Origin of the sequence: Mycobacterium sp. D16Q13, assembly GCF_002013375.1 — a bacterium.
Taxonomy (GTDB): Bacteria; Actinomycetota; Actinomycetes; order Mycobacteriales; family Mycobacteriaceae; genus Mycobacterium.
The window spans coordinates 228,990-284,305 of the sequence record NZ_MAEW01000007.1 but is presented as its reverse complement, the minus strand read 5'-3'; the positions used below and the strand labels follow the sequence as shown (position 1 = coordinate 284,305).

Annotated in this window: 63 protein-coding genes and 1 tRNA gene (2 of these 64 cut by a window edge); 39 read left to right on the top strand and 25 right to left on the bottom strand. The window is 62.5% G+C overall.

The features are described 5' to 3' along the window. Nucleotides 1-6,117, top strand: partial view of a type I polyketide synthase gene (locus B4400_RS08410; protein ID WP_078309288.1) — the 3' portion only. 3,141 nt of this gene lie to the left of the window's left edge; only the last 6,117 of its 9,258 coding nucleotides appear in the window; its start codon lies off the left edge, out of view; it ends in the stop codon at nt 6,115-6,117. After that, the gene (gene acpS / locus B4400_RS08405; protein ID WP_078309287.1) at nt 6,114-6,518 is read left to right on the top strand and encodes a holo-ACP synthase AcpS; all 405 of its coding nucleotides are present in this window, start codon (nt 6,114-6,116) and stop codon (nt 6,516-6,518) included. Before B4400_RS08410 ends, acpS begins: the two co-directional genes overlap by 4 nt. A 101-nt stretch (nt 6,519-6,619) precedes the next feature. On the opposite strand, the gene B4400_RS08400 is transcribed toward acpS, so the two are convergent. From B4400_RS08400 to bcp, 3 genes are read right to left on the bottom strand one after another with little or no spacing between them, the layout of a single operon-like run. Continuing rightward, nucleotides 6,620-8,221, bottom strand: a complete 1,602-nt coding sequence (locus tag B4400_RS08400; RefSeq protein ID WP_078309286.1) for a DHA2 family efflux MFS transporter permease subunit — start codon at nt 8,219-8,221, stop codon at nt 6,620-6,622. Between the two features lie 8 nt (nt 8,222-8,229). Continuing rightward, nucleotides 8,230-8,601: a hypothetical protein gene (locus tag B4400_RS08395; RefSeq protein WP_078309285.1), complete on the bottom strand. Its 372-nt coding sequence runs from the start codon at nt 8,599-8,601 to the stop codon at nt 8,230-8,232. Nucleotides 8,602-8,606: 5 nt separating this feature from the next. Further along, nucleotides 8,607-9,080, bottom strand: a complete 474-nt coding sequence (bcp, locus tag B4400_RS08390; protein ID WP_078309284.1) for a thioredoxin-dependent thiol peroxidase — start codon at nt 9,078-9,080, stop codon at nt 8,607-8,609. Nucleotides 9,081-9,163: 83 nt separating this feature from the next. On the opposite strand from bcp, the gene B4400_RS08385 reads away from it, so the two are divergent. Further along, on the top strand, nt 9,164-9,400 hold the full coding sequence (locus B4400_RS08385) for a DUF3618 domain-containing protein (protein WP_078309450.1): 237 nt from the start codon (nt 9,164-9,166) through the stop codon (nt 9,398-9,400). 13 nt (nt 9,401-9,413) lie between these two features. On the opposite strand, the gene B4400_RS08380 is transcribed toward B4400_RS08385, so the two are convergent. Further along, on the bottom strand, nt 9,414-10,469 hold the full coding sequence (locus tag B4400_RS08380) for an NAD(P)-dependent alcohol dehydrogenase (RefSeq protein ID WP_078309283.1): 1,056 nt from the start codon (nt 10,467-10,469) through the stop codon (nt 9,414-9,416). 98 nt (nt 10,470-10,567) lie between these two features. Next, on the bottom strand, nt 10,568-11,398 hold the full coding sequence (locus tag B4400_RS08375; RefSeq protein WP_078309282.1) for a class I SAM-dependent methyltransferase: 831 nt from the start codon (nt 11,396-11,398) through the stop codon (nt 10,568-10,570). Between the two features lie 53 nt (nt 11,399-11,451). Between B4400_RS08375 and B4400_RS08370 the strand changes: the two genes are divergently transcribed. Beyond that, on the top strand, nt 11,452-12,078 hold the full coding sequence (locus B4400_RS08370) for a TetR/AcrR family transcriptional regulator (RefSeq protein WP_078309447.1): 627 nt from the start codon (nt 11,452-11,454) through the stop codon (nt 12,076-12,078). 101 nt (nt 12,079-12,179) lie between these two features. Continuing rightward, nucleotides 12,180-12,563 (top strand): hypothetical protein, encoded by a 384-nt coding sequence (locus B4400_RS08365; protein ID WP_078309281.1) that lies wholly within the window; start codon nt 12,180-12,182, stop codon nt 12,561-12,563. Here B4400_RS08365 and B4400_RS08360 read toward each other — a convergent pair. Continuing rightward, nucleotides 12,560-15,463 carry an MMPL/RND family transporter gene (locus B4400_RS08360; RefSeq protein WP_078309280.1) on the bottom strand — a complete coding sequence of 968 codons (2,904 nt, stop codon included), beginning with the start codon at nt 15,461-15,463 and terminating at the stop codon, nt 12,560-12,562. The two genes, B4400_RS08365 and B4400_RS08360, sit on opposite strands and share 4 nt — an antisense overlap. A 135-nt stretch (nt 15,464-15,598) precedes the next feature. On the opposite strand from B4400_RS08360, the gene B4400_RS08355 reads away from it, so the two are divergent. Both B4400_RS08355 and B4400_RS08350 read left to right on the top strand, forming a co-directional pair. Further along, the gene (locus tag B4400_RS08355) at nt 15,599-16,813 is read left to right on the top strand and encodes a sensor histidine kinase (protein WP_078309279.1); all 1,215 of its coding nucleotides are present in this window, start codon (nt 15,599-15,601) and stop codon (nt 16,811-16,813) included. Then, a complete protein-coding gene (locus tag B4400_RS08350; protein WP_078309278.1) occupies nt 16,806-17,462 on the top strand; it encodes a response regulator in 657 nt (218 codons plus the stop codon). Before B4400_RS08355 ends, B4400_RS08350 begins: the two co-directional genes overlap by 8 nt. A gap of 11 nt (nt 17,463-17,473) precedes the next feature. Here B4400_RS08350 and B4400_RS08345 read toward each other — a convergent pair whose 3' ends face one another. From B4400_RS08345 to B4400_RS08335, 3 genes are read right to left on the bottom strand one after another with little or no spacing between them, the layout of a single operon-like run. After that, nucleotides 17,474-17,953, bottom strand: coding sequence for a DUF1003 domain-containing protein (locus B4400_RS08345; RefSeq protein WP_078288925.1), 480 nt, complete (start codon nt 17,951-17,953; stop codon nt 17,474-17,476). Next, nucleotides 17,950-19,239 carry a magnesium transporter MgtE N-terminal domain-containing protein gene (locus B4400_RS08340; RefSeq protein ID WP_078309277.1) on the bottom strand — a complete coding sequence of 430 codons (1,290 nt, stop codon included), beginning with the start codon at nt 19,237-19,239 and terminating at the stop codon, nt 17,950-17,952. Before B4400_RS08340 ends, B4400_RS08345 begins: the two co-directional genes overlap by 4 nt. Nucleotides 19,240-19,299: 60 nt before the next feature. Further along, nucleotides 19,300-19,926, bottom strand: a complete 627-nt coding sequence (locus B4400_RS08335) for a TetR/AcrR family transcriptional regulator (protein WP_078309276.1) — start codon at nt 19,924-19,926, stop codon at nt 19,300-19,302. 83 nt (nt 19,927-20,009) lie between these two features. Here B4400_RS08335 and B4400_RS08330 point away from each other — a divergent pair, with 83 nt between their 5' ends. Both B4400_RS08330 and B4400_RS08325 read left to right on the top strand, forming a co-directional pair. After that, nucleotides 20,010-20,867 carry an SDR family oxidoreductase gene (locus B4400_RS08330; protein ID WP_078309275.1) on the top strand — a complete coding sequence of 286 codons (858 nt, stop codon included), beginning with the start codon at nt 20,010-20,012 and terminating at the stop codon, nt 20,865-20,867. Beyond that, a complete protein-coding gene (locus B4400_RS08325; RefSeq protein ID WP_078309274.1) occupies nt 20,864-22,312 on the top strand; it encodes a flavin-containing monooxygenase in 1,449 nt (482 codons plus the stop codon). The genes B4400_RS08330 and B4400_RS08325 overlap by 4 nt, the downstream gene beginning before the upstream one ends. A gap of 6 nt (nt 22,313-22,318) precedes the next feature. On the opposite strand, the gene B4400_RS08320 is transcribed toward B4400_RS08325, so the two are convergent. Further along, complete coding sequence (locus B4400_RS08320) at nt 22,319-23,134, bottom strand: aldo/keto reductase (RefSeq protein ID WP_078309273.1); 816 nt, start codon at nt 23,132-23,134, stop codon at nt 22,319-22,321. Nucleotides 23,135-23,255: 121 nt separating this feature from the next. Continuing rightward, nucleotides 23,256-23,331, bottom strand: a tRNA-Lys gene (locus tag B4400_RS08315). A 158-nt stretch (nt 23,332-23,489) separates the two neighbouring features. On the opposite strand from B4400_RS08315, the gene B4400_RS08310 reads away from it, so the two are divergent. Then, nucleotides 23,490-24,710 carry a L,D-transpeptidase gene (locus tag B4400_RS08310; RefSeq protein ID WP_078309272.1) on the top strand — a complete coding sequence of 407 codons (1,221 nt, stop codon included), beginning with the start codon at nt 23,490-23,492 and terminating at the stop codon, nt 24,708-24,710. 23 nt (nt 24,711-24,733) lie between these two features. Here the strand turns inward: B4400_RS08310 and B4400_RS08305 are convergent, their stop codons facing one another. The 5 genes from B4400_RS08305 to B4400_RS24350 form a co-directional block, all read right to left on the bottom strand. Further along, complete coding sequence (locus tag B4400_RS08305) at nt 24,734-25,297, bottom strand: cadmium resistance transporter (protein WP_078309446.1); 564 nt, start codon at nt 25,295-25,297, stop codon at nt 24,734-24,736. Nucleotides 25,298-25,372: 75 nt separating this feature from the next. Continuing rightward, nucleotides 25,373-26,260, bottom strand: coding sequence for a DivIVA domain-containing protein (locus tag B4400_RS08300; protein ID WP_078309271.1), 888 nt, complete (start codon nt 26,258-26,260; stop codon nt 25,373-25,375). A gap of 904 nt (nt 26,261-27,164) precedes the next feature. Continuing rightward, the gene (locus B4400_RS08295; protein ID WP_078309270.1) at nt 27,165-27,872 is read right to left on the bottom strand and encodes a DUF3800 domain-containing protein; all 708 of its coding nucleotides are present in this window, start codon (nt 27,870-27,872) and stop codon (nt 27,165-27,167) included. Between the two features lie 4 nt (nt 27,873-27,876). Next, nucleotides 27,877-29,133, bottom strand: a complete 1,257-nt coding sequence (locus B4400_RS08290; protein ID WP_139361321.1) for a tyrosine-type recombinase/integrase — start codon at nt 29,131-29,133, stop codon at nt 27,877-27,879. After that, nucleotides 29,126-29,620, bottom strand: a complete 495-nt coding sequence (locus B4400_RS24350) for a helix-turn-helix domain-containing protein (RefSeq protein ID WP_139361320.1) — start codon at nt 29,618-29,620, stop codon at nt 29,126-29,128. The genes B4400_RS08290 and B4400_RS24350 overlap by 8 nt, the downstream gene beginning before the upstream one ends. 89 nt (nt 29,621-29,709) lie before the next feature. On the opposite strand from B4400_RS24350, the gene B4400_RS08280 reads away from it, so the two are divergent. The 4 genes from B4400_RS08280 (at nt 29,710) to B4400_RS24870 (ending at nt 31,375) form a co-directional block, all read left to right on the top strand. Further along, nucleotides 29,710-29,958 carry a helix-turn-helix domain-containing protein gene (locus B4400_RS08280; protein ID WP_170914948.1) on the top strand — a complete coding sequence of 83 codons (249 nt, stop codon included), beginning with the start codon at nt 29,710-29,712 and terminating at the stop codon, nt 29,956-29,958. After that, on the top strand, nt 29,958-30,842 hold the full coding sequence (locus tag B4400_RS08275; RefSeq protein ID WP_078309267.1) for a helix-turn-helix domain-containing protein: 885 nt from the start codon (nt 29,958-29,960) through the stop codon (nt 30,840-30,842). The genes B4400_RS08280 and B4400_RS08275 overlap by 1 nt, the downstream gene beginning before the upstream one ends. Nucleotides 30,843-31,109: 267 nt before the next feature. Further along, on the top strand, nt 31,110-31,256 hold the full coding sequence (locus B4400_RS24605) for a hypothetical protein (RefSeq protein WP_170914947.1): 147 nt from the start codon (nt 31,110-31,112) through the stop codon (nt 31,254-31,256). Beyond that, a complete protein-coding gene (locus tag B4400_RS24870; protein ID WP_286151157.1) occupies nt 31,253-31,375 on the top strand; it encodes a hypothetical protein in 123 nt (40 codons plus the stop codon). The genes B4400_RS24605 and B4400_RS24870 overlap by 4 nt, the downstream gene beginning before the upstream one ends. Nucleotides 31,376-31,466: 91 nt before the next feature. Here B4400_RS24870 and B4400_RS08265 read toward each other — a convergent pair whose 3' ends face one another. After that, the gene (locus tag B4400_RS08265) at nt 31,467-32,276 is read right to left on the bottom strand and encodes a hypothetical protein (RefSeq protein ID WP_139361783.1); all 810 of its coding nucleotides are present in this window, start codon (nt 32,274-32,276) and stop codon (nt 31,467-31,469) included. Between the two features lie 281 nt (nt 32,277-32,557). On the opposite strand from B4400_RS08265, the gene B4400_RS08260 reads away from it, so the two are divergent. The 5 genes from B4400_RS08260 (at nt 32,558) to B4400_RS08240 (ending at nt 35,901) form a co-directional block, all read left to right on the top strand. Continuing rightward, complete coding sequence (locus B4400_RS08260; RefSeq protein ID WP_078309264.1) at nt 32,558-33,499, top strand: DUF6602 domain-containing protein; 942 nt, start codon at nt 32,558-32,560, stop codon at nt 33,497-33,499. Between the two features lie 74 nt (nt 33,500-33,573). After that, on the top strand, nt 33,574-33,891 hold the full coding sequence (locus tag B4400_RS08255; protein ID WP_286151155.1) for a hypothetical protein: 318 nt from the start codon (nt 33,574-33,576) through the stop codon (nt 33,889-33,891). Between the two features lie 183 nt (nt 33,892-34,074). Continuing rightward, entirely contained in the window at nt 34,075-34,638 is a 564-nt protein-coding gene (locus tag B4400_RS08250; RefSeq protein ID WP_078309262.1) for a recombinase family protein, read from the top strand. A gap of 4 nt (nt 34,639-34,642) precedes the next feature. After that, entirely contained in the window at nt 34,643-35,185 is a 543-nt protein-coding gene (locus B4400_RS08245) for a hypothetical protein (RefSeq protein ID WP_078309261.1), read from the top strand. A gap of 62 nt (nt 35,186-35,247) precedes the next feature. After that, nucleotides 35,248-35,901: a class I SAM-dependent DNA methyltransferase gene (locus tag B4400_RS08240; protein ID WP_078309260.1), complete on the top strand. Its 654-nt coding sequence runs from the start codon at nt 35,248-35,250 to the stop codon at nt 35,899-35,901. 135 nt (nt 35,902-36,036) lie between these two features. On the opposite strand, the gene B4400_RS08235 is transcribed toward B4400_RS08240, so the two are convergent. Continuing rightward, the gene (locus B4400_RS08235; RefSeq protein ID WP_286151152.1) at nt 36,037-36,600 is read right to left on the bottom strand and encodes a hypothetical protein; all 564 of its coding nucleotides are present in this window, start codon (nt 36,598-36,600) and stop codon (nt 36,037-36,039) included. Between the two features lie 178 nt (nt 36,601-36,778). Here B4400_RS08235 and B4400_RS08230 point away from each other — a divergent pair, with 178 nt between their 5' ends. The 6 genes from B4400_RS08230 (at nt 36,779) to B4400_RS08205 (ending at nt 40,224) form a co-directional block, all read left to right on the top strand. Beyond that, nucleotides 36,779-37,117 (top strand): hypothetical protein, encoded by a 339-nt coding sequence (locus B4400_RS08230; RefSeq protein WP_078309259.1) that lies wholly within the window; start codon nt 36,779-36,781, stop codon nt 37,115-37,117. A gap of 104 nt (nt 37,118-37,221) precedes the next feature. Next, on the top strand, nt 37,222-37,497 hold the full coding sequence (locus B4400_RS08225) for a WXG100 family type VII secretion target (protein WP_078309258.1): 276 nt from the start codon (nt 37,222-37,224) through the stop codon (nt 37,495-37,497). Beyond that, nucleotides 37,487-37,813, top strand: a complete 327-nt coding sequence (locus tag B4400_RS08220; protein WP_078309257.1) for a WXG100 family type VII secretion target — start codon at nt 37,487-37,489, stop codon at nt 37,811-37,813. The genes B4400_RS08225 and B4400_RS08220 overlap by 11 nt, the downstream gene beginning before the upstream one ends. A 4-nt stretch (nt 37,814-37,817) precedes the next feature. Next, nucleotides 37,818-39,302 (top strand): hypothetical protein, encoded by a 1,485-nt coding sequence (locus tag B4400_RS08215; RefSeq protein WP_286151149.1) that lies wholly within the window; start codon nt 37,818-37,820, stop codon nt 39,300-39,302. Further along, nucleotides 39,299-39,853, top strand: coding sequence for a hypothetical protein (locus tag B4400_RS08210; protein WP_139361319.1), 555 nt, complete (start codon nt 39,299-39,301; stop codon nt 39,851-39,853). Before B4400_RS08215 ends, B4400_RS08210 begins: the two co-directional genes overlap by 4 nt. Next, on the top strand, nt 39,853-40,224 hold the full coding sequence (locus B4400_RS08205; protein WP_139361318.1) for a YbaB/EbfC family nucleoid-associated protein: 372 nt from the start codon (nt 39,853-39,855) through the stop codon (nt 40,222-40,224). The genes B4400_RS08210 and B4400_RS08205 overlap by 1 nt, the downstream gene beginning before the upstream one ends. Before the next feature lie 15 nt (nt 40,225-40,239). On the opposite strand, the gene B4400_RS08200 is transcribed toward B4400_RS08205, so the two are convergent. Beyond that, on the bottom strand, nt 40,240-40,947 hold the full coding sequence (locus B4400_RS08200; RefSeq protein WP_078309255.1) for a hypothetical protein: 708 nt from the start codon (nt 40,945-40,947) through the stop codon (nt 40,240-40,242). Nucleotides 40,948-41,776: 829 nt separating this feature from the next. Continuing rightward, nucleotides 41,777-42,055: a hypothetical protein gene (locus B4400_RS08195; protein ID WP_078309254.1), complete on the bottom strand. Its 279-nt coding sequence runs from the start codon at nt 42,053-42,055 to the stop codon at nt 41,777-41,779. A 398-nt stretch (nt 42,056-42,453) separates the two neighbouring features. Between B4400_RS08195 and B4400_RS08190 the strand changes: the two genes are divergently transcribed. After that, nucleotides 42,454-43,074, top strand: coding sequence for a sensor domain-containing protein (locus tag B4400_RS08190; protein ID WP_502688387.1), 621 nt, complete (start codon nt 42,454-42,456; stop codon nt 43,072-43,074). A 3-nt stretch (nt 43,075-43,077) separates the two neighbouring features. Here the strand turns inward: B4400_RS08190 and B4400_RS08185 are convergent, their stop codons facing one another. Next, on the bottom strand, nt 43,078-43,344 hold the full coding sequence (locus B4400_RS08185; RefSeq protein ID WP_078309253.1) for a helix-turn-helix domain-containing protein: 267 nt from the start codon (nt 43,342-43,344) through the stop codon (nt 43,078-43,080). 127 nt (nt 43,345-43,471) lie between these two features. On the opposite strand from B4400_RS08185, the gene B4400_RS08180 reads away from it, so the two are divergent. From B4400_RS08180 to B4400_RS24600, 4 genes are all read left to right on the top strand, one after another. Continuing rightward, complete coding sequence (locus B4400_RS08180) at nt 43,472-44,854, top strand: hypothetical protein (protein ID WP_078309252.1); 1,383 nt, start codon at nt 43,472-43,474, stop codon at nt 44,852-44,854. Nucleotides 44,855-44,919: 65 nt separating this feature from the next. Continuing rightward, on the top strand, nt 44,920-45,294 hold the full coding sequence (locus B4400_RS08175) for a hypothetical protein (RefSeq protein WP_078309251.1): 375 nt from the start codon (nt 44,920-44,922) through the stop codon (nt 45,292-45,294). 349 nt (nt 45,295-45,643) lie between these two features. Beyond that, complete coding sequence (locus B4400_RS24345) at nt 45,644-46,006, top strand: hypothetical protein (RefSeq protein WP_139361317.1); 363 nt, start codon at nt 45,644-45,646, stop codon at nt 46,004-46,006. A 415-nt stretch (nt 46,007-46,421) separates the two neighbouring features. After that, a complete protein-coding gene (locus B4400_RS24600) occupies nt 46,422-46,634 on the top strand; it encodes a hypothetical protein (protein WP_139361782.1) in 213 nt (70 codons plus the stop codon). A 123-nt stretch (nt 46,635-46,757) separates the two neighbouring features. Here the strand turns inward: B4400_RS24600 and B4400_RS08170 are convergent, their stop codons facing one another. Beyond that, entirely contained in the window at nt 46,758-46,982 is a 225-nt protein-coding gene (locus B4400_RS08170) for a hypothetical protein (protein WP_078309249.1), read from the bottom strand. Nucleotides 46,983-47,427: 445 nt separating this feature from the next. After that, the gene (locus tag B4400_RS24740; protein WP_139361781.1) at nt 47,428-47,673 is read right to left on the bottom strand and encodes a hypothetical protein; all 246 of its coding nucleotides are present in this window, start codon (nt 47,671-47,673) and stop codon (nt 47,428-47,430) included. Nucleotides 47,674-47,723: 50 nt separating this feature from the next. Here B4400_RS24740 and B4400_RS08160 point away from each other — a divergent pair, with 50 nt between their 5' ends. The 3 genes from B4400_RS08160 (at nt 47,724) to B4400_RS08150 (ending at nt 50,060) form a co-directional block, all read left to right on the top strand. Further along, nucleotides 47,724-48,410 (top strand): hypothetical protein, encoded by a 687-nt coding sequence (locus B4400_RS08160; RefSeq protein ID WP_078309247.1) that lies wholly within the window; start codon nt 47,724-47,726, stop codon nt 48,408-48,410. After that, nucleotides 48,403-48,990, top strand: coding sequence for a DUF7255 family protein (locus B4400_RS08155; protein ID WP_078356009.1), 588 nt, complete (start codon nt 48,403-48,405; stop codon nt 48,988-48,990). Before B4400_RS08160 ends, B4400_RS08155 begins: the two co-directional genes overlap by 8 nt. Before the next feature lie 83 nt (nt 48,991-49,073). Continuing rightward, on the top strand, nt 49,074-50,060 hold the full coding sequence (locus B4400_RS08150; RefSeq protein WP_139361315.1) for a hypothetical protein: 987 nt from the start codon (nt 49,074-49,076) through the stop codon (nt 50,058-50,060). Nucleotides 50,061-50,117: 57 nt separating this feature from the next. Here the strand turns inward: B4400_RS08150 and B4400_RS08145 are convergent, their stop codons facing one another. Continuing rightward, nucleotides 50,118-51,035 carry a hypothetical protein gene (locus tag B4400_RS08145; RefSeq protein ID WP_139361314.1) on the bottom strand — a complete coding sequence of 306 codons (918 nt, stop codon included), beginning with the start codon at nt 51,033-51,035 and terminating at the stop codon, nt 50,118-50,120. Between the two features lie 163 nt (nt 51,036-51,198). On the opposite strand from B4400_RS08145, the gene B4400_RS08140 reads away from it, so the two are divergent. From B4400_RS08140 to B4400_RS24595, 3 genes are all read left to right on the top strand, one after another. Further along, nucleotides 51,199-51,423, top strand: a complete 225-nt coding sequence (locus tag B4400_RS08140; RefSeq protein WP_078309243.1) for a hypothetical protein — start codon at nt 51,199-51,201, stop codon at nt 51,421-51,423. A 141-nt stretch (nt 51,424-51,564) separates the two neighbouring features. After that, nucleotides 51,565-52,008, top strand: a complete 444-nt coding sequence (locus B4400_RS08135) for a Panacea domain-containing protein (RefSeq protein WP_170914946.1) — start codon at nt 51,565-51,567, stop codon at nt 52,006-52,008. An 89-nt stretch (nt 52,009-52,097) separates the two neighbouring features. After that, nucleotides 52,098-52,505, top strand: a complete 408-nt coding sequence (locus B4400_RS24595) for a hypothetical protein (RefSeq protein WP_078309242.1) — start codon at nt 52,098-52,100, stop codon at nt 52,503-52,505. Nucleotides 52,506-52,919: 414 nt separating this feature from the next. Here the strand turns inward: B4400_RS24595 and B4400_RS08125 are convergent, their stop codons facing one another. After that, nucleotides 52,920-53,102 (bottom strand): hypothetical protein, encoded by a 183-nt coding sequence (locus B4400_RS08125; RefSeq protein WP_078309241.1) that lies wholly within the window; start codon nt 53,100-53,102, stop codon nt 52,920-52,922. A 459-nt stretch (nt 53,103-53,561) separates the two neighbouring features. On the opposite strand from B4400_RS08125, the gene B4400_RS08120 reads away from it, so the two are divergent. From B4400_RS08120 to B4400_RS08110, 3 genes are all read left to right on the top strand, one after another. Next, entirely contained in the window at nt 53,562-53,747 is a 186-nt protein-coding gene (locus B4400_RS08120; protein ID WP_078309240.1) for a helix-turn-helix domain-containing protein, read from the top strand. 73 nt (nt 53,748-53,820) lie between these two features. Next, nucleotides 53,821-54,495 (top strand): hypothetical protein, encoded by a 675-nt coding sequence (locus B4400_RS08115; RefSeq protein ID WP_078309239.1) that lies wholly within the window; start codon nt 53,821-53,823, stop codon nt 54,493-54,495. A gap of 1 nt (nt 54,496) precedes the next feature. Then, on the top strand, nt 54,497-55,316 hold the beginning of the coding sequence (locus tag B4400_RS08110) for a DNA primase family protein (RefSeq protein WP_286151138.1). It continues 1,673 nt past the right edge of the window; the window shows 820 of its 2,493 coding nt (coding positions 1-820); its start codon is at nt 54,497-54,499; its stop codon lies off the right edge, out of view.

Here is a 55,316-nt window from a genome sequence, read left to right as displayed (position 1 = left end):
CTTCCGGCCGTCCGCAATGGCGCGGCACGCGTTGTCGCGCAGTGGGATCCGGAGCGTGTCGCCGACCACACCGGCGTCACCGCGGTGCTTCCGTCGCCGCTGGCGCCAGGGTCGTCGATCGTGCCGGACGCGCTGGTCGGCCTGTGCTGGCCCGCGGTGTTCGCCGCCATCGGTGATGCCAAGACGGAGGACGGCACGGGCGTCATCGAGGGTCTGCTCTCGCTGGTGCATCTGGATCATGCCGCCCACCTGGTCTCCGCACTTCCCGCAGAGGCCGCTGAACTTACTGTCACCGCAACGGCTTCCACGGCCACCGATACCGAGGTGGGCCGCGTTGTTCCGGTTGAGGTCACCGTGGCGACGGCCGAGGGCACGGTGCTGGCCACACTGCAGGAGCGGTTCGCGATTCTGGGCCGCACCGGGGCAGCCGAACTCACCGACCCGGTGCGTGCCGGTGGTGCGCTTTCCGAGCACGAAGAGGACACCACTCGTCGCCGTCGCCGTGATGCCAAGATCTTCGCGCCGACCGACATGCGGGCGTTCGCGGTGGTCTCGGGTGATCACAACCCGATCCACACCGACAAGTCGGCAGCGCTGCTGGCCGGGCTGGGATCGCCCATCGTGCATGGCATGTGGCTTTCGGCCGCCGCGCAGCACGTGGTGACCTCCGCTGACGCTTCCAGCACCCCGCCGCGCACACTGGTCGGCTGGACCTCTCGGTTCCTGGGCATGGTGCAGCCGGGCGATGAGGTTGACGTGCGGGTCGACCGTGTGGGAATCGATTCCGGCGCAGAGGTTGTGGAGGTTCAAGCCAAGGTCGGTACCGACCTCGTGATGTCGGCGACCGCCCGGCTCGCGGCCCCCAAGACGGTGTACGCCTTCCCGGGGCAGGGCATCCAGCACAAGGGCATGGGCATGGACGTGCGTTCACGCTCCAAGGCCGCTCGCAAGGTCTGGGACAAGGCCGACAAGTTCACCCGTGAGCGTCTCGGTTTCTCCGTGCTGCACGTGGTCAAGGACAACCCGACAAGCCTCATCGCCGGTGGTGTCCACTACCAGCACCCCGAGGGCGTGCTGTACCTGACGCAGTTCACCCAGGTGGCCATGGCCACGTTGGCCACCGCGCAGATCGCGGAGATGAAGGAGTCCGGCTCGTTCGTCGAGGACGCCATCACCTGTGGTCACTCCGTGGGCGAGTACACCGCGCTGGCCACGGTCAGTGGCGTCATTCCGCAGGATGGTCTGCTGGAGGTGGTGTTCCACCGCGGGTCGGCGATGCACGACATCGTGCCGCGAGATGAGCAGGGACGCAGTAACTACCGCCTGGCCGCGATCCGCCCGTCGCAGATCGGTTTGGAGGACGCCGACGTCCAGGCGTTCGTCGCGGGGATCGCTGAACGTAGCGGTGAGTTTCTTCAGATCGTGAACTTCAACCTGCGGGGCTCGCAGTACGCCATCGCCGGAACGGTGCGTGGCCTTGAGCTGTTGGAGGCCGAGGTCGAGAAGCGTCGCGAAGAGTTCGGCGGCCGTCGCTCCTTCATCATGGTGCCCGGCATCGATGTGCCGTTCCACTCCGAGGTGCTGCGGGTCGGCGTCGCCGAATTCCGCCGGTCTCTGGAGCGAGTGCTGCCCATGGATGGTGATCCGAACCTGATCATCGGCAAGTACATCCCGAACCTGGTGCCTAAGCCGTTCACCCTGGACCGTGAATTCATCCAGGAGATCCGCGATCTGGTTCCCGCCGAACCGCTCGACGAGGTGCTCGCTGATTACGACACCTGGCGCAACGAGAAGCCGGTGTTGTTGTGCCGCAAGGTTCTTATCGAGCTGCTTGCCTGGCAGTTCGCCAGCCCCGTGCGGTGGATCGAGACCCAGGACCTGCTGTTCACCGAGGAGGCCGCCGGCGGCCTCGGCGTGGAGCGGTTCGTCGAGGTGGGTGTGAAGTCGATGCCGACCGTCGCCGGTCTGGCCAACAACACCCTGAAGCTGCCCGAATTCAGCCATAGCTCGATCGAGGTGCTGAACGTCGAGCGCGATCACGCGGTGCTGTTCGGAACGGACAGCGATCCGGAGCCCGAGCCTGAGATCGAGGAGCCCGCGGAAAGCACTGCGGCCGCCTCCGGTTCCACCGAGGCTGCTGCTCCGGCTCCCGCTGCCGCCCCCGCGGCGCCCAGCGGTGGCCCACGGCCGGAGGACATCGGGTTCGACGCGTCCGACGCGACGCTCGCGCTCATCGCGTTGTCGACGAAGATGCGCATCGACCAGATCGAGCCGGTGGATTCGATCGAGAGCCTCACCGACGGTGCCTCGTCGCGTCGCAACCAGCTGCTGGTCGACCTGGGCTCCGAGCTGAACCTGAGCGCCATTGACGGTGCCGCAGAGGCAGATCTGTCCGGATTGCGGACGCAGGTCACCAAATTGGCGCGTACCTACAAGCCATTTGGTCCGGTGCTCTCGGACTCGATCAACGATCAGCTCAAGGCGGTCTTCGGGCCGTCGGGTAAGCGTCCGGCCGCCATCGGCGAGCGCGTCACCAAGACCTGGGAACTCGGTCCGGGCTGGGTCAAGCATGTGACCGTCGAGCTGTCGCTGGGTACCCGTGAGGGCACCAGCGTCCGTGGCGGCGATCTCGGTGGCCTGGCGCCCAGCACGCTGGCGGACGGGAACGCCGTCGACGCGGCGATCGACGCGGCCGTTGCCGCGGTAGCCGCGCGTCGTGGTGTCGGTGTGTCTCTGCCCTCGGCGGGTGGTGCCGGCGGCGCGACCGTCGACGCCGCCGCACTGAGCGAGTTCACCGACCAGATCACCGGGCGTGAAGGCGTTCTCGCCTCGGCCGCGCGTCTGGTGCTCGACCAGCTGGGTCTGTCGGCCCCGATCGTCACCCCCGAAGGCGCCACCGACACCGAGCTCGTCGAGCTGGTTTCCGCCGAATTGGGTTCGGACTGGCCGCGTTTGGTGGCGCCGACATTCGACGGCAAGAAGGCTGTGGTGTTCGACGACCGCTGGGCCAGTGCTCGCGAGGATCTGGCGCGGTTGTGGATCACCGAGGAAGACGAGATCGACAGCCAGTGGGCACAGTTGGCAGGCCAGTTCGAGGGCGCCGGGCATGCCGTTGCCACGCAGGCCAATTGGTGGCAAGGCAAGTCGTTGGCGCAGGGCCGCAATGTGCATGCCTCGCTGTTCGGGCGGATCGCCGCCGGCGCCGAGAGCCCCGAGCAGGGCACGTGGGGCGACGAGGTCGCGGTGGTGACAGGTGCCTCCAAGGGCTCGATCGCCGCGGCGGTGGTCGCCGAGCTGCTGTCCGGTGGTGCGACGGTTGTCGCCACCACCTCGCGTCTTGACGAGGACCGATTGGCGTTCTACCGCAATCTGTACCGCGAGAGCGCGCGGTTCGGCGCCAGGCTGTGGGTGGTACCGGCCAACATGGCCTCGTACGCCGATATCGATGCACTGGTGCAGTGGGTGGGCACCGAGCAGTCCGAAAGCCTTGGTCCGATGTCGATCCACCTCAAGGACGCCCAGACCCCGACGCTGCTGTTCCCGTTTGCCGCACCGAAGGTGGTCGGGGATCTGTCGGAGGCCGGTTCGCGTGCCGAGATGGAGATGAAGGTGCTGTTGTGGGCCGTGCAACGGCTCATCGGTGGTCTCTCGGCCATCGGCGCAGAGCGCGATATCGCCTCGCGTCTGCACGTGGTGCTGCCCGGTTCCCCGAACCGAGGCATGTTCGGCGGCGACGGTGCGTACGGAGAGTCCAAGGCGGCTCTCGATGCGCTGGTCACGCGCTGGAAGGCGGAGTCGTCGTGGGCGTCGCGAGTCAGCCTGGCGCACGCGCTGATCGGCTGGACCCGCGGCACCGGGCTGATGGGTCACAACGACGCCATCGTCACCGCTGTCGAAGAGGCGGGAGTCACCACGTACTCCACCGCGGACATGGCATCCATGCTGTTGGCGCTGTGCTCACCCGAAGCACGCGTGCAGGCCGCACAGGCACCGGTGGAGAAGGACCTCACCGGTGGGCTGGCCGAGGTTGAACTCGACATGGCTGAGCTGGCCGCCAAGGCCCGCGAGGACATGGAGGCCAAGGCGAAGGCCGAGGCCGCTGCATCCGCCGATGAGGAGGACGATCCAAACCTCATCGCGGCACTGCCGTCTCCGCCACGGGGATACACCTCGACGCTGCCTCCGGAATGGGCCGACCTTGACGTCGACCCGGCCGATCTGGTGGTTATCGTCGGCGGTGGCGAGCTCGGTCCGCTGGGCTCCTCGCGTACCCGCTACGAGATGGAGGTCGACGACGAACTGTCGGCGGCCGGCGTGCTGGAACTCGCCTGGACCACCGGACTGGTCAAGTGGGAGAACGACCCCGAGGCCGGCTGGTACGACACCGAATCCGGTGAACTGGTGCCGGAATCGGAGCTGGTGGAGCGGTACCACGACAAGGTGGTCGGCAACATCGGTGTCCGCGAGTTCGTCGACGATGGCGCGATCGACCCCGATCACGCTTCGCCGCTACTGGTGTCGGTGTTCCTGGACAAGGACTTCACCTTCACGGTGTCGACCGAGGCCGAGGCTCGCGAGTTCGTGAAGTGGGACCCCGAGCACACGGTGATTCAGCCGTTGGCCGAGGGCAGCGACTGGCAGGTGACTCGCAAGGCGGGCACCGAGGTTCGCGTGCCGCGCAAGACCAAGCTGTCGCGGACTGTCGGTGCGCAGATTCCGACCGGTTTCGATCCCACCGTCTGGGGCATCACCCCGGACATGGTGAGCTCCATCGACCGGGTGGCGCTGTGGAACATGGTCGCGACGGTGGACGCCTTCCTGTCGGCGGGCTTCACCCCCACGGAGCTGATGCGTTGGGTGCACCCGAGCCTGGTGGCCAACACGCAGGGCACGGGCATGGGTGGCATGACCTCGATGCAGACCATGTACCACGGAAACCTGTTGGGCCGTAACAAGCCGAACGATATCCTGCAGGAAGTGCTACCGAACGTCGTTGCCGCGCACGTGGTTCAGTCGTACGTCGGCTCGTACGGCTCGATGATCCACCCGGTGGCGGCTTGCGCCACCGCGGCTGTCTCCGTCGAAGAAGGTGTCGACAAGATCCGCCTGGGTAAGGCGCATCTGGCATTGGCCGGTGGATTCGACGACCTGACACTGGAGGCCATCATCGGCTTCGGTGACATGGCGGCGACCGCCGACACGGAGATGATGCGGGCCAAGGGCATTGCGGATAAGCGATTCTCGCGTGCCAACGACCGTCGTCGCCTTGGCTTCGTCGAGGCCCAGGGTGGTGGCAGCGTGCTGCTGGCGCGCGGTGACCTGGCGCTCAAGATGGGTCTGCCGGTGCTCGCGGTGGTCGCGTACGCACAGTCGTTCGGTGACGGCGTGCACACCTCGATCCCGGCTCCGGGCCTGGGCGCGCTGGCGGCCGGCCGCGGTGGCAAGGATTCGGATCTGGCGCGCTCGCTCAACAAGCTGGGCGTCACCGCCGACGACATCGCCGTCATCTCCAAGCACGACACGTCCACGCTCGCGAACGATCCCAATGAGACCGAGCTGCATGAGCGGCTCGCGTCCTCGCTGGGACGCTCGGATGGTGCGCCGCTGTTCGTCATCTCGCAGAAGAACCTGACCGGCCACGCCAAGGGCGGTGCCGCGGTGTTCCAGATGCTGGGCCTGTGCCAGGTGCTGCGCGACGGCGTTATTCCGCCGAACCGCAGCCTGGACTGTGTCGACGACGAGCTGGCCACCAGCCAGCACTTCGTGTGGGTACGAGAGTCGCTGCCGCTCAAGGAGAAGCTGCCGCTGAAGGCGGGCCTGGTGACGAGCCTCGGCTTTGGCCACGTATCGGGTCTGGTGGCGCTCGTGCACCCGCAGGCGTTCATCGCGTCGCTGCGTCCCGAGGATCGTGACGACTACGAGAAGCGTTCGCGTGAGCGCGTTCTGTCCGGACAACGTCGCCTGGCCTCGGCCATGGCCGGCGGTCGCCCGATGTACGAGCGGCCGGACGGACGTCGCTTCGACCACGACCATGACGAGTCGGAGAAGCGTCAGGAAGCTTCGATGCTGCTGGATCCGGGTGCGCGCCTGAGTGAGGACGAGGTCTACCACCGGTGATTGTCGGTATCGGGATCGACCTAGTCACCATCTCCGAGTTCGGAGAGCAACTAGCTAGTCCCGGAACGGCTTTCGGGTCCGCGTTTACGCCGGGGGAGCGGCGTGACGCGGCCTCGAAGACCGGTGGTGAGGCGCGGTACTTGGCAGCCCGCTGGGCGGCCAAGGAGGCCGTCATCAAGGCGTGGTCGGGTTCGCGGTACTCGCAGCGGCCGGTGTTGCCGGAGAACATCCATCGCGACATCGAGGTCGTCACGGACACCTGGGGCCGCCCGCGTATTCGGCTCTCCGGGGCGATTGCCGAGTATTTGGCGGATATGACGATGCACGTGACCCTGACCCATGACGGTGATACCGCGGCGGCCTTCGTCGTGCTGGAGCAAGAAGGCGGGACCGAGTCCTAGCGTGGCCTCCCTTTCCGTCGAGTGCGAGTCTGACGCGGAATTTGGGTCAAAATTCCGCGTCACGCTCGCACTCGCTGCGCGCGCCTAAAGGACCTCCGGGGCTAGCGTGGCTTCTGCTCCGTGGTGAGCGTCGTGGCCGGTGTGATGAGGAGTGTCGCGGCGAGTCCGGCCACCAGAAACGCGGCGGCCAAGTAGCTGCCCAACTCAACACCGTGAGCCATCGCCTGGCGTGCGGCGTCGGCGATTCCCGCGGTCTGTGGTTGACGGGCGAACTCGTCGATGGCGGCACCTGCGCTGCGGACAACCGCTCGGGTGAGTGCATCGGATTGTCCGGGAGGGATGCCCGCGGCGGCGAGAGTGTCGCTGAGCCGTGCGCTGATGGCGCTGAAGAAGGCTGTGGTCAGCACAGCGATCCCGAGGGCCGAGCCGAGCTGCCGGAAAACGCTCTGGATGCCGGAACCCTGGCCGGAGCTGCGCTCGGGAACATCGGCGAGCACCACGTTGGTCACCTGGGCGGTGGCGAAGCCGATGCCGATCCCGTACACGAACAGAGCCACCGCGAGGGCCCACCACGTGCTGTCCGGCCGGGCGATGTAGCCGAGCGCCGCTAACCCCACGGCCTCGAGCGTCAGCCCGATGCGGACCAGTCCCAGTGCCGAGATTCGTGACGTCATACCGAAACTCGCGCCGCTGGCCGCGAAGCTGCCGAGTGCAATGGGTACCAAAGCCAAGCCTGCTTGAACCGCGCTGTACCCCAACGCGAATTGCAGCCAGAGGGGGATCACGGCCACGATCCCGAATTCGCCCATCCCGATGATCAGCGTTGCGATGTTGCCGTTGCGGAAGGAGTCGATGGAGAAGAGCCGCACGTCCATCAGCGCCGCGGTCGGCTGCGCTGGATCGATATCGCGGGTCAGGGTGATCTGGCGGATGACAAAGGCGGCGAGGGACAGCACTGCCAGGACAAGTGCGGCGAACACCGGTGACAGGTCGAGCGTCCAGCGCGTGCCCAACAGCTCGAAGGGCTCAGTGGTGTGAATCCACCCGTACGTACGACCGTCGATCAGCCCGAAGGCAAGCAATCCCAGACCGAGGATCGAGAACACGGTTCCCGTGACATCGACGCGTGCCTGCGTGCGCGGTGAGCGTGGGATGAACACCATCGCACCGACGCAGATGACCGCGACGAGCGGAATGTTGATACCGAAAGCCCAACGCCACGAGGCATGTTCGGATAGCCACCCGCCGAGCAGGGGGCCCAGCGCCGTCGCGGCACCGATGGTCGAACCCCAGACGGCAAAGGCCTGGCCGCGCGCCTTACCGGTGAACTGCGCGTTGAGCAGTGCGAGCGACGTCGGCAGGATCAGCGCGGCCCCGGCGCCCTGCAGAAAGCGGGCCAGTATCAACCAGCTGCCGGTGGTGGCGATACCTGCCAGCAGGCTCGTCACGCCGAAAATCACTACGCCGGTGAGGAAGACGCGGCGGGCGCCCAAAATGTCCGAGACACGTCCGACGAGCAGCAGCAGTGCCGCGAAGACGATCGCGTATGACTCCTGCACCCACTGCGCCTGTGCCGATGTGACTCCGAGATCGCGCACGATCGAGGGGATGATGACATTGACGATCGTCGTGTCGACGACGATCAGCGCCACCCCCAGCGAGATGGCGGCTAAGCCCAGCCACTTGCGGGCGGTCTCTGCCATGGGAGTCCTCAACGGTTAGGGGCTTCGTAATCGCTTTGATCCCATGCGGCGACGGGCAAGGTCAGATACACACCCGCCGTCTGTCCGTCTTCGAGGGCGTTTCGCACCGCGTCGTGGATCGCCTGGGCGCGGTGCTGACGGTCCTCCGCTCGGTCGCTGAACCACTTCGACTTCACCTCGACGAGGACGTCGATATCGAAACGGTCGAATGGCCCGACCTCGTGGAATCGGATCAGCACATCGCCGGGCTGGAGGTGGTGGTCGTAGGGCTCGTCCGCGCACTGCACCGCCAGGGAGACCGCGTGAGGCAGAACTTCGGCCAGCCTTGCGCGGGTGCCATTTGTGACCGCGGGGCCGCAGGTGATGTCGATCAGTGGCATCTGATCTAGACGGATATGTCGCGGCGGAGCTTGGCGACGTGTCCGGTGGCCTTCACGTTGTACTGCGCCACCTCAATCTTGCCCTTTTCGTCCACGACGAAGGTCGATCGGATGACGCCCTCGACGATCTTCCCGTACAGCTTCTTCTCGCCGAAGGCGCCGTACGCGGTCAGCGTCGTCTTGTCGGGGTCGGACAGCAACGGGAAGTTCACGCCATCGCGCTCCCGGAACTTCGCCAGCTTCTCGGGCTTGTCGGGCGAGATGCCGATGACGTCGAGGCCCGCGCCGTTGAGTTCGGCGAGGCTATCGCGGAAGTCGCAGGCCTGTTTGGTGCAGCCGGGCGTCATGGCGGCCGGATAGAAGTAGATGATCACCTTGCGACCCTTGTAGGACGACAGCGATACCTTCTCGCCGTCGGCGTCGAGCAGGGTGAACGCCGGGGCCTTATCGCCAACTTCGAGCCGCTTGGTTTCCGCCATGACCGGTGCCTTTCTGTTGACCCGTACAGTTGTTGCCCTAGGGTAGTTGCTTGAGTGTCAACCGCGGACGTGGAGGAGTGCAGGTGGCCAGGGATCCCGAGGCAATCAAGGCCGATATCGACAAGGCCCGCGACCAGCTCGCGGCAACAGTCGACACCCTGAGCGACCGCGCCAATCCGCAGCGCCTGGCCGAGGACGCCAAGGCGTCGGTGCTTGCGACGCTCAACAAGCCGGCCATCAAATTCACCATCCTCGGTGTCGGCGCCGTGGTTGCCGCACTGGTGGCGCGCAGGGTTCTGCGCAAGTTCCGTCGCGACTGATTGCGCGCCTTACTCAAGCCGTAAAGCTGGCTCCGTCGATCACGAACCGGTACCGCACATCGCTCTTGAGTACCCGTGCATAGGCCTCGTTGATCTGAGGCGCCTCAATCTTCTCTACCAGCGCTGCGATGCCCTTGGCCGCGCAGAAGTCGAGCATTTCCTGGGTTTCGGCGATTCCGCCGATTGGTGAGCCCGCCCAGCGGCGGCGTCCGAAGACCAGCGGCGAGGGCTTGAAATTGATCGGGTCCTCCGGCAGCCCCAGTTGAACCAGCGTCCCGTCCTTATCCAGGAGCCACAGCAGGCCTTCGACGTCGATCCCGTCGGAGACCGTGTTGAGGATCAGATCGAAGGAGGACGCGAGCTTGGTGAAGGTGGCCGGGTCGCTGGTTGCGTAGTAGTGGTCTGCACCGAGGCTCAGGCCATCCTCCTGCTTGCGCAGTGATTGGCTCAGCACCGTCACTTCGGCGCCCAGCGCGTGGGCGATCTGGACACCCATATGGCCAAGGCCCCCAAGGCCAATGACGCCGACACGAGTGCCGGGGCCGGCCCCCCAATGGTGCAGTGGGGAGTACATGGTGATTCCGGCACACAGCAGCGGAGCGGCCTGATCGAGAGGAAGCGCGTCCGGAATCCTCAGCGCGAATGCCTCATCCACCACGATGAGGTCGCTGTACCCGCCATAGGTCGGCCGTCCGTCCTTGCCCACCGCGTTGTACGTGCCAACAAAGCCGCCCTCGCCGTCGCAGAACTGCTCTTCGCCTGATTTGCAGTTGGCGCACTCGCCGCACGAGCCGACCATGCAGCCGACACCGGCGCGGTCGCCAACCTTGAACTTCTCGACCTCGCTGCCGACCTGGGTTACCACACCGGCGATCTCGTGCCCCGGCACCACGGGGAAGCTCGCGGGTCCCCAATGGTTGCTTACCGTGTGGATGTCGCTGTGGCAGATTCCGGCCCAAACGATATCGATGACAATGTCTTTCGGGCCGGGTTCGCGACGCTCGACCACAGTCGGGCGAAGTGGCTCCGTCGGGGAGAAGGCGGCATACGCGGGGACAGACAACGTCACGAGGAACTCCTCACATCATGGTCGTTTGTGAATATGAGAAGCCTAGGAACTGGAGTGCGCTCCAGTTCAAGTTGGGAGCGTGCGGTGTTGCCGCAGGTCTAGAACTCGAACCGCAGAATGCGCGCGGAGCGTCTCATCGACGCGCTGTACCGCGCCAGCCGCGACGATATCCGCAGCCAGGCCGGAAACAGTTCCACCTCGGGGGCATCCACCAGGCTGAACTCTTCGACGAATCGCAGCTTGGGGTTCCAGCGCTCCGGGGTGCGCGGATCGTCGTAGCCCTCAAACCCGCGCAACTGGTTGACCTTCTTGAACATCTTCTGCGGGAACAGCTTTGAAATCCACACGCCCACCACCATGCGGCCGTAGTCGTTGAACGCCAGCTGTCCGGCGGGGAAGTGATCGGTGACAGCCCGCATGGTGGAGATGATCTGTTCCTTGGTCAGGAAGGCGAAGAACCCGTCGGCGACCACCATCGCCGGACGATCCGACGGTATGTCGGCAATCCACGCCGGGTCGGTGATGGACACCCCGATGGTGTGCTCTGCCGGGCCCGGAGGCATGACCTCATCGCGCAGTCGAGCCATCCCGGGTAGATCGATGCTGTACCAATCGACGGTGGCCGGCGGCTGGATGCGTCGATACCCATCGTCCAGACCCGCACCGAGGTCGACGACCACCGCGTTGGGGTGCTGGGTGATGAACCTCCGCACCCGATCGTCGAGAAGTTTTGCGCGTAAAGCTGATTGGCATGCTACTGGAGCGAGCACCCCCAGTGCGTCGAAGTCGTAATCGATCTGGTCGACGGCGGCCGTCGCGCCTGGATCCGGCAGGATCGGTCGCGGCCAGCCGTCGTTGACGGCCCGTGCCTTCAGGGTGAGAAAGGCGGTCTCTTCCTCCGGGGTTATGCCGCTGGTGTCAATGCCCATGCGTTCGACTATACAAGCGTGTAGTCAATTGCCCATTCGTGTAGCCTATGGCGATGAAGAGCCCGGATCCTGACGACCTCACCGCCCGCGCCCGGATTCGTGACGCGGCATTGCATGAGTTCGGTGAGAAGGGATACGACGGCGCCACCATTCGGGGCATTGCCGCACGAGCCGGAGTGTCCTCTGGGCTGTTGCGCCACCACTTCGGGTCCAAGCAGGAGCTGCGGGACGCGTGCGATGAGTACCTGGTCAAGACGATGCGGGACATCAACGAGCAGGTTCAGGCGAACGTGGAACGCGGTGACGTGCACTATGTTTCGGCCCGCATTCCGATCGGTCAATACCAGGACTACATCAGCAGGGCGCTTGTCGACGGTTCCGCGGGGCAGGTGTTCGACGAGATGGTCGCGATGACCGAGGGCTGGCTGGCGAGTGCCGACCACAACCGCGTGTTCCCGGCCGATGTCGACGTCAAGTCCCGGGCGACCGTTATCACCGCGATGGCCTTGGCTGTGCCGCTGCTCCAGCAACATGTTTCGCGGGGGCTGGGCATCGACGTCAATTCTCCCGAGGGTGACCTGAAGATGGCGGCGACCCTTGTCGACGTCTACGCCAACCCCTTGTTGACTCCGGAGCAGGCACAATCTGCGAGGGAGGATCTCGCGCGCAGAATGAGGTAGCTATATCTTATTGAGCAATATTCGCTGCATAGGGTGGCAAGTATGTCTTCACCTGGTTACTCTGAGCGCGTGCCAGGTTTCCGTGAGCGGGCGGTACTCCGATGATTATTGTCGCTGGTCTGCGGGTGGACGCGACTGCGATGAAAGCGACAGCGATGCTGCTCTACGTCGTCGGATTCGCGTTCACGGTGTTTTTTGGCATCGACAGGGTGCGGCTTGCCGTGGTGCTTCTCGTTGGTATCGCAGCGACGTTCTTGCACTACTGGCCGGTGCGCGAGAAGTTCGACCGAATCTCCCTTGCGGTTGCGCTCGGCCTGGTGATCGCGTTCGTGCTCGACGCGTGGTCAACCAGGGTTATCGAGCAGACGATGGTGCCCAGTATCGGAATCGGCGTGGTGCGCCTGCTGGCCTGGCTGCTGTCGGTGGCCGGGATCCTGGCGTTCCCTCGTCGCTTGATCGACAGGGACGACGCCCCGGACGCCTAGGCTCCCGTTCTTTCCAGCCGCGACGGCCGCGTCACCAGGTATGAGAGCACACCGGCGGTGCGGGGCGAGCGCGCCTTTGACCATCGGAACAGCAGCCCGTGCAGCAGCGGTACCGGTGACCACCAGAACCACGTGCCGAGCAGCCCTGCCACGGCAGGTACGACGAACGTTCTGACGATGAGCGTGTCGATGATCAGCCCAACGCCAATGGCGGTGCCCACCTGCTCGATGCTCAGCACATCGCTGGAGAGCATCGCGAACATGGTGATGCCGAAGACGATTCCGGCCGTGGTGACCACGCCGCCTGTGCCGCCGAAGGCGCGGATCATCCCGGTGCGCAGGCCGGCGCCATCCAGGAATATCTCCTCACGCATACGCATGGTGAACAACAGGTTGTAGTCGGCGCCCACCGCCACCAGTGCGATGAGGGCGATCGACGGGACCGACCAGTGCAGGTCGCGCCCTAACAGGTCATGCCAGATCAGGGTGGTGATCCCGAGTGCGGACGCGTACGAGATGACGACGGTACCGATGACCACCGCCGCTGCCACCGGACTGCGCAGCATGACCAACACGATGAGGAACACCAACGCGAGCGCCACGGCCGCCAGGAGCAAGAAGTCGTCGCTGACGTATCCGCGCAATTCGGCAGTGCCGGTACCGAATCCGGCGATGTTCACCGAGCTCCCCGCGAGGGTGCCCTCCTTGGTGGCCTCACTGACCGCGAGGGTGATCTGCGGAGATCGATGTGCGCCGTCGGCGCCGAACACTTTGCCGTCTCCGAACACCAGCATGCGGGTCGAGCGGCCGTCGGGGGCGAAGTACAACCCGGCGGCCCGCTGGAAGCGCGGGTCCTGCCACGCACGCTGCGGTAGATAGAAGCCACCCTCGCCGCTGCTGCGAAAATCCTCGCGCATCGCGCGCAGGTACTCGGTGAGTCCGGAGAACATGGTGCGCGTCTCGCCGACCGCCCTGGTGAGTTGATCGGTGATCGTGCCCAGCTGCGCCACCGTCGCCCGCATGTTCTTCACCGAATCCACGGCGCCGGAGAACGATTTCTCCATTCCCTGAGCGCCGGTGCCGAACTTGGCGGTGCTGGAGGTCAGCGAGGCGGTGGCCGCCACCACGGAGTCCATCGGCTCGACGGCCTTGAGTACCAGGGAGCAGATGCCGTCATTGGCACAGTTGGGATTGCCGTTGGTGTAGTTGCGCAGCGGATCCATGTATTCCGATACCTCAGACACATTGTCCTGCAGCGCTTTCATCCCCGAATGCATGTCGCCGACGCCGCTGTTGAGCTCGCCGAGTCCGCTCACGCCGCCTGCCAGGCCCTTCTGCAGCTGCGCGATCGCCTTTGAGAACTGGCTCAGCGTCGCCGAGAGTTGGTCGACGGCTCCCAAACGCTGGCTCATGTGGGTGGTGCCGTCGTCCAGCTGATCGGCGATGATTCCTGCTTGTTCGGTCAGTGCCGCCTGTTCGGGGATGGCACCCGCCGGGCGGGAGGCCGATTGGACCATCCGAATGCCGGGAACCTCCATGAGCTTCTTGGTCACTCGCTCGATACCGATGACTCCCGCCGGGTTGCGCAAATCATGATCGGCTTCGATCGAGACGATCTCCGGCAGCAACCGGTTCGGCGGGAAATGCCTGTCCATGGCCTGATAGCCGCGGTTCGCGTGCGTGGAAAGTGGCTGCGAGGCAAGCTCATCGAAGCCAAGGCGCAGGCCGGCGACGGGCAGGGCGCACACGATGAGCACGAGTACCGAGCCGACCAGCACCGGACCCGGCCAGCGGGCGACCATGGTACCGACTCGGCGCCACCGGCGTCCCGGCTGCCCGCGCAGCGGCCGCGGCTGGGCCAGCCCACGGCGACCGGCCAGCCCGATGAGCGCGGGGAGCAGGGTCAGGGAGGCCGCCATGCCGGTGAGGATGCCTATGGCACACGGCAACCCGGCGCTGCGCAACATTCCGACCTGGGCGAACATGAGGCAGGAGAGGGCGGCGGCGATGGTCAGGCCGGATGCGGCGATGACCGGCGCCACGCTGCGGTTGGCAGCGGCGAGCGACTGCTCGTGCTCCAGCCCCGAACGGCGCTGTTCGTGATAACGCCCGAGCAGGAAGATGCCGTAGTCGGTCGCTGCGCCGAGCACTAAGGCGGCGAGCAATGCGACCGAGAAGATGGAAACCTCAATGAGATTGCGTTCGCCCAGGAAGGCGACGATGGAACGCGCCACGCCCAGGCCCATGCCCACGGTGATCAAGGGGATCGCGGCGGTGATCGCCGATCGGTACACGGCGAATAGCAGCAGGGCGATGAGCACCACGGTGACGCCGGTGATCATGAGCATTTGCGTATCGATGGAGGTGAGCTCATCGGCGATGGTGGCGCCGGGCCCGGTGACCCATGCGTGCATGCCGACGGGCGCGGGCTCGTCGGCAACGAGCTGCCGGACGGCGTCCAGGGAAGCGTTGGCCTGCGCGCCGCCGAGCTCGCCGGTCACGCGCAGCATCGTGTACGCGGTTTTGCCGTCCGCACTGAGTGCGCCCTCGGCAGTCATGGGGTCGGCCCACAGATCCATCGCCGAGTCCAGATGGGCGGTATCCGCGCGCAGTTTTGTCAGCAGCCGATCGTGATACTGATGCTCGACAGGCCCCAGTTTGTGGTCGCTTTCCAGCACCAGGTAGTTGAGGTTGCCACCGTCGCCGTCCTGGAACTGCCTGCCCATGACGGCGCCTGCGGTATTCACGGGGGCACTCTGCGGCAGGAAGCCACGGGCATGGTTGTGTGCCGTGCTTTCCACCTGTGGCACAAGCAGGTTGCCCGCCGCAGCGGCGAGTATCCACACCCCGATGACGAGAATCGCGTATCGGCTGCAGAACCTTGAGATGGCTTCCCACATGCTCAGTGAAGTTACGGAGCATGTGCGGCGGCTGTCGTCGTGCTGTGGGCGAGACTTCTCCTCCTACCGTGGTAGGAGGAGAACATCCGCGCCGAGCATGATGTGCGGCGGGGCAACCGCCTCTACGCTGGCACTATGGATTGGTTCCGAGAGACCGCGTTGCAGCGCCGTGCTCTGGTGCCGTACGAATTTCCGTGGGCGGTGCCGCTGGTCATGTACAGCAGCACGCTGCTCATCGTGGGTTGTGCTGTCTTACAGCGAGGTTTTGCGCGTCCGTGGCTGTTGGCCTTGGCGGGCCTGCTTGCGCTGACTCCGATATTGACGTTCATCATCGCTGGTCGCAAGCTGAACGCATTCTGGACAGTGGCGTTCGCTCTGGCGGGGGTCGGGTTGTTTCTCACCTGGCCGCCCAATGTCGTAGATGCTGCGCCCTTTCTCCTGATGTTCACGCTCGGTGAAGTGGGAGCCATTGCGTCGGTGCGTGCCGGACTCGCCGCGGTCGCCTCCTGTGTGGCGTTGCTTGTGGTCGCCGAACAGCTGCATCATCTCGGAACCTTCTCGCTCTACATGGTGTTCTTTGTGGCCTGCGGGTGGTTGATAGGGCGCATCATGCAGCTGCAACAACGTCTGCTCTTACAGGAACGCGCACAGCAGGCGCGCATGCAGGAACAGGCCGCCTCCGATGAACGGCGCCGCATCGCGCGCGAAATCCATGACGTGATAGCGCATTCCCTGTCGGTGACCATGCTTCATCTGACCGGCGCGCGGCGGGCGTTGCAGGAGGATCACGATGTCGACGACGCCGTTGCTGGCTTGCTCGATGCCGAACGTCTTGGACGTCAGGCGATGTCGGATATCCGCGGTACGGTGGGATTGTTGAGCACTGGTCCCGCCGGAGCCGAGCCGCTGCGGCTGTCTCCGGAACCCGGTATCTCCGATATACCTGATCTGGTCGCCGATTTCACGGCGGCGGGGATGGCAGTGGAGTCACACATCTACGGGTCAGGTGAGTCCGTCAGCGCTGGAGTGGGTTTGGCGTTGTACCGAGTGGCTCAGGAATCTTTGGCCAACATCGCCAAGCATTCGCCTAGGTCATCGGCTGCGGTACTCCTTGATATCAACGGGTCGGCTGCGAGTCTGACCGTGAGCAATGACCTGGCCGCGGAATTGTGTCCAGATGTGTGCTCGGGAGGCGGGCTCGCGGGCATGCGGCAGCGCATCGAGATGCTCGGCGGGGAGTTCCGTGCTGGGTGGGCGGAAGACGGCTGGACAGTTTCGGCCAGCGTCCCGTTGGAATCCCATGGGACACCGTGCCGTGCGCGGCGAAAGGTGTTATGGCTTCATGACTGACATCGAGGTGGGCGTGCTGCTTGTCGACGATCAGGAGCTGGTACGCACGGGGTTGCGCCGGATTCTGCGTCGCAAGGACGGATTCTCGATCGTGGGGGAGTGCGCCGACGGTAGTGAGGTAGCGGCGGCGGTGACGTTGAGGCGGCCCGACGTGGTGATCATGGACCTGCGCATGAAGCAGATGAGCGGGATCGAGGCGATCCGATTGCTGCACGCCTCCGATGGGCCGCCCGCGTTGGCGCTCACCACATTTGACGATGACGAACTGCTTTCCGGGGCGCTACGTGCCGGCGCCGCGGGGTTCATCCTGAAGGACTCGCCCGCCGAGGAGCTGGTCCGCGCCGTGCACGCCGTGGCCCGCGGCGAGGCATACCTGGATCCGGCGGTGACGTCGCGGGTGCTCAGCGCCTATCGGCGCGCGCCGGCCGCCACTACTGGCCATGCCGAGGAGAAGCTCACCGTGCGGGAGCTGGATGTGTTGGGGCTCATCGCTTCCGGTGCCACCAACTCCGAAATCGCTGAGCAGCTGGTGATATCCGAGGTGACGGTCAAGAGTCACATCGGACGGATCTTCGTCAAACTCGATCTACGCGACCGGGCCGCGGCCATTGTGTACGCCTATGACCACGGCATCGTGACGCCCAAATAGACCTACTGGGTTTACTTCTCGCGTAGCGCCGCGATGGCCTCGTGGAGCTCTTCAAGCTCGCGCCGCAGATAGTCGCGGGTGGTGACCTCACCCACCGCGAGTCGCAGAGCCGCCAGCTCCCGCGCCAGGTACTCGGTGTCGGCCTTGGTTTGTTCGGCCCGGCGCCGGTCCTCTTCCAGCGACACCCGGTCGCGGTTCTCCTGGCGGTTCTGAGCCAGCAGGATCAGCGGCGCGGCGTAGGCGGCCTGGGTGGAGAACGCGAGGTTGAGCAGAATGAACGGATACGGATCCCATTGCAGGGTCACCGCGGAGAGATTCAGGATGATCCACACGATGACGAACACTGTCTGCATGGCCAGGTAGCGTCCCGTGCCCAGGAACCGGGCGATGTTCTCGCTGACCCTGCCGACCGCCTCGACATCGAGACCGAGGGACAGCCCGCGGGAGGTGCGCGGGGTATCGAGCCGTTGTCGTGCCGATGCGTCGCTCATGAACGGTCACCCCCCGACACGCTTTCGGGTTCGTCGGCGCGCCAGCCGTCGGGCATCAGGTGATCCAGCACGTCGTCGACCGTAACGGCGCCGAGCAAGTGGTTCTCCCTGTCGATCACAGGACCGCACACCAGGTTGTATGCGGCGAAGTAGCGGGTTACCTCGGCCAGTGGCGCCTCGGCATCCAGATATGGCAGGTCGGTATCGAGAATGCCGCCGACTATCGCATAAGGGGGTTCACGCAGCAGCCGCTGCAGGTGCACACATCCGAGGTAGCGGCCGGTGGGTGTCGCCGTGGGCGGCCTGACCACGAATATCAGTGAGGACAGTGCCGGTGTCAGGTCCGGATCACGTACGCGGGCAAGGGCTTCGGCGACGGTGGTATTCGGGCTCAGGATCACCGGCTCTGGAGTCATCATGCCGCCGGCGGTATTGGGGGAGTGAGTGAGCAACCGTCGGACAGGTTCGGAATCTTCCGGATCCATCAGTGCCAGAAGTGATTCGGCCTCCGCGGGGGACAGTTCCCCCAGCAGGTCCGCGGCGTCGTCGGGGTCCATGGCCTCCAGGACGTCTGCGGCGCGTTCATCTTCCAGCTTGGTGAGTACCTCGGCCTGATCGTCCTCGGGAAGTTCCTGGAGGATGTCGGCCAGCCGTTCGTCGTCGAACGCGGCCAGTACCTCGTCGCGCCGCTTGGCCGGTAGTTCACGGATGGCATCGGCCACCGCAACCGGCCGCATGCCCTCGAACTGGAGCATCAGCTGGGCGACGCCCTGTCCGGGCAGGTTGAGTGCCGACGGCGTCAACCCGTGGATGTGATTCCAGCCGGTGACTTGCACACCGCTGCGCCGTCCCAGCCGCCGAGGGCTCCGCACGGCCACGCGGGTAACCACCCAGTCGCGGGTGCGCGTCTGTTCCAGGCCCAGGTCCACCACGGCGAGATCGACACCATAGAACTGTTCGAGCTCAGGGTCGTCGGTGCGCACGGTGGTGTCGAGGACCTGTCCGAGCACCAGAGCCTCGCTGGGACGCTGTTCGAAGCGGCGCAGTGAGACGTTTCCGGTGTTGAGCGTCACCGACCCGGGCTCGATGGCGGTGACCCGCAACATGGGTACGAAGATCCTTCGGCGCGTGAGCATTTCGACGACAAGGCCGATAACCCGTGGCTGTTTTCGGGTAACACCAATCGCGATTACGACATCGCGCACCCGTCCGATCGACTCGCCGTCCGGACCGAGAACCACCAGGCCTGAGAGCCTGGCTGCGAACACCTTGCTCACTGCGGCCATGACAGCAAGGTTAGGGGGTAGGCCTGTCGGCCCCCTCCGCCGGTGTCGCGCGTTGGGTGGTTAGGAGCCGATTCCGCCGTACATGAGGGCGATGACGGCGGCCGAGAATCGCTCGCTGTCCTGCACCTCGCCGCCCCGCGAGGCGTGCAAGCCGGTGGCCAGGATCATCCCGGTCACTGCTCGGGCTGTGTACTCCGTGTCGAGATCGCTACGGAGGTAACCTCTTTCGACCCCGTGGCGCAGGTAGGCCTCGGTCAGTTGGTCACTTGTGGCGAGCATTCCGAAGACGCGTTCGCGTAGCTCATTGTCGACCGACCCCGCTTCCAGCAGAAGCAGCGGCAAGTTGGGGTTATCCCGGAACAGGTCCGCGAGGGCGGCGCCGATGCGTACCGACTGCTGGCGGTACTGCTCGATGTCGTCGGCGAGCCCGGCGGCGTTCTCCGCGCCGATCGCGTGAAAGATCTGCCCGGTGACGTCGTCGATGACATGCTCGATGATGTCCCGCTTGCTCTTGAAGTACCGGTAGAAGGTCCCATGGCCGATCCCGATCCGACCGGCGATATCCGCGACGCCTGTGGCGTGGTACCCCTGCTCGGCGAAGCACGCAAAGGCGGCATCCAGGATCTCTTGCCGCAGCTCGAGCTTCTTGCGCTCGGCGCGACTAAGTGTGGACGGGCTGGACGTCATAAGCGGCGATCCTACCGACCTTGACACCCGTCGAGAATGACATATCATTCCGAAACTGACAAGCCATTCCCTTGGAGGTTGATGTGAGTCGTTACCCGAAGATTGAGCTGCCCGGCGCGGTGGTCGTCATCACCGGTGGAGCCAGGGGAATCGGTGCCGCCACCGCGCGCCTTTTCGCTGACAAGGGGGCCGATGTCTGGATCGGTGACGTCGATGATGTGGTCGCCAAAGAGACCGCGAACACGATCCCGCGTGCGCAGGCCGGCGCCCTCGATGTCACCAAGCCCGAGTCCTGGGCGTCGTTTCTTGAGCGGGTCCGCGCCGAGTCAGGTCCCGTCGACATCCTGATCAACAACGCGGGCGTGATGCCGCTGGGTGGATTCGTCGAGGAGAACGAGCGGACCACCGATCTGATTCTCGATGTGAACGTGCGCGGCCCGCTCAACGGCGCGCGAGCGGCGTTGCCGGAGATGGTGGCGCGCGGCCGCGGACACATCGTCAACGTGGCCTCGATGGCCGGCAAGCTCGCCGTTCCCGGCATGGTCACCTACAACGCGTCCAAGTTCGGTGCTGTGGGGCTTTCCGTTGCGCTACGCAAGGAGTACGGCGACAGCGGCGTGAGCATCAGCTCCGTGCTGCCGAGCGCCGTGCGGACCGAGCTGGCCTCGGGTGCGCCGCTGGGCAAGGGCATGCCGACCGTCGACCCGGAGGACGTTGCCGCCGCGATCGTGCGCAGCGTCGACACCCGCCGTGCGCAGATCTCGGTGCCGGGCTGGCTGGCGTTCGTGTGGGGACTGGTGGATCTGTTTGTGCCCGAACCGGTGGAGCGACTCGGCCGCCGACTCATCGATGATCGCCGGGCATTGACGTCGCTGGATCTGAACGCGCGTGGTGCCTATATCGAACGCATCGAGCGTCAGAGCCAGGAGCACCAGAAGTGAGTGAGCAGCGCAGCCCGAAGGTCGTCGTCGTCGGTGCGGGCATGGCTGGAATCGCGGTGGGGCACAAGCTCAAAGATGCGGGATTCGAGGATTTCACCATTCTGGAGAAGGGCGATGACGTCGGTGGCGTCTGGTACTGGAACCGGTATCCGGGGCTGACCTGCGATGTGCCCTCGCAGGCCTATCAGTACCCGTTCGCGCCACGCACGGACTGGCCGCGGCTCTTCGCCACCGGCAGCGAGATTCAGGCGTATCACCGTAAGGCCGCCGAAGATTTGGGCGTGATGGCGCATATTCGCTGCGGGCAGGAAGTCACGGCGGCGGAGTTCACCGGGGCGGGCTGGCGGGTGACCACCGCGGCGGGGGAGACACTGGAGTGCGATTTCCTGATCGCCGCCACCGGCGTACTGCACCATCCGAACATTCCCGACATACCTGGCCTCGATGGCTTCCAGGGCAAGGTGGTGCACACCGCACGCTGGGACGATTCCGTGGTGCTGGAAGGAAAGCGTGTCGCCGCGATTGGCACGGGCTCTACTGGGGTACAGGTGGTTTCGGCAATGCAACCCGTTGTCGATCAGGTGACGTCATTCATCCGGACCCCGCAATGGGTGCTGTGGGCACCGATGGCGATGCGTCAGCCAAAGTTCGTGGCCAAGTTGTTGGAGGCCCTACCCACCGAGCGCATTGTGCGATTCAGCGCGTTGACGGGCACCGATGCGCTGGTGAACATCGTGACCCGGCCCAGCTGGGGGCGGCGTTTGGTGCAGCAGTACGCGCGGGCGTGCTTGCATCTGATTCGCGACAAGGAGCTGCGTCAGAAGCTGACCCCGGACTATGAGCCGCTATGTAAGCGGCAGGTCTTGTCGGGGTCGTTCCATCGCGCCGTCCAGAAGCCGAATGTTGAGATCGTCACCGACCGCATCGACAGAATCACTCCCACCGGGATCGTGACGGTGGATGGCGTCGAACGCGATTTCGATGTGATTGTGCTGGCCACCGGATTCCAGGCGCATAACTACATGCGGCCCATGAATCTGATTGGCAAAGACGGATATTCGATTGACGAGGCGTGGGAGAAGGGGCCCAAGGCCTACCGGATGACCGCCATCCCCGGCTTCCCGAATTTCTTCACCGTGCTGGGCCCCAACTCGCCGACCGGATCGATCTGGCTTCAGCACACGGCCGAGCGCACCGCCGAGTACATCATCAGCTGGCTGCATCGCTTCGCCCGTGGCGAGATCACCACGGTGGAAGTGAGCCGTGAGGCCACCGATGAGTTCAACGACCAGGCGCGCGAGGCGATGAAACCCACGGTGTGGGCCACCGGCTGCAACTCCTGGTATCTCACCGAAGACGGATCGGTGGACCTGTGGCCCTTTGATCGAAAGACCATGGAGCGCATGCTCGCATCGCCCGAGGAGAGCCACTACATCGTGCAGTGATGCGCGTTAGCGCAAATTGAACGTCTCAGGATCCGGGCCGATGCGACCGTCGGCGGCGTCGAGCCCGGTGATGCGCTCGACCTCGTCGGTGCTGAGCTCGAATCCGAACACGTCGAAGTTGGCCGCGATGCGTGCCGGCGTCACCGATTTGGGGATGACGACATTGCCCAGCTGAAGATGCCACCGCAGGATCACCTGCGCGGCGCTCACCCCGTGGGCTTGAGCGATGGCGCCGATGGCCGGGTCGTCCAGGATGGTGCCCTGGCCGAGCGGTGACCACGCCTCGGTGGCAATGCCGTACTCGGCGTGGAAGGCCCGCAGCTCGGGCTGGGTGAACCGGGGATGCAGCTCGATCTGGTTGAGAGCAGGAACTTCTCCGGTCTCATCGATGAGCCGTTTGAGATTGTCTACGGTGAAATTGCTGACCCCGATGGCCTTGGCGCGACCGTCGGCCTGAATCCGCTGCAGAGCCTTGAAGCTCGCCACGTATTCGTCGAGCTCGGGTACTGGCCAGTGGATGAGGTACAGATCCACGTAGTCAGTGCCCAGGCGCCCCAGGGAGGCGTCAAAGGCGCGCAGGGCATTGTCGTAGCCCTGATCGGCATTCCACAGCTTCGTGGTCAGGAAGATATCGCCACGGGCAATCCCGGACTCTGCGATGGCGGCGCCGGTGCCTTCCTCGTTCTCGTACACCTTCGCTGTGTCGATGCTGCGGTATCCAACCTGCAGCGCTGTCGACACGGCCGAGCGCGCCTCGTCGTCGGGTACCTGCCAGACCCCATAGCCGAGCTGGGGAATCGTGGTACCGGAATTGAGCGTCACATTGGGAACTACCTGGGGAACCGTCACGGTCAACCCAACACGAGCCGCCGCCGAGTATTCCCGGGGACCTGGTGGTAATCGAAACGCCCCGCTCCCAAACCTGGGAACGGGGCGTTTCAGATGGTGCGCCGTCAGGGGCTCGAACCCCGGACCCGCTGATTAAGAGTCAGCTGCTCTACCAACTGAGCTAACGGCGCGTGAACGTGCGTGGAAGACCTTAGCAGCCTCAGAGCCCGTAACGAAAATTGTCATGCCCGCGATAGCCCGGTCGCGTTGATTGAGGTGGTCGTCGACCTTCACGAGCCCGTACAATCATGGCTGAAATCGCATGCACGAGATTCAAAGGGAGCAAAGCATGACCCAGGGTCGTCCACGCCTGTTGGTTGGCGCGCGTCGGCGGTGGGCGTCCGTGCTCGTTCTCCCGCTCGTGGCAATGGCCGTGCTGGCCGGATGCTCAAGTACCGCATCCCAGGAACCGCCGAAAGTCATTGACAAGGCAACGCCTTACGCGGATCTGCTGGTGCCCAAGTTGGCGATGTCGGTGAAGGATGGTGCCGTCGGCGTCCCGGTCGATGCTCCGGTGACGGTGACCGCGGGCGAGGGTGTGCTCGGAACCGTCACCATGGTCAACTCCGATGGCAAAGAGATCGCCGGGGAGGTCGGTTCCGACGGCGTGAGTTGGTCGACCACAGAGCCGCTCGGCTATGACAAGCAGTACACGTTGACCGCCGACGCCCGAGGCCTCGGCGGCGTGGCCCGCACCAATGCGACGTTCCGCACCCATTCGCCGGACAACATGACGATGCCGTACGTCATGCCGGGCGACGGTGAGGTAGTCGGGATCGGTCAGACGGTCGCCATCCGGTTCGACGAAAGCATCCCGAATCGGGCCGCGGCAGAGAAGGCCATCAAGATCACCACGAACCCACCCGTCGAGGGTGCGTTCTACTGGTTGAACAACCGTGAAGTGCGTTGGCGCCCAGAGGCGTTCTGGGAGCCCGGAACGTCCGTCGACGTGAAGGTCAACACCTACGGCGTGGATCTGGGCAACGGCGTCTTCGGGCAGGACAACGTGACGTCCCGTTTCGCCATCGGCGACGCGATCATCAGCCGCGTGGATGACAACAACAAGGTCGTCAACGTCGAGCGCAACGGCGAGATCATCAAGACCATGCCGACCTCGATGGGTAAGGACAAGGCGCCCACCAACAACGGCACCTACATCATCGGCGAGCGGTTCAAGGATCTGATCATGGATTCCTCGACCTACGGCGTCGCGGTCAATTCACCCGACGGATACCGCACCAAGGTGCAGTACGCCACCCAGATGTCCTACAGCGGGATCTACGTGCATGCCGCACCGTGGTCCGTGGGCGCGCAGGGACGTACCAACACCAGCCACGGTTGCTTGAACGTGAGCACCGCGAACGCAAAATGGTTCTACGAGAACACCAAACGCGGCGACATCGTGATCGTCTCCAATACCGTTGGCCCGGTGCTACCCGGTACCGAGGGCCTGGGTGACTGGAACATCCCGTGGTCGCAGTGGAAGGCCGGAAACGCCCGGCAGCATTAGTGGCATCGCGTCTGCGCGCGGAACTATGGGCCGAACGCCCCGCCGTCGATCAGGATCGTGAGACCTATCCCGATCAACACCAGCGGCAAGGCAACATGACCCCAGCGGGTCAACAGTGCTGCGACTGCCCGACGTGACGCAAAAAACCAGCCTGCCAGGCACCACAGCGCCACACCGCACAGGAACACCACCGCATACCCTGCCATCCCGTCCGCTCCGGCAAGGGCGAACACGGGCACGTACACGCCGACGTTGTCGCCGGCGTTGGCGAACGTCACCGCTGCTACCTGGAACACCCCAACGCCGCCGGATTGCGCAGGAGTAGCGGCATTCTCGCTGCCGCGATCGCGTCGCAGGTTCCAGGCTGCGCGTAGTCCGAGTATCAGAGGAAGCAGGCCTAAGTAAGGAATCGCCTTCTCCGGCAGGAGATTAGCGCCCAACGCTCCCACCACCGACACCGCCAGAATCGCGGAGAACCCCAGATGTTGACCGATAACAACCCGGGCCACCGCAGAACGGGAGCGCCCGGCCCGACCGAAGAAGACTGCCAGCACCACCATGTCGTCGACGTTGGTCACCGCGAACATCGCCGCGGCGCGGCCTATCAACGCCCAATCCACCAGCACGCCAGCGAGCGTACGGGGGTTTTCCGGCGTGCAGTTTTAGCCTTCAATGACCTTCTGGTCGAGTACTCGCTTGGACGGCACCATGATGATGGACTTGGAGTTGTCGCGATCGCGGTAGGCGGACTCCAGGATCGACGGGATGCTCTCGAGCTTGCCGTGCACGCTCATGAGCTGCTCCAGAATCGAGATGCGCTGCTGGCCAACCTCTTCCACTGAGCGACGGGCCTGGTCCAGGCGGCGTTCGATCTGCTCATCCGCCAGGCGCAGACGGCGATCTGCTTCGTCCTTGGCATCGGCAAGGCGCTTCTCGCACTCGGCCTGGGTGCTGCGCCGCTGCTCATCGACGGTCGACTGCGTTTCGGTACGCAGCTTGGTCAGCTCTTCGTCCAGCTCCGTCTCGGCCTTTTCACGCCGCTTTGCCTCTGCCGAGCGTAGCCGCTCGGACTCGCTGACCGCCTGGGCGACAATCTGATTGGCTTCCTCGCGGGCCCGCGCCATGACCTCGGTGTACTCGGTCTCCAGTGCGCTCTGCCGCGCCGCCATATCGGCGAGCATTTCCTTGTGCTTGGTGCGCATGGCTTCGGCGTCGGACTTGGCGGCGGCGACCAGCGCGGCCGACTCGGTGCGTGCCTCGCTCTGCATCTCGGAGACTTCGTCGACGGCGATGCGGAGCATCTTGGCCATCCGGTCGGTCATCGCGTGTGCGGACGGGGACGTGTCATTCAGGTTCGATACCTCGTCCTTGAGGGACGCGACCTGCTTGGTGGTTTCCTCGAGGCGAGCCTTGAGCGTCTCCACGTCGTTCAGTCCGGACTGATGCATAATCGTCAGTCGGCTGATGTACTCGTTGACCTCAATCGGGTCGTACCCGTTACGGGTCCTGGTGAAGTTCCGAGTGGACTCATTGGTGGTGGTCACGGTCACTGGTACCCCTTGGAAACAGGTGTGGAAGTAGTGGGAGAGCGTTAGCCCGCGAAGAGTATGACACGCGTTACCAGTTCTCGTATACAGGTGTTGGTAAATACTGGGTCGTGACGTAACCAGATTGTCCACATCCGACGCGCCTGGTCACAGCGTCTATTTTCGCAAGTGTTGCTGCCGCCGATCGATGACAGCACGCCCGCAGCGGGTTCGCCTCGGCCGTGCCCGAATGGCTTCGGTGTTTGCTAACGATCCCCGTTGACATCACTGCAGACGTACTGGTTGCCGGCCGTGTGATTTGCCGTAGGCGGAATCATGGAACGTATTGCCTATAGACGGGGTTTCCTGAAACTGATCTTGATTGCGCAAGTTCAGGTAGCGATGACGAGAACTACCGGGTCGCGGTATGGGGTATCTGGCTCGCGGCGGAGGTTTGGGCTGCCACCGTGTCACGGACCAGGAGGAAGAACGGAACGGCGGTGCCCGCCCCGACGCCGAAGGTCACCTCGAGAAACGGAATCGCCGCCTACTTGTGTAGACGGCGATTCCGATATGGGGTGGCTGACGGGACTCGAACTCCTGTCACGGTCGGCGACCTGCGTTTTCTGTATATTACGAAAATGGGCTCTGAGCAGTCGATTCACGTGTGTTACAGGGTGTCAAACACGGGTGTCGGGGCAGGCGGTTCTCGAACGGATTATGGATGGAATTATGGATGGCGCGGCGGTCGAACAGGCGTCCTGACCCCCAGGGGGTGACCACTGTCATGTCGGCAATGGGGTTTCCTGGCGTTCCCATTTCTGGTAATCTCGCTGTCAGCAGGTGCTGGACCTCCGCGAAAGCCGACATCCAGACCGACCCCAGGTGTTGCGACAGCAGCCTGGGGTCTGCTTCTTTCTGGGGTTGCTCAGATTTTCGGCACGGGCACGAAGTAAACCTGTTCGCGCACGATGTCGAAGAACGAACTAGTGATATCCGTATGTGTCAGCGTTCGGCGATATGCCGAACAAACCACATCGGGAAGCCACAGCAGCGGCTCGCACCCTGGCGTCGTCTGTACCAGTTCGACGTGACGCGGGATGTGCCCACCCTGAACCAGTGCTCGGTGGTTGGCATCGTCGGTGTGCATCAGGTGGTCTTCGTTGCGTTCCTCCAGGACGAACAGGCGTACCGCCTCCCAGTCGTCACACGCTGTGCAGAGTGCCTTGACTAGCCCGTAGTAGCAGCGAAGGCGAGCGATTTCGGCGTCCTTGTCGTCGGCATTGACGCTCACTTGATGCGTGACCACACATGCCTCGCCGCCGTCTGACAGGAAAGCAAGCATGTCCTTGATGTCGTCAAGACGTTCTTCGCGCAACGCTTCGGTGGTGTGCCAGTACACTCTTCCGTCGCTGCGGTTTCGAGAGGCAATCTGCTTCAACCCGTCGCGCAGTTCTTCCATATCGGAGACCTCAACCAGCACGGCGGTGAGTACGTAAAAGGTCTTCTGTCCCTGGCTCGAATCCCTCGGGGCTTGATAGGACTCATCCAGGAACGCCACCGGTCCCTTGATGCGTTCGTACTTTCGGAGCAGCTTCCCGACACCGACGTGAAGGTCGGCTAATTGGCCAGCCATCGCGCTACCCGAAGTCCAGGATGTCGGCGGCGGCTTCGTCCGACTTGCGGGTGACGTGGGTGTAGATGTCCAGCGTGATTTTCACCGACGTGTGTCCCAGCCGCTCGGCGACGGTCTTCACGTCCATTCCGCTGCCGATGAGGATGGTCGCCGCTGAGTGACGTACTTCGTGAAGGTGAATGGTCGGCAGAACATCAGCACCACCGAGCGCCTTCTGTGCCCACTGCACGCGGCGCGTGAACATCTCCGACGTGCTCGCACGGTTCCGGTGGCGGTCCCATTTTCCTTCCATTGGGAACACCCAGGCACCAGCACGCACCAAGTTGATGTCGCGCGCCGCCAGTAGTTGCCGCCATTCACGGAGGGCGGCGGTCGATGACTCGCTGATCGTGAAGTCCCGTGACTTGTTGTTCTTCGGCTTCTTTGTTTGACCGGGCTTGGTGTCCAGTGCGCGGCGGATGTTCACCTTCCGGTTCTTCAAGTCCAGGTCACCCCATTGCAGCGCCAGTATCTCGGAACGTCGCGCCCCGGTGGCCGCGAACGTGGACCACATCGCGTAGTACGGGTCTTTCCGTGACTCCCGCAGCCACTTCAGGAACAGGATCATTTGAGCCTCGGTCCAGACGGTCATCTCGACCGACTCTTTTTCGACGGCTTCTTTTGACGGCTTTTTCACCTGCTTGCCCTTGCCGGCGTTGTCCAGCAGGTACTTGTCGTCTACTGCCGCGTCCAGCAGATGGGCAACTGTGGTCGCCACCTTCGCAACGGTATTGGCTCCCAGTGGCTTACGGTTCGCGGCGCTCCACCGTCCACTCGTGGGCAGGTTCGGCGGCAGCTCGGTTCGGAGTTGAGCGTAGAGGGTGTTGAGTGTCGTCGTCGTCACCTTGTCCAACGTCAGATGACCGATGCGAGGCAGCACATGCACGGTGAGGTAGCGGCGGTCACCCTCGGTGGTGCTCGACTCTAGGTCGGGGTCGGCTTCCCGCATCACCATCCACTGCTCGGCGAACTCGGACACCGTGGGAACGGTGCCGCCGACTCGTAGTCCACGCTCGACATCCTTGAGTGCCTTGGCTTTCGCGGCGTCTGCTGCCTTCTCGGTGAGGAATCCACCGAATTCGGCGGTGCGCTTGCCCAACTCGGGCTTGGTGGAGTCTTTGTAGACGCGGATGATGTAGGACCAGCGGATCCCGGCCTTGGTTTCGTACGAGCGGGACTGCCCCTTCCCGTGGTACGCCTTCTGCCTCTTCTTTTCAGTCACGGCGCTCACCCGGCCGCTTGCGGTGGGCGAATGGCGGGACCTGCTTGCGCCGCCACGCCTCGACTTCGAACTCGTCGCGCCCGGTGTCGGTATAAAGCGGTTCGCGCAGCGGTGCGTCCGCGACCAGCCAGTCCCAGAGCTGACCGGACACTAGGGCTACACCCTGATCACCGGGGTCTGGTTCGGCGCTGGTGGCCACGTGCCACGCGATGCCGCCGTCTTCATCGTCGTCATCCTCTATCCGAGGCATCAACAGGGACGCGGGGGACACGTCGAGTGCGGCGGCAATGGCCATCAGGTCGTCCACATCTGTTCTGCGGTCGAGGTTTTCAATGGCCGAGAGCGTGTTTACGGTCATTGGTCGCCCCACCTCTGCCATGCGCTCGGAAAGCTGAGCCAATCGCCACTCCCGCTTCGCGCGGAAAAAGGCGATGTTCGCGGCGACGGTGCGCCCGGTAGCTCCCAGCTCAATCGCTTTCCTGCCCATGACAGGCAGTATGCCATATGCGGCCAAATCTTCCCGGAAATATGACCCATAATTCCGTATGTTACGGAAATTATGGTAGGATGAGGAATATGATGGAGATGGGCGCGGAACTCAGTCCGCTTCTGACCTACGCGGAGGCGGGGCGCTACCTGCGGAAATCGGCGCGATTCGTCCGTGACCTCGTGTACTCGGGCGAACTGGAAATCAAGCGCATCGGACGCACCCCCTACGTGCACCGGGCTGACCTGGATGCCTACATCGCCAGCACCGCCGAGATAGGGGAGTCGGCACGGCGTCCGGAGATGACCCCGGCCCACAAGCGGCGAGGTGCGGCCTGATGCCCGACTCCCTCGACCGCACCTCCGCCGAACAGCTCGACCATCAGCTTCGCGCTGCGGCGGCTGCTGCACGTGAGTCGCTGGAGTTGGTGGCCGCGTTGGTCGCCGAAGCCAAGGCCGGTCGGGTTCACGAGACACTCGGTTTTCCGAGCTGGACGGCGTATCTGGCTGATGCGTTGGGCGGCAAATTGCACGTCCCCGATGCGCTGCGTAGTGAACTGATTGGGCTGTTGGCAGGCGAGGGAGTTTCGGTGCGGGGCATCGCGGCGGTCACGGGGGTGTCGAAATCCACGGTGTCACGGGAGGTTCGGTCGCTGCCTGTTGCCGAGCAGAGTGAACCTACTGTCCCAGATGGGACAGTAGGAGAAGGCATCGAGCCCGTGGGGGAGGGGTCTGCGAGGCCCACGGCGGCATCGGAGATCGTTGGTCTCAACGGCAAGAAGTACAAGCGTGCTTCGACTCCTGTTTCTCGGAAGCAGGCGCTGCAACTGAATCCGCCGGGTAGTGCTCGCAGGAACAGTGTTCGTGTTGTGGGCGGGATGCTGGACCTGGAGCGGTTCATAGAGATCAGCGACGCGCCGATTCATGGGACTGACCCGCAGACCGGCGACACGATTGTCGTTCACCAACCCACCAAAGACCAGCTGCGCGCTGCCTATTGGCGGAAGCTGATGGAGCACACCGTGCGATGCCTGGATGCCCTGGATGAGGGCCTCGATGAGATTGCGCTAGCCCTGATGCGGGGGCGCGGGCAACGCGCGGGTCGCGATGTTCGCGAGCAGTGGACTCGCGATGCGCTGCTGCGGGCACGCCAGCGGGTCGATGACCTTATTGCCCAACTGGATCTAGGCGACGAATCCGCAGACCGGGAGGAATCGCCCTAGCAAGAGACTTCCCGGTCACCTGGCCGGGAGAACGGGGCATGGCCCCATATGAGAAAACCCCCGGTTGCGACGGGGGCTTGGAAAGGAAGTAACGATGTCCGTTAACCAAACTACCACGTGTTTGTGGTGTGGTGATCCCCTTGCCCCGGGGAAGGAAGAGGTCGAGGCCCGTGCTCGGTTCCTCGACGGTGATTTCTGTTCGGAGACGTGCAGCACCGCTGATGCCGTCGATGCTGGGTGGATTCGAGACGATGAGGAGGAGGGCCGATGACTGCAAAGCGACGGAGCAAGCCGAAGTCGGTGTGCCTCAACTGCGGGAAGCCCTCGGTGCATGCGTTGTGTTCCGATGCCTGCATCATGGAAGTTCAGACCGCTATTTGGCGCGCCATGGCCGAGACGAAGGCGGCGAAGTGACCGAAAATACCGGCACGACAGTGTGTCCCGAATGTGGGGCGCGGTATGTCGTGCTCGTGAAGCTGATCGATGTGCTGATGCGGATGGGGGTGGATTTCGAAATCCAGTCTGCCGCGTGACACTGCTCGGTCAGGAAACCCCGGAGGCTAGTTCTGCGGGGTTTCCTGCTGTCTGGGCGCAATTCTCGGGGGCACCGCCGGATGGGCTATGTCAGCGGATTGTGTTGGGATAGTTGGGCCATAGCTGGTGCTGTGGGCTCGTCGCGAAATACGCGCGTTGTGCTGTCGTGGGGTAGCCGATCATGCGGAACGGGGCACCGCGATGGTCGTAGATAGCCACTGTCGGCCCTGTGTCGAACGTGATTTCCAGGTGGTAGTGGATGTCGTCGGTGAACAGGGGTGCGAATACTTCGACGATGAATCCGACTGTTTCGCCGCGTATCAGGTCGGTGGTCTTCGCGTTGACGAACCACTCGGGTGTTGGCAATCCGTGGTCGTCTTGGATGCGGGCGTGTAGGTCGGTCGAGGCGAGGTCGAAGGCGAAGCTTTCTTTGCTTCCAGTTCCTTGGGGCGACGCGAAGTAGACGGTGCCGGTGGGGACTGGGAATCGTCCGTCGATGACGGCCTGAATGCTGCTGATGCGAGTGCGTGTGTGGTGTGTGCCGATGAGGTCAAATGACATGAGGGACTTAATGAAAGCGCGTTCATAGCAGTAGAACGGCATGGTGGTGTAAATCGCACGGTGATGGCCAGGGAACCGCGTGTAGCTGATGCCAGGGTCGGAATCGAGGGGTAGGTCGATGACCTCGTGGGAGAGCCACCCCACTCCTTTGGTGGGAGGCAGTGTGAGAGCAACTCGCGCTGCGGGTATCTGAGCGTCTGCCTTGTCGTGCAACGCAGCGGTCTTGGTGGCTGCGGCGAAATCCTGACGGTGTTTGAAGAAACGTCCGTCGAGCCACTTTAACGCTAGCCCGACTGTCAGGCCGATCAGCACTGTTTGAGCGATGTAGATGATAGACACTGTCATTCCTCCTGCGTGTGTCTTCGGCGTTGTCGAGTGAGTCGGGGTGCAGTATCACAGAAACTATGTGCCACCCGCGTAGCCGCTAGCCGCTTCCCTTATCGCTCAGGCCATCTGGATTCGGAGACCTTCCAGAAACACCAATCCTCCGAGGAGGCTGTCTGACCTTGTGGAGTCTTGGTCATGCTTTCAGTTAGCGTAGGTCTGCTGCGCCCATTCGCGTCGGCAATTTGGCGTCTTCTTGGGCGTGGGACTGTTCGTCATGCGCGATACTTGTCTTCGTGATCCATCGCAGTGGCCAATCCCAGCACGTACGATTGCTCGACCAAATTGCTGAGGATATGGCGTCCGACTACGACGCGATTAGGACGGAAATCAGCGACCAGGGCGCTTCGGCAATCCAGGAGTCAGGATATCGTGCGGAGTCCAGGTGGAAAGAATTCTTGGAGGATTGGCTGCCTCCCCAGTATGAGATAGGGACGCGTAAGTACCTTGTCGCGGACAGCACAGGGGAGAAGTCCTCTGAACAAGACTTGGTGATTTTCCATCCGTCGTATCCGAGAAAACTGCGTGCGCAGACGTTGGTTTCGGTATCTGGCGTTGTCGCGGCGTTCAGTGTCAAGCTCACGCTTGACGCGGCAGGACTAAGGCAGGCCATCTTGTCGGCTCAACAAGTACGTCGATTGCTGGCTCACCCGCCCCGGAACGTACGTGGAGAACTGGTATCTACGGTCATGTATGGGGTCCTGGCACATTCACATGTGTGGAAGGGTGTTGGCGCGACACCGATTGCGAACATCGAGCGTCAGCTAGTTGATCAGGGTGCTGTGAACCCCCGCGAAGGCTTGGACGTTGTGTGTGTGGCAGATCTCGCCTGGTGGCAGCGCATGCTGTTCGTCCTGACTGAATATCTGATTGACGGATTGAAACAGCAGGGGATTGAAGACATTCCACATGTGCAAGATGTGATGTTTCGAGAAGCCGATTCGGTTGGAAAACCGCAATCGCTAGGAGGGTTGCTCTCGGCAATCCTGGGGAGACTCGCCGTCTTCGATATGACAGTTACCCCTATTGCTAACGGTCTTCGACAGGCCACCGTTCCAAGCCAAGAGGCGGGAGCACGGCATCGGTGGCCGTTGGCGGAGGTTCTGAGCAACGACACCTTGGAGTCGATACGAAATGGGCGGACTGGATCGCCTGAGTGGAACTTTACATATCCATAGCGAATGTCTGACAAGTCAGGGGACGTGCACACTCCCCGCTTTCTCTTGTCGCCCAATCGTTCTAGCTTCAGGTAATGCCCGAAAACCCCAACACGCGAGGGCATCTGATGTCACTCGCAGAGCTGTTCGATGAACCGCGACACCTCACCGGACCCGACGCGGAGCGCTGCTCGGCTTCCGCCCACCCCGCCGAGTGGGCTGCCCTGACGGTCGGGTGGTCTCGTGTCCTGACCGCAGCCAAGGTAATCCAGTCCCGCCATGCCGCCGACAGCGCGGATCCCGTGCTGGCCCAGTGCCGCGATGCCAGCCGAGAAGCTGCCGTGTCCGAGTTGCGCTGGTGCTGGGCGAGGCTCGTGAACAAGTTCATCGGGGAGGTGGAGTCCGATGGCTGATTCAGAAGCTCCCCTGGCTCCCGTAGAGCGCCTGACCATCGTCGCTCTCTATGCCCGTCTCACATCTTTAGATGTGTTACACCCAGCACAACACAACGCCGGCGATGTGAACACGCAGGTCGAGGTGTCTCACATCTTGGTGTCAAATTCCCTGTCGCATAACCAGTCTCACAAGGATGTGTCATGAGCACGGCGACATATCTGCGAGTGAGCACAGGTCACCAGAGCATTGAGCAGCAGCGGGACGCTCTCACAGCGGCAGGCGTGCAGGCCGACCGCGAGTTCGTGGATGTGGCTTCTGGTCGAGCTGGGAGTGAGCGTCCTGGCTGGACGGAATGCCTGGGATGGATCCGCGAAGGCGATGTGCTGGTCGTAGCAGCGGTGGACCGAATAGGTCGATCGGTTCGTGAAGTTGCCGCTGCCCTGGCGGATTTGACCACCAGGGGGATTGCCCTGCGGAGTCTGCGAGAGGGCGTGGACACTTCGACTCCCACGGGGCGGGCCGTCGTGCAGATCATGAGTTCGATAGCCGAGCTTGAATTGGAGCTGGGGAAAGAACGTCGTGTGGCGAGCAGGGAGGCCCGTACGGCGCGGGGATTGCCTGCCACCCGTCCACCGAAACTTCCAGTGGGGCAGCAGGAAAGGCTAGTGAGGCTTTATCAGTCTGGGGAGCCTGTTGCCGAGTTGATGAGCTTGTTCGGGGTGTCCAGGGCGACCGTGTTCCGCTATGTGAAACAGGCGAGCTGAGCCAGTGAGGGCGGCGGTCGTCGGGGAGTGGATTGTTGTCACGGGCGGCTGGGTGCTGTTCCATACTTTGCGAGAACAGGCACTGACTCCCACCCTGGCCCGCCAAGTGGCCGAGTGGTGTGACGAGCAACGGGACTACGAGTCAGCCGCCGAGATTCGTTGGGCTGCTGGTGAAGCCGAGAAAATTCGTCCAGAGCCCCAGGTCGGACAGCTGCCTGTCGGGCAGACCGACGACATCATTGCGCGGATTGACGAGATGCTCAGTGCGCCGTACGCGGGATTCGACTCTATGACCTGGAGTCCGATGTCTGAGTCCGAGAAGGAGAGGATCCTCGCGGGTGAGCAGGATGAAACGGATGAGCAGCCTCGCATACTGCCTGTCGGCCAAATTCACGCCATTCCCGCCGACCAGGTGTCCGAGTGGCGCGGGTGGTGGGACGGGCTGAGCGCGTCCGACCAGCGCGACATCCAGTGGTACGTCGTGTGTTTCCAGTGTGGGGTCGTTGGGGAGCGGTCGGTGGATTGCGTGTGCCAAGTAGTGCCCTGATGAGGGCATTCACTAAAGACGGCGCTACCAGCGAGCGAGCGGTTTCTGGAATGGTAGGGCGCGTGACCGAGCCAGACTTCTTACGCCTTACCCGCCAGGGATATGACCGCACCGCCGAAGCATATGCCGACCAATTCCATCAGCACCTGGACAACAAGCCCGTGGACCGGGCGATGCTGGCGGCATTCGCAGGACTCGTCGCCTCCACCAAAAACCTTCGGGTCGCCGATATCGGCTGCGGCACCGGTGCCACCACGGCGATTCTAAAAGGCTTCGGAGTCCAACCGTTCGGGATTGACCTCTCATCCAACATGATCCAACAAGCTCGCAGCCTGAACCCCACTCTTGCGTTCACAACAGGATCAATGACCGACCTTGATATCTCAGGCAACAGCGTCGGCGGAATCTGCGCTTGGTACTCCATCATCCATATCCCCGACGACCATCTGCCCAAAGTGTTCGCAGAGTTCGGCCGGGTGCTCGCACCCGGCGGCTTGGTGCTACTGGCTTTCCAAGTAGGCAACAAGCCGCGCATACTCACCGAAGCATTCGGCAAGCCGGTAGACCTGACATTCCTTCGCCGGACACCTGATTCGGTCGAATCGCTGCTAGCGGATGCCGGTCTGCACACGTATGCGCGACTCGTCCGCGAACCAGACAATGACGGACTCGAATCCACACCGCACGCCTACCTGATCGCACAAAAGCCCGACTGAGCACGCAGCATCCGCGAGATTGCAGACCGCAGCTCAGGGTCGTTCATGATCTGACGATAGGACGGGTTGCGGTGCTGCCAGCCATGGAGCGCCGTCATGCCACCCGGTGCATCGCCTAGTGGAGACGCAGGGCGCTTATCCGTCGAGCATCGTGGGGATGAGGTTGCGGACTTGCTCGGTGTAACGGGTTTGAGTGTCTTCGAACGCTGTGACCATGCGTGCAATGCGTTCGCGGTAGACGCGCGCGCGTTCGGTGCGGATGGTTTTCTCGGCCTGACGCTGCATGAGCAGTTCAGGGTCATCGGTGCTGTGCAGGGCAGGCCAGGTGTGGGTGTCGGTGATTTCCCAGTCGTTGGCGACCGTGAAGCCTTCCGATTGCATGCGGCCGAGGAGTTTGACCATCGCCTCACGGCGCGGTCCCACCATGTCGGCCCATTCGGTGATCAGGGTATCCAGCGCCGAGAGGGTGTCCACCAGCGCCGAGAGCGCTTCCACCACAACGGGCATCTCGACGATAAGTCGCGGGTTCACGGTTTCATTTTCGGGGTATCGGTCTGCGATGACTTGCGCGCGCCGGGTCAGCTCATCGAGCACCTCGCACACCGCGTCCCCGACTTCTCCTGCATGATGGCTCAATTCGGCTGCCATGTCGCGGCGTGCGCGCAGCAGCGCCAGCAGCTCGTGCGGCGAACCTTCCACGGGGGTCAGTTTCCCACAGCACGTGATTACGAGTGTGAAGCTGGCATGGTGCCTGCGACTGTACGTGATGTCGGTGTAGCCGTTAGGTTAGCTGTCAAGACTGTCAGGGAAGGGGCGCTGATGTCTGAGAAGCCTAAACGGAAATGAGGCTGAGCAGTTGGCGCATGACCGTGCGGCGATGGCGCGTCTTGCGCCGGAGGCGCGGGCGTTGGCGGCGAAGCTCGCTGCGGGCAATGAGCAGGCGCGGGAAAAGATGTCGGCGCTGGCCTCTGGAGAGCATGCCTGTGCGGCGATGAAGGCGATGGGCGAGTTGAACGCCTCGTTGTTTGCGGTCGGTGATGGGTTAGTGGCGTGGATGTCGGCGATGGCGGGGATCGCGGAGCTGGGTGCTGTGGCACAGACAACAGGCCAAGTGGACGCTTTACGGGCACGCGTCGAATCGTTGCCGCCGGTGTTTCGGACCGAACCCAATGGAGAGAACTCCTCTGGAGATGCTGGGCCTCATCTCCTGTCCTGACCGTCACCAATCGGGTGCCGGGTGTTCTGGTGAACGACTCGGTTCAGAATTTGGTTACCGCGTATAGTTCGCCTATCTGCGCTGCGAGGGTTTAGGGGAACTTGATGACGGTGCTTCATGTGCGTTATCGGGAGATGGTGGCTGCTGCTGAGCATTTGATTCAGCAGGCTGAGCAGGTGAAGTCCCGGTATGGAGCGACCAAAGCCGATGTCGAGAAGCTGCTGCACGGGTCGTGGAAGGGCATCGCGCCCGAGGTTCACAAGGAGCTGTGGGCTGATTGGGATGAGGGTTTTGAGTTGACGCAGGCCGCGATGATCAAGATGGCACAGCACATCATCACCACCGCGAAAGCGCTTCGTGAGGCGTCCAGTGATCTCTAAAAAGCCTGGTGACGGTGGTGGGGATGCGGAGTTTGAGGTGTCGGTCCCGCAGCTCAAAGACGTATTCGAGGATCTGCGGGCGTTCCGTAAGTATCTTGCCGAGCAGATTCAGGATGCGGAAACCACCGTCATGCGGCTGGGGTCGGATTGGTCGGGCCAGGCCCGTGATGCGCAGGTGGAGTTTTTCAGTCAGCTCGCGCAGGGGATGGCTGACATTGATGAGGGGCTGGCGGAGTTTTCGAAGTCGGTGAACTCCGCGCACGGGCACTACGACAAGGCGATTACGGCCAATAAGTCGATGTGGCCGGGCAAGTAACCTCATGACGCGGGTCGATCCGGTGGCTGTGCTGACCGCTGGCCGCAACATCAATATCGTCGGGTTGAACCTGACCAAGATGGCGACCGAGACCACCAACGAGTTGGCGGGTTTCGCGGGGATGGCCGGAACCGACTTGGCCGCAAAGTCTTTCGCCGCCACCTACGACCCAGCTGTCAATGCACTGGTCGAGGCTCTAGGCAACCTGGGTGAGGGTGCGGCCAAAGTCGGATTGATTTTGGGCACCTCGGCGCACAACTACAACGACGCCAACGCCGCCGCCGCACACAAACCACCCCCAGATATCGGGCCGATGCCCGACCAACCTCTGGGGTGTCCGCCTACCCCGAATGTGCCGAGCGCGTGGGGTGACCCCTCGGCGGGGCCGTGGTGGTGGGATCTGATCGTCTCCTATGCGCAAAGCAAACTCTGGCCCGATGGGCACCAAGACCAGCTCCGAAAATCCGAGGGCAAGCTCAACGCCATCGCGAACTGGGCCTACCGGCAAGCCGAGCTGCTCTGGGACGGTATGGGACACCTGCGCGGTCAGGACGCCGAGGACATCGACGCGGGCTATGCCGTGGTCTCTGACATCTATCAGCAGTTGTTCACCATTTCGGAGAACGCTAAAGCGTTGGCGCAGATGTGCGCCGACCAGGCACGCCTCATCGATGAAACCCGCTCAGCCATCGAAAACGCCGTCGCCGAACTGGGTATCACCACCGCCCTGATTTGGGCTGCCGGAGCCCTACTGACCCCCGTTACGGCGGGCGGTAGCGGCTATGCCGCCGCAGGGATCTCAGCGGCCCGCCTGGCACAGGTCGGCTCCAGAGTCGCTGGCATCATCACCCGATTCGAAGGCGCAACCGCAGCCGTCGCAGCGTCCGGGGCACGGGTAGCACCCGCGATGGCAGGCATCGCCACCGCTGCGGCCCGAGTCGCCGCGCTGCCCGTGGTGCGGGTATCAGCCGCCGGCGGCAACGCCGTGCGCGTGGGAGCCGAAGAACAAGAAGCCCTCAAACGCCTCGCCCGCGAAAAAGACTACGAGGCATACGTCAAAGGCAAACAACGCAAAGGTGAACCGTACCGCTCCTACGACGACTACCTCAAGGAGAGAGACCGCTGGGACAGAATTGGCGAGCAGGGTGACACCGAAGAATTTCGTATTAGGGACGAGCACGGACTGACCGAGGCGAACGGATGGAAACACCAGCAGGTCGCCCCCGATGGCCCCGGAAGATTTCAGGAGGGCTCGCGCATATGGGACTATGCGGACATCCCGAATCAGCGCGCGGCGGAGATCAAGAGTGGGTCAGTGCCGGAAGGAGACTTCGCCCGGCAGCTTGCTATCGACAAAAAGTATGTTACGGAAAGGGACTGGGAAATTACCTACTATCTGAAGGAGCCCCTCAGCCCATCGCAAATGACACGGCTCGCCGACCTCGAATCGACAACTGGTGGACGGTTCAAGGTTGAGGGGGCGTGGTGAGCAATCCTCGCTGGTGGTGGGACATCCCCGAATTTGTCGAAGCTCAGGAGCGACCCAGCTTCAAGGCCTGGGTCGAAGCACTTGAACTGGGTATCGAACTGTACGCATCGACCCCCGCAGACTGGTTCCCCGGCATACCCGAAGACGACTGGTTTTCAGACGAGGCAATCGGTTTCGTAGAGAAGGTCTTTCTTGAGCGATTTGAAGACACTGCCGCACTAGATACCGACTTCGATGGACAAATGCCTTTCGTCAAGTACCTCGGCCAGCTCTACGTCGACAAGCTCGAAGGAAAATGGGTCAGCATCCCAAAAATCCCGGACCGCTGGCCGCTGCCTGGTTGGGGCGTAGAACTTCCCTGGCGCTATGACGGCGTTTACAACGTCATGCCCGCACTGCGAGTAGCAGCAAGGAGACGCAAGGGCGACCAGTGGCTATTCACGTTCAACAACAATCGTAATAGCTATCTGAACTGGAAGAACAACGGCATCGTCATAGATCCATATTCCAACGATGTGCCGCTCGCAGATATGTTGCGCGAGAAAAGCTGATGGATTCGATTCTCCAGTCTGCGTGGGATGACCGGCCTCGTCGCCCTGAGCGTGACACATCGGGGTTTGAGGCGCAGCAGGGTGAGTTGTTCCGTCGTGTGCAGAGTCAGGGCGGTGAGGCAGAGGACCAGGGCGGGTTAGTCAAAGTCACCGTTGACGCTCGTGGGCGTGTGGAATCAGTTCATCTAGACCCGAGGCTCTCGGCAACGGAGATGCAGCGTCTGGGGCCGCACATCGCGGCGGTGTGTGCCAAGGCGTTTGACCAGAGAGTCGAGCAGATCGGCAAGATTGTCGCAGCGAACGCTGACTATCTGGATCAGGCGGTGGTTGATGAGGTTACGGCTCTCACAGGGTGGCTGCGTGGACGATAGGTACCCACTGCCTAGCTAGCTGCTGACTGTGACGGTGATGGGTGTCCATAGGTTGGTGTCGCGGTACTGGCGGTGGGCGGTCTCGATGGTGTCGGCCAGGTGGGTCAGGTGTTGTTGCATGGTGGTGGATGTGGTGGCCATCGCGGCGGCGTGTTCGACCATGATGGTGTCGAATGCTTCGGTGAGTTCGCCGACCAGCAGCTCGCTGCGCACGAAGGTGGTGAATGCCTCGATGCTGGGGGTGGCGAAGGTGTTGCTGACGTGGCGTACACGTACGAGAACATCTTCGAGATAGGCGGGGTCGAGGTTTTCACCGCCGGCCAGTGGGCGTGGGGCTGCGGCGGTGATGGTGATGGTCAGTTCGGGCAGCTGGGGTGCTCGCAGATCCTCGGGAACGTTCCAGTCTCCAGTGGTTCCGTAGTGGGTCCAGGCCGATGTGAGGGCGGTGGCTGCGGTGCCCATGTGGGTGCCGATGGCGTGGATGTGTCGGCGGTACGCGGCCATGATGATGGCGGTGCCTGAGAGCAGCGCACTAGCAGCCACTTGCTGAGGTTCATGGTGTTGGGCGTCGATGACTGCTTGCAGGATTTCGGTTCCCGCGACGGCCATGGTGTCGGCAAGCTCACTTAGGCCGGTGAGCGCGACATCGATGATGGGTTTGAGCGTCGGATACACCAGGGTGTGCGGGGCACCGGGCAAGTGTTCGGCGAACGGCTCAGCCATGGGCTTGATTGTGCAGCAACCCTCGGCGATCTGTCACAATCGGTTCTGGGTGCCGCTCTCTGACGGTCCCCCGTAACCCCCAGTGAACAGGGGGCGGCACCCGCTTTTGTTTCGTGGCTCGCTGGTCAGTGTGTGTGTGTTGGTGAAGGTGGCCAGTGAGGGGGTGTTTAGTACGGGCACTGGGGTGGGCACCATAACTGTGCGCCGTTCAAGTTGTATGACCATGGGTAGCCCTGGGGGTTGTCTTGGGGGTGGTATTCGCGTTCTGCGGCTGGTCTGGTGTCCGGTGGTAGTTCGGTGCAGGTGAGCAGGGGGCCGTATGTGCATGGCGGCGGCAGCGCGTCAGTGCCGACTTCCTTGTGATGGGGGATGGGGGAGGCGGCAACGATTGTGGCGACGAGGACGCCACAGGCTGCGGTGAGGGTAACTCGTTTGCTCACGTCATGAACTCCTCTTGCACTCGGCTTAGCAGCGTTAGCGGAGAACGCTACACCCAGTCCATCGGCGGGCTGAGTCGATTGCTCCTGGTGTGGGTCATCGAACGCGCCTGCGTGGATGTCCCGCTACAAGCGGCAAACCCCCTCCTTGTTCAATGTTCTGCCAGAATCAGTTCCGGGTGCCGCCCTATGCACCACTCACCATGGTCCCATCGTGGCGGCACCCCCTTCTCTTTTCTCTGTCGGGGGCCTGCCAGAATTAACCCCAGGTGCCGCCCTGCCACTCGGGTGTTCGTATTCAGGTGGGGCGGCACCTCCCATTGTTGGGCCTCCTCGAACTCCTGTGCATCCCAGAAAATCCGTTTCGCTCGAAATTCGCGCTGGGGGGGCGTTCAGAGCGGGGTGGTGTCGGTTCGTAGCTGTCGGGTAAGCCAGAACGTGGCGGTGGCCCAGGCTGTGGCTCCGATGGTGAGCAGGGTGGTTCCCAGGATGTAGTGGTAGGTGATTTGCTCGTTGTAGCTGTACACCCCGGGCGCATCGGGTGTCTCAGGGGTGCTCAGGTATTCGCTGGCTTTGCGGTAGTGCACGCACCGGTCGGTGGCGGTCATGGGTTGGTGGTTGCAGGTGTTGGGGTGGCTCAGCGTGTTTGCGCCGATAAATGGGAAGGTCATGAAGAAGAGTGTTGCCAGTATTGCTTTCCACGATGCGGTGCGGGTGTGGGGCTGGCGGTGTTTCACGAAGTGTTTCCCCACGGTAGCCAGTATCCATGACCGCCTTCTTCGTGGACAGTTGTGGACTCGGCGATACAGCCCTGTTTCTGTCGGGTCCGGGTAGGTCGTGCACAACCCATCGCCCTGGCGGGGGTTGGTGTGCTCTGGCTGACTTGGTTCCACTATGGGGAGTTGTCTGAGCTGTCGATGATGAGATGTCTGGTTCTACCATTGCGTTGATGAGACGGTTGTTGTTGCTGCCTGTGGTTGTTTGTTTGGCCGGTTGTACGGCTGTGGTTGCTGGTCAGGCAAATAGGTTTGTGCCGTTGTCTGAGCCGCCAGATCGTCCGATCACGCAGATATTGCCGGATCAGGTTGAGTTGTCCAGAACGTTGAGTTCGCCCATGCAGGCCAGGTACGGCGGCAGACCCGGTGGGGTGCAGGTGCTGCCGAATGGGATGGCAGGTGCTGTTCCGGTGGAGTGCATCAAGGTTCATGCACCGGCCATGCGTCATACTTACCGGCAGGCACCAGTGCGTGCCGCTATCCGGATCACCTGGAAAACTGACACCGACCACGTTCGGTTCCCTACGCCGAATTTGCGAACGACGTTCGGGGTCATCGAGTTCGATACCACCGACAGTGCCCGAACTTGGTACCGACTGTTTGCCGCCGACTGGCGGCATTGTCAAGGCGAAACTGCGGTCATACGCACGGCCAGCTACACGCTTCGATACGACATAGGCCGCACCTCTGATGCCGGCGATCTGTTGACGACGGTCCTCATGCTTTCGGGCACAAACGGTGCTCGGCCGATGCCTGTTCAACGTGCTCTAGCCCAAGTATCGCGGTACCTCATCGATGTCGAAGTCATGGACACTGCGCACTCTGGGGATCCCAGCGAGGCCGTCGCAACTCAGCGAGCTGAGGCCATCGCTGAGCTGATCTCCGAGAAAATCAGCGCTGGTGGCCACGCCTAAGCGTCAGTCTTTTCGCAGGTGATTGAGCGGCTGCACCAGCTCACTGATGTTGATTTCTAGCCCGATGGCCAAGCGCAACAGCGCTTTAGCGGTGGGGTTCAGCTTTCCATTTTCGTACCGGTGGATCGTGTTGCGGGGGATGCCGGTGCGTTCGGCGAGCTGGTCCAACGTGAGTCCTGCAGTGACACGCTGCTTCTGAATCTCGACCGCGAGTGCGCTGATCTCGACGGTGTCCAGGTCGGGGACAGGGGACACCTCTTTGCTCGGCACTCGTTAAGGGTGGGTGCCGCAAACCCCCAGGTCATCGACCTATAAGTAGACAAATCTACGGATGGGTTGATACGTTCGGCGTAACACCAAGCAGTGCCATGGAGAGTGAACCGGCAGGGAGGCGGGGATGTCAGGCAGGATCGCCTCGCTGGTGGCGGGTGGTGCGGGCCTGGCCATCGCCGTCGCAGGTTTTCAGACCTGGGTGAAATGGGCAGGCGACGGGGGCGTGGTCGCGTTATCGGGGACCGGCGAGTTCAGCTCTCCGTATCTGCTTGTTGCTTCGGCGGTTGCGAGCTGGCACGGATTGCCGATCGGTTGGGTTACCGCCGTGCTCGGCGTGGTCATCGTCGGGTCCGCCGTACTGCATTACGTCGAGACGCTTGAAGCCGACTCTGCGGTGAAAACTGTTGCGCTGCCGGGTTTCCTGGCTGCCGTGGCGGCAGGGGTAGTGCTTGTCGATAAGAGCGTTCTGTTGACGGGTGTCCCCAAGGGCGGGCTGGACGGGGCTACTCCATCTGCTGGGGCGGGGGCCATCGTCGTGCTGCTGGGCTCCATTGCGGCGGTGGTGTCAGGGTGCGCACTGTCGGTGCTCGATGAACCTCGCTATGTGTCCCGGCGACCGAATGTGCGGTCACGCAGCACCACTGCGGCGCGGAACACGAATACGGCGCGTCCCGCCAAGAACAACGCCAAGCCCAAGAGTAAGAACAAAAGCAAGGACAGCGTCAAGAGTAAGAACAAGGGCAAGAGTCAGAAGGCGGGGCGTCCAGCTCCCGCAGGTAGCGAGTCCGCCGTGCATGTCGCCTCCTCGGTGGCCGAACCAGACAGCGCGCGGGAGGTTGAGGAGCGTCTGCTTGCGCAGCCGCGCGTGATGCACACGGGAGGGTCGATAGGGCGATCGCCAATCTGGCTGACCCACTGGTGCGCACAGCTTCCTGCATCATTGCGCAGCGTCCTGGCGGTGCCGGGTGTCCCGGACGCCGGACCAGTCTTGTTGCTGCACCCCGGAGGTGGTGTGGCTGAGGAGGATCTGCTGTCCTCGATTGTCCGCGACGAAAAACCGTGGCTCCTGGATGATCTCGTGTACGCCTCGTGGCAGGCGGGGCTTTCCCCGATACTCGGCGAACTCGGCAGACGGTACGCCGTGGTCGAACTTGTCCGTGATGACGAGTGGCTGGCTCCGCTGATGCAAGCCGCTGGCCTCGCGACGATCAGCACCCGATTGGAAGCGGTGCCAGGAGAACACGGCGTCTACGAGCGCGAGGTGACTGTCGTTGACAGCCCGGTGCTCATCGGTGCTGCCGTCGAGGAGAGCGGTCTGGTTCTTCGGTTCGCCTCTCGGGCAGAGGATTCGGCGGACACGTGGTCGCAGGGTTTGTCGGCCCTGCGCGAGGGCTTCGCAGCCGAGGGCATGAACACCGCGCACCTGCACATGGTGAACGGCCCCGATGGCTGCATCGAACTGCGATTCCGTGACGCTGAGGAACTTGTCGTAAGCAGCAAAGATTAAGTGGGACAGGAGAAACCGTGTCGCAGAAAGCGCCTGCCTCGGTAGGTCAGTGGGTAGGTAGCCTCATGTTCGCGGGGGGCCTGATAGGGGCTTTCCTGGCGGGTCAGGTGGCCAAGAACGGCAGCCTGGCGATCGGCTCGTTCTGTCTAGCACTAGTCGGACTGGGCATCTATCTCGTCAGTGTCGTCGGGCGGGCAGTTGCCGCCGACCGCCCAATGCACCCACGCCCTGAACGGACGATCGTCGAGGACTACCCCGAGGACTGGGCGGACGACGACCAGGACGACGAACAGGAAACTCCATGTGCGGCGAACGACCCGGTACCGCAGGAGAAGGGCATTCGTGCCTCGGGGGATCAAGCAACAGGACAGCGCACTCGCGGCTTCCTCAGCAGCCTCGGTGACGGGACGGCCTCGCTTCCACACACCAACGATAGGTAACGCGATGAGCCAAAAGTTGTTCCACACAGCGCTATTAGCGCTTCCGATAGTGCTGAGCATGGGGCTAGCTCCGACAGCTAGTGCCCAGCCCTCTCCGCCATATCCCGCACCACCAGGGCGCGAATGGGCGTTGTTCGGCCCCTATCACTCGTCGTGGGTGTGTGGACAAGGCGGGGACAGCTGGCCTGCGGCGAAATCCGAGTGCTTCCAAGGTAGCGGCGGCTGGTATTGGTACGGCCTGCGGCAGGCGGGCTGATACATGGCATATCGGTTGTGTGCTATGGCATTCGGGACAGTTGTTGTCGCAAGTGTGGTTCTTTCGGCCACGGCAGGCGCGGATCCTGGCGATATGAGCGGGCACTACGTCGAGACCAGCACGAACCGTGACAGTGGTGGAACATCAACTAACCACTGGTTTTTCACGCCTTGCGGCCAAGGATGCGCATCGGTGCAGGTGTGTGACAACGAGAAGCGCGAAGGCTGCACCTCCGCTCAGGCGCGACTGGTCAAGGGTCGCTGGGAGATGGATGTGTCCCACGTCGACATCGCATGCCCGAACGGCGCAATCATTCCCGATGCCACCAGCTTTTACTACACATGGAATCCGGATACCTTGCGAGGGACGGGTGAGGGAACTCGGTATGGGCCGGGTTGTCCAGGAGGCATCACACCACCGTCCACGACGACCGACGTCACACTCAAAGCTGTGTGACTGATCAGCGGTGGGCTAACTCGCGGGTAAACGCGGCGGGGCGGTCGGGGCGTGTTTACCTCCTACGGTTTATGCAGACCTGATTTCTGTAGAAGAGCGAGAGCGGTGCGATGTCGAGCTGGGCTGAGCCGACTCAGCGAAGTTTTGGCATACTCGTCAAGTGGGGTCGCGGCGTAGGGCATCGTTTACGGGATCACGAGCGAAGGCAAGCGTCCATGTGCTCGTTGCTATCTTGTTTATCTCGTCATTTGTTGTCGCGGTGATCTATGGAGCTACCGCGTGGAATTGGTTCTTCGCAAGTATCGCACTACTGGCTGGGGTGTTCATGCTGCCCTCTGCGCTAAGTCGGGTCGCGGAACCCCAAGGCAGGGTGTTCGTGGATGCGGGTAAGCACACACGGCCAGGAGATCGTCTTGTGCCGTCTCAGACTGCCCGCCGGTCATGGCTCTATTGGGTTGTCCTCGTAGTCGCTGGCCTGATGGCATTGGCTGCGGTCGCTGATCTATGGGCGGCTCCCACTCGTTCCGCGCATTGGGTGAGCCTGGCATGGTGGCTCTGGGTGGGCCTGGACCGTGCGGAATTGGTGGACGGTTGGCGGCGGGTGCGAGGGGCCTCTTCTAAGGCGTGAAATGGGCTCGGACACCGGTTGCCTGACGGGGAATGCCAGCGGTCAGACTGTGCTGGAGTCATCGACGTGACACATTTCCCAAAGCCGCTCCCACCGCTGACCGGCTCGGGTTGTCTGTGATCGTCAGTGCGTGCCGATGTATTCCGCTAGTGCCGGATGCAGGCGGTGTTCGGTGTAGGAGCTGTGGGGGTCTGGACGCCAGAACACGGGTAGATCGTGGTCATCGACCACCTGCCCGCAGTGGCGCAACAAGTCGTCGGAGAGGGGCTGTTCGGGGTGCCTGCGCAGTTCGGCTTGCAGGGTTTTAGGCATGGCTCGCCACACTGCGGCCGGGTCCAGTTCCGTCATCTTGCTGACGGTAGGTGAGAGTCGGGGTGACTCGCGAGTGGGCGCGGGCGAGGCGTACGTCGGGGGGGACACCAATTTGAGCCGGCGATGTCGGAGGGCGCGGATACGCTGCGGCTATGGATACAGAGGACGCGCTGAACTGCCTTTTCGTGGTCCCCTGCCACGGCGGACAGGAGAGGGGCTGATGTGTCAGTACGACGCATTGTGCGACATTGGCCGACACAAGCCTCAGACAGTGTGTCCGCGTACTGGGCGCTCAGGTGGCTATGCGTCCACCGAACCCGTCGCTTTCACTCAGCCTGCCGTGAAGAAGAGCACCCCCGTTCCGTCAGGCGGTGGTAGTCGTACGGAGGACTCGCGTCCGTGGTGGAGTTCGGGTGTTTGCCTCGCGATGCTGTTCGGGATGTGGCTCCTCGCGTCCGCGAAGACAGGCGGAACTGTGACCCTATGGGTGGTCCTGGGCTGTGTCCTGCTCGTGGCGGTACCTGCTGGAATTGCGAGTGACCTGATGTATCGGTGTCATGCGTGGCTTAACGACGGGACTCGTCGCTGCCGGAAGCCTCGGAAGGGCTTCCTGATGCGATGCCGCCATCACCAGGGACAGATGGTTATTGCCTACGACGTGGCGGCAGCAGTCGCGAGCCTGGTCACGGTCGTCAACTTCCTCGTCGCGGTACGGATACTCGGGCATGCGAGTGAGTTTGATTTCACGCTACTGACTGTCGGGGTAGGTAGATAGCTGTGCATCAGGATTTCTCCAGCTTCATCGGTGCGTGGGCTCTACTGCTGAGCTGTTTGGCTCTTGTCATCGAGCCACTGGCTCACGGTTCCCGTTGGTTCAATCGCGCGTTGCGCCTTTCGGCCGGACTTGCAGGATTGATTACTTTCCTTTCTGCGCACGCCATGTGGGCACACCTCGGCGAACTGGCGGAGGTTATTCCTCCCTCGGTGCTGGCCGAGCATCCAGAACTGTGGGACAGCGCGGTATTTCAGGCGCTGACCCGTAACTTCCTGGTGGCGTGGGGGCTGATCTTTATTCCGTCGTTGCCTGCGCTGGCACCCGCTTCGATCTATCGGCGGATCACTGGTGTGCTGGCAGGACTGCCGTTCACTGTGAGCTTCGGGGCAGCGATTGTGTGGATGTGCGTCGATTTTGAGGGGTTCATGCGACTTCCTGGTGTGGTGTCGATGCCTGGTTTCGCGGTAGTGGTGGGCTCAATGGTCTTCGGCGTGCGCTGGTTCCTTCAGCAGAAGATTGACCAGCTCTGGGCTGAGATCGGTCCTGTTTGTCGAGGTATTGGGCAGACAAGAGCTGCCATCTGGCTGAAATCCGTGCTGCTGCGAGAGTCGGATGCTTCGATAGTGAAACCGTCACTGTCAGAGTTCTCGGCGTCGACCGGGAGCGTAAATCAGGTTCCTAATGCGTGAGCGGGAAAGTGAATTGGGCCGCCTGCTGGGCGCTCTCGATGTGAAAGTGTCACACCTAAGGGTGGCTGCGCTTCCACAGGAAGCGCAGCACCAGCTTTCTGAGCTGTATATCGAGCTAGGTGGCGTCAGCGGCCCAATGCCAACGCCTCGGCCAGGTGGATGGGACATCGCTTTGCCTGATGGGCGGGTGGTGGAGCTGGACGAAGAACAGCACTTCAACAGGTACCGCGAACTGACGCTTCGATACGACTGGGCATCGAGGCTGCCTTGGTGCAGTGAGTATCGCGATTACTCGCAGCGGTATGAGTTTGTTTGCAAGAGAGTGGCTTCTGGAGGTGCGTTCTGGAGCAGCCCAGTGGCAGAGCGGATGTTCGGATGTGCCGACTCTTCCCGCTGGAAACAGAGGGCTCTGTACGACGCCACTAAGGACTTGGCCGCATTGCACGGGATTATTGGCATGGCGCGTCTATCGGTATGGGACACCGTAGACGGAGCTGTTTTGGGGAACGTGGTGGCGGGCCTGTCCGATGTTAAACCTGGGGCTCTGATGGCGCTGGTGAACGAGCGGACGGTGTGGTGAGACGACCAAGGAACTGTCCGCCACATCGTCAACGTGTCATAGCTGTCGCGAGCGATGGGTAACGTCACGCGAAGAAAGGCGGCGTGACTATGGAGGAGCGCGGATGGCGGATGAACTGGGCAGAGGAGCGCGAAAAGCGTCTGAGGCACCTCGATGGACTTCCTGGCAAACTCCATCATGAACGGTTCGAGGTGCTGAATCGGGCATCTCGACTGTTCTCCTCAAATGGTGTGGAGTTGAGCAATCACATCGGAAGATTTGTTGGCACAACGGAGTATTCGAGAAACCTGCCAGATGAGTTTGAGCATGAGGCCGTGCGGTTTTTTCATAACTACATTGCCTCGGTAGCAACGCTGCGGGATATGCAGCGCACGACACACCGCAAGCTCTGGCCTGAGCGCATTCCCGAGGAGGAACGTCGCGACGAGTTCGACCGTCGTACCGTTTGGGAGGTCGAAGTCTATGAAGCGAAAGTTGCTGAACTATTCGGTGATGACGACATAAAGTTCCTTTTTGACTTGCGGAACTGCGCTCTTCATCACACGGTTCCGATGATGGTGATCGGCACCAAGGTCAGTTGGGGGGTCGGGCAGCCTTACGAACATGCGAACACCGTCGAACTCAAACGTAGTGAGCTAGACAAGTTTTCCGGTTGGGGTGGTCCGGCGAAGCGATTCCTCAAGACACAGGAGAAGGACGTTGAGTTTCTGCCCTTACTTCAGAAGTACTCGACACGCGCCAGCGAGTTTTTCGGTTGGTTCTGGGAGCAGGTGTACGCGAAGGTTCGGGTGGAGGTCGAGGAGTACTACCGGAAGCGCTCCGAATTCGGCTACTGGCTGGCCGAGGAAAATGCGAAACCCGATTTCGAAGAACACTTCGGCGGGAACCCGATCCCAGGAACACTACGTAGGAACCGCGCGGCAGCACGCTCGGAGCGCTGCGCGTTCGGGACAACGGGCTGGGGTGGGATTAGCGTCAACGCCAACGGTGTCGCGGTGGTCGGTGAATCAGATTGGGACCGTCTCCCTGCCGTTGGAAACGCATCCCGCACACCGCAGGACAGCGGGTAGCTCGGTAGCGTCCTGTACCGGCGTGACACACCAATTTGGGCTGGCGATGTCGGGTCATCAAAACATGGGTGATAGATCACTCCAGACGACGTAGCCGAGGAGAGCTGCCAGTGTCAGAGTCGGAACTAGCAGCTCGGAGAAGACCTTGGGTTTCTGTGCGAAGTTCCAGATCAGGTGCCTTACCCAGCGTGGTGGGCGCAGAAAGCGCATGAATCGGTTGGTGTGTGGGCAGGCGTCGGACCACTTTTGCAGGAAGTCTCGGGATGCAACCATTCGTTCGGTTGGGCTCATCTTGTCCAGGTCTCGCTGAATCCCGAGCACCATGAACATCCCGACCATGAGCATCAATCCGAGGAAGATGCTTTCGAGTAGGAGCATGACCATGTGCAGCAGTCCGGTCGCTTCGGGGGCGTTGGTGACCGAGAGTCCCACTATCGCGCCGAGGAGCACTGAGGCGAACATGAGACCAAAACCCTTGGGTACCACGAGGAACTGCCTGAGTCTGTGTTTGGCCGTGCTGGGCTGCCCCTCGTAAGCGGTCGTTCGTAGCAACACCCAGATCATCACCAGGCGTGGGATTGCGCGCAGCAATGCCAGGGCAAGCCACAGGCCCAGCAGCGTGAACGCGCCAAGGACGATGTAGGGCACGAGATGATCCATCGTTGACTGTGGTCGTGGGTGCTCCAGCTTCTCCTGCGTCCATTGCAGTCCTGAATTGGTGAGGTAGTTCACTCCTGCCGCCAGAGCTAAGAGCAGCCCGTATGGAACGGCTGGTAGCAGGACCATCAGCAAGCCCAGAAAGCTGGTGGCCAACCAGTTCCGCACTCGCCTCTTGCGCGTCAGGTGAGGCGTAGCGCCGCCGGTGACGATCTCCCACTGCGGTTCGGGGGTCTGACGCGCCCGTTTGAACAGCCGTATTTGTATGGGCTTGCCCACGCCCCACCAGGGGTTCCAGGGGCGTTCTTCTCCTTCCATGCCAAGTGACGCTAGTGGGCACCTACGACATCTACCTCTGAGGACTCGGGGCTCGACGCGCCGAGAGTGATGACGCACACCTGGGGTGTTCGCATCGGTAGCGTCCTGTGCAGGCGGGGACGTGACAAGAGTCCCTGGAATTTTCAAGTGATAGGGGATTGGGATGTCGGATGAGCATGTGGTGCCCTTGGCGCCGGGGATTTTCGTGGATGGGCATCCCGCGATTGCGGCGGTGAAGAAGGGCTCGCAGTGGGATCTGGTCTACCTGACTGAAAGCGCGGGTCGTAACAGCTTCAAGAACACGGGGACTATCTACGCGCAGCCTGGCGGGCCGCAGCACCAGGTAACTATTAAGGGTGACTGGGCCGCGTCTTCCGAACAGCAGTAGTGGGGCACTCGACAGGGGTGTGGCTTGCGCTTGCATGTCGCTGTGAACGGGATGTACATGTCATAGTCTGCTGTTGAACTAGTTTGGTCGGACACACGGCATCGCCCTAACGCGCGTACGGCACAGAAAGGAGTTTTGTCGATGGCGACCGCGAATGATGTGGCTGCGTACATCATGTGTCAGCATGCGCAGCCTATGACGACGATGAAACTTCAAAAGCTGTTGTACTACAGCCAGGGGTGGTCGTTGGCGTGGGACGGGCAGCCGATTTTCGGGGAAGACATCGCTGCGTGGGCGAACGGCCCCGTGGTCTACGAGGTGTTCGATAAGCATCGCGGCAAGTTCCGGATCAGCGATTGGCCCCACGGTAATCCCGATGCGCTTACAGCCGATGAGCGAGAGACCGTCGATGCGGTGCTGGGGTACTACGGGCAGTGCTCAGGTCAGGAACTCAGCGATATGACCCATGGCGAGCGTCCTTGGATTGAAGCACGCGGCGGCTTAGCGGTGGGGGCGTATTCGAGCCAACCGATTGATTTGGAAGTCATGCAAGATTTCTTCGGCGACCTCGCTAGCCGCCAATAGGGTTGGCCGCGAAGCGAAGCGGCCCAAAGCAGGTAACTAATTCTGGACATGGGCTGTCGAACACGAGTAAGCAAATCAACGATGCCAAGGTGGCGGAGTCGACTTCAGATGCGCTCTTCCGTTGGGATGTGTCTCTCATGGATGTCGGGGTTAGCGATGATGAATCATGCCCGTGGACGTGGCGGCTGCAACCTCAGGAGTTGCAGGAACTAATGCAGTTCCTCGCAGAATGCTCCTGCAGGAAGTGGGCTGAGCTTGAGGCCGACCGCACGGGAGGCAAGGAGCGTCATAAGAAGCACCATGATCACCCGATTGCGGATATTTGTCGGGAAGGGCGAGAGCGGTTCTACCAGTCGGTATCTGACGAATCGCACGACAAGCTCTTCCGTCTGCGGTACGGGGGAAAACAGAGGCTCTGGGGCATACGAGACCGTGCCATCTTCCGCATCGTCTGGGCCGACGTCCATCACAAGGTGTACCCCACCGAGCCTTCGTAGCCGCCAGCGCAGGACTCGATAACCCAGCTCAGAGAGCACCGTGGGCGGAAACTGACAAACCTGACAGTTCTGCGGGAACTTGCGTTGACCCCTGGTACACATACGGGCGGGTGGGGTGAATCCGCAGGTCAGCGAGTCTTTGTGCTCAGAGTGCCCGCGATGATGAGCGGCCGGGTGGTCGGTGTTGACCGCCTCTCTGCGGGACCGACTCTCCAGGGTTCCCTGTTTCCGCAGGTCAGCGGGCAGTCTGACAAAACTGACAGTTTTGGGTCGGGTTACACACACTGTAGAAATTCCCTCTCTCGAATGCGACACGCCGTACGACACGCCGTGAATCGAAAAGAGGGAATTTCCAGACCACATGTAAATCAGAGAAAAAGTGTCAGTTTTGTCAGTTTTTGGGCGGGTGGGTTGCTACGCACAACAGTGCGTGCAGCCGCACGAGCACTTTCGCTCAGGGACGGCCCTGCGGTTCTCGACTTTCATCGGAGCGAGGTTGCGCAGTGCCTCGCGGGTTCGGTCGTCGGGTGCGGTGGCGGGATCGTCGCGCTGGCAGATGGTTCCTCCACGCACCACACCGTCTTCATAGTCGAGCATCTCTTTCCTCCATCGTCGAAGCGGACTCTTCTTGCGAGTGCATGGTGGGCCGCATACGGTCTCGACCACGAACGCGACGCGTGGTTTCAGCCCGTAATACCCATGTGTGACCAACATCACATTCTATTATCTTGTATCGCAAGGTGTTAACACTCGGCACACCTCCGCAGGACTTCGGAGTCGTTGTCTTTCAACGGGTTCCCACGGCATTCGACCCTGCCCAGCTCGTTGACCTGCGTATTTGCTGCTGGAGACACCACTTCTTGCCGTGTGCCGACGCGAGATGTCATATGGTCTAGCAAACTCGAACAGGGGGAGTGTTCGGGCGGTAAAGAATACACCCGAACGGGTGTATTCATAAGCGTAACAGTCGATTTCGATGAGTAGTCGCGCTACGTTGTGGTTACGTGAAGCGTGCGAAATACGTACGACTAGCAACACGCAGAAGGGAGATGTCCGATGACCGAAGTACTGGCTCTGCGAGACCGCGAGCGTGCCGCCCGATACCTAGATATGACCGTGCGGCGGCTCGACGACCTGCGGCGTGCGGGCGCAATCCGAGCCGTTCGCGATGGGAACCGCTGGAAATACACGACCTCTGACCTCGACAGGTACGTGGACTCGCTGCCCACTAACGCCGCTTAGACCGACAAAAACAGCAGTCCCGACCTCACCGCCTGGAAACGGAAGTCGGGACTGCCATCGAAAAGGAGTAACCATGTTCGACTCTTCAAGCGTAACACTGGAATCCAGGGAAATCAGCCCTCTCGCAACTCTGGCCTTCGCGCCCCGCTCGGAATTGCGTTCCCTCGCCCTGGAGTTGCCCGTGCTGCCGAAAGCGCTTGCTCCGGAATCACGGACGAGCTGGGGGCGGCTGGCGTTCGAGATTCTGGAGCATGTCCACTGCTGGCTGCGCCCGCTGCACCAGCTTATCCAGACTTCCGTGACGCTCGAAACCATCATCGAGTACCTGGAGGAGTATCCGCGCCTTGGTCGTTCGTCACGGCGGCTCGATGCCGACATGCGTCGGGTCATTGGCTCTACTGACCCCACCGACCCATATCTGCGAGAGTCCCTGACCGTCCTGGTGCAGGGAGCATGGAACGAAGCTGTTGACCGTTTCGAGACCCTTCACATTCCGACTTTCCGTCCGCCGGACGCGGACGAGCAGCTCACGGATTTGGCTGCTGCTATCGCTCAAATCCGCATGATGGCGTTGAGCTTGCGCGCCGACGAGCATCGCAGCTTCGCCGATGCGCTGTCGGTGATGTTGACCGAAATCGGCTTCCCGCTGGGCCAGCACGACAGTGTGCTGGAGTCCGTGGCCTCGGGTACGCCGATTGACCTGACACCCCTTTCGACCCCACCCGCTGATTTCGAGAGCGAGGACTGAAGTGATCGAGAACAACATCGAGCTTCCCGGCCAAGAGCTGACCTCAGAGCATCGGGATCACTTGGCGGTGCGCGGTATCCCGGCCGACTATCTGGACTCCGACCCCGCCCCGCTCATTCGTTCCGTCGTGCTCACGCATGACCTTCCTGAATACTTCCGCGAGCGCAGCGACATCACCAGCTCGCGGGGACTGCTGTTCGGCAGTCGCCATATCGGCAGCGGCAGGGTGCGGTGGCGATTGCGACTCGACAACCCGCCCGTGGGTGTCGGCAAGTACTTGAGTCAGACCGCTCCTGACGCGCCGAACCACAATCTCATCATCGAGGCGGACGAGGAGGACGCCGCAGTGTGGATCGTGGAGGGAGAGCAGCAGAGTCATTCGGTCGCCGCAGCGCTTGGTGACACGGCTACGGTGATTGGCATCCCCGGGTGCTCCGGGTGGTCTACGGGGGACTGGTCGCCGGCGCTGGAACTCACCGCGTACTGCGATGACCGTGACGTGCTGATCGCCCTGGACGCCGATGCGTTGAAGAATCCGAGGGTCTACGAGGGCGGTGAAATGCTCAAATTGGCGCTGTCCGGGGCGCGCTCGGTGAAGTTCATCCCATGTCCTGGCGGCGCGAAAACGGGCATGGACGATTATCTCGGGAAGCTGCCCGTCGAGAAGAGGTCGGCTGTACTGGAACGCCTGGCGGACAAGGCGACGCCAAGACCCGCCGCTCGTCGCCCGAAGGCCAAGAGCGCAAAGGACGACCCCGGTCACGCCGCCGAGTTGCGGGAGAAGAACGCGGCAGCGCGCCGTGAGGCCGCTGCCAAGGTGA

Excerpts from the sequence above, each read along its gene's own strand:
- B4400_RS08400 (WP_078309286.1), bottom strand. The coding sequence starts at position 8,221 with ATGGCAGAGACCGCCCGCAAGTGGCTGGGCTTAGCCGCCATCTCGCTG.
- B4400_RS08395 (WP_078309285.1), bottom strand. The coding sequence starts at position 8,601 with ATGCCACTGATCGACATCACCTGCGGCCCCGCGGTCACAAATGGCACC.
- bcp (WP_078309284.1), bottom strand. The coding sequence starts at position 9,080 with ATGGCGGAAACCAAGCGGCTCGAAGTTGGCGATAAGGCCCCGGCGTTC.
- B4400_RS08375 (WP_078309282.1), bottom strand. The coding sequence starts at position 11,398 with ATGGGCATTGACACCAGCGGCATAACCCCGGAGGAAGAGACCGCCTTT.
- B4400_RS08370 (WP_078309447.1), top strand. The coding sequence starts at position 11,452 with ATGAAGAGCCCGGATCCTGACGACCTCACCGCCCGCGCCCGGATTCGT.
- B4400_RS08365 (WP_078309281.1), top strand. The coding sequence starts at position 12,180 with ATGATTATTGTCGCTGGTCTGCGGGTGGACGCGACTGCGATGAAAGCG.
- B4400_RS08360 (WP_078309280.1), bottom strand. The coding sequence starts at position 15,463 with ATGTGGGAAGCCATCTCAAGGTTCTGCAGCCGATACGCGATTCTCGTC.
- B4400_RS08355 (WP_078309279.1), top strand. The coding sequence starts at position 15,599 with ATGGATTGGTTCCGAGAGACCGCGTTGCAGCGCCGTGCTCTGGTGCCG.
- B4400_RS08350 (WP_078309278.1), top strand. The coding sequence starts at position 16,806 with ATGACTGACATCGAGGTGGGCGTGCTGCTTGTCGACGATCAGGAGCTG.
- B4400_RS08345 (WP_078288925.1), bottom strand. The coding sequence starts at position 17,953 with ATGAGCGACGCATCGGCACGACAACGGCTCGATACCCCGCGCACCTCC.
- B4400_RS08340 (WP_078309277.1), bottom strand. The coding sequence starts at position 19,239 with ATGGCCGCAGTGAGCAAGGTGTTCGCAGCCAGGCTCTCAGGCCTGGTG.
- B4400_RS08335 (WP_078309276.1), bottom strand. The coding sequence starts at position 19,926 with ATGACGTCCAGCCCGTCCACACTTAGTCGCGCCGAGCGCAAGAAGCTC.
- B4400_RS08310 (WP_078309272.1), top strand. The coding sequence starts at position 23,490 with ATGACCCAGGGTCGTCCACGCCTGTTGGTTGGCGCGCGTCGGCGGTGG.
- B4400_RS08305 (WP_078309446.1), bottom strand. The coding sequence starts at position 25,297 with ATGTTCGCGGTGACCAACGTCGACGACATGGTGGTGCTGGCAGTCTTC.
- B4400_RS08295 (WP_078309270.1), bottom strand. The coding sequence starts at position 27,872 with ATGGCTGGCCAATTAGCCGACCTTCACGTCGGTGTCGGGAAGCTGCTC.
- B4400_RS24350 (WP_139361320.1), bottom strand. The coding sequence starts at position 29,620 with ATGGGCAGGAAAGCGATTGAGCTGGGAGCTACCGGGCGCACCGTCGCC.
- B4400_RS08280 (WP_170914948.1), top strand. The coding sequence starts at position 29,710 with ATGATGGAGATGGGCGCGGAACTCAGTCCGCTTCTGACCTACGCGGAG.
- B4400_RS08275 (WP_078309267.1), top strand. The coding sequence starts at position 29,958 with ATGCCCGACTCCCTCGACCGCACCTCCGCCGAACAGCTCGACCATCAG.
- B4400_RS24605 (WP_170914947.1), top strand. The coding sequence starts at position 31,110 with ATGACTGCAAAGCGACGGAGCAAGCCGAAGTCGGTGTGCCTCAACTGC.
- B4400_RS08255 (WP_286151155.1), top strand. The coding sequence starts at position 33,574 with ATGCCCGAAAACCCCAACACGCGAGGGCATCTGATGTCACTCGCAGAG.
- B4400_RS08250 (WP_078309262.1), top strand. The coding sequence starts at position 34,075 with ATGAGCACGGCGACATATCTGCGAGTGAGCACAGGTCACCAGAGCATT.
- B4400_RS08230 (WP_078309259.1), top strand. The coding sequence starts at position 36,779 with ATGGCGCGTCTTGCGCCGGAGGCGCGGGCGTTGGCGGCGAAGCTCGCT.
- B4400_RS08225 (WP_078309258.1), top strand. The coding sequence starts at position 37,222 with ATGACGGTGCTTCATGTGCGTTATCGGGAGATGGTGGCTGCTGCTGAG.
- B4400_RS08215 (WP_286151149.1), top strand. The coding sequence starts at position 37,818 with ATGACGCGGGTCGATCCGGTGGCTGTGCTGACCGCTGGCCGCAACATC.
- B4400_RS08205 (WP_139361318.1), top strand. The coding sequence starts at position 39,853 with ATGGATTCGATTCTCCAGTCTGCGTGGGATGACCGGCCTCGTCGCCCT.
- B4400_RS08200 (WP_078309255.1), bottom strand. The coding sequence starts at position 40,947 with ATGGCTGAGCCGTTCGCCGAACACTTGCCCGGTGCCCCGCACACCCTG.
- B4400_RS08195 (WP_078309254.1), bottom strand. The coding sequence starts at position 42,055 with ATGACCTTCCCATTTATCGGCGCAAACACGCTGAGCCACCCCAACACC.
- B4400_RS08180 (WP_078309252.1), top strand. The coding sequence starts at position 43,472 with ATGTCAGGCAGGATCGCCTCGCTGGTGGCGGGTGGTGCGGGCCTGGCC.
- B4400_RS08175 (WP_078309251.1), top strand. The coding sequence starts at position 44,920 with ATGTTCGCGGGGGGCCTGATAGGGGCTTTCCTGGCGGGTCAGGTGGCC.
- B4400_RS24345 (WP_139361317.1), top strand. The coding sequence starts at position 45,644 with ATGAGCGGGCACTACGTCGAGACCAGCACGAACCGTGACAGTGGTGGA.
- B4400_RS08170 (WP_078309249.1), bottom strand. The coding sequence starts at position 46,982 with ATGACGGAACTGGACCCGGCCGCAGTGTGGCGAGCCATGCCTAAAACC.
- B4400_RS24740 (WP_139361781.1), bottom strand. The coding sequence starts at position 47,673 with ATGCCCGAGTATCCGTACCGCGACGAGGAAGTTGACGACCGTGACCAG.
- B4400_RS08155 (WP_078356009.1), top strand. The coding sequence starts at position 48,403 with ATGCGTGAGCGGGAAAGTGAATTGGGCCGCCTGCTGGGCGCTCTCGAT.
- B4400_RS08145 (WP_139361314.1), bottom strand. The coding sequence starts at position 51,035 with ATGGAAGGAGAAGAACGCCCCTGGAACCCCTGGTGGGGCGTGGGCAAG.
- B4400_RS08140 (WP_078309243.1), top strand. The coding sequence starts at position 51,199 with ATGTCGGATGAGCATGTGGTGCCCTTGGCGCCGGGGATTTTCGTGGAT.
- B4400_RS08135 (WP_170914946.1), top strand. The coding sequence starts at position 51,565 with ATGGCGACCGCGAATGATGTGGCTGCGTACATCATGTGTCAGCATGCG.
- B4400_RS08125 (WP_078309241.1), bottom strand. The coding sequence starts at position 53,102 with ATGCTCGACTATGAAGACGGTGTGGTGCGTGGAGGAACCATCTGCCAG.
- B4400_RS08120 (WP_078309240.1), top strand. The coding sequence starts at position 53,562 with ATGACCGAAGTACTGGCTCTGCGAGACCGCGAGCGTGCCGCCCGATAC.
- B4400_RS08115 (WP_078309239.1), top strand. The coding sequence starts at position 53,821 with ATGTTCGACTCTTCAAGCGTAACACTGGAATCCAGGGAAATCAGCCCT.